Origin of the sequence: Lysinibacillus phoenicis (assembly GCF_047238325.1) — a bacterium.
GTDB lineage: Bacteria > Bacillota > Bacilli > Bacillales_A > Planococcaceae > Lysinibacillus > Lysinibacillus irui.
Genome location: NZ_JBDFMP010000002.1, coordinates 3,490,343 through 3,548,013, shown reverse-complemented (window position 1 = coordinate 3,548,013; position 57,671 = coordinate 3,490,343). Strand labels below are relative to the sequence as shown.

Genomic DNA, 57,671 nt, shown 5'->3' with positions numbered 1-57,671 from the left:
TCCTCCGTAGAATAAATTTTGGCTATTACTAAATTTAAGATTAGAAATCTTTCTACGAATATTATTCATTTCGCTTAATACGGTTAGAATGTCCTCGCCTTTCAATTCTTCTTTTGTAACAATAAGATGGTGTGGAATAAAACTGTGTTCTTGGAGAACATAACTCGGCATTTTTCTTTCTAAAATTCCATCCCTATATTTAATAATTTGTGGGACAATTTTACGCATTTCCTCTAATCTTTTTATATTTGAAATTAAAGTAATAATTTGGCCCAATTCGTCGACTGATTTATGAAGTAGATCATATTGTTCTTTTAGGACCACATCTACTGCCTCTACTTCAATTTTTAAATTCGACAGGATTTTCTCGCGATGCTCTGTTGGCATCATCGGGAATTGTTCACCGTTTTCTAACAAGAAACGCTCTTCTTCAAGTTCCTTTTCTAGAACTTGTTTCTCTTCGTATGTTTTGGCCTGTTTGATTATTTTTTTTAAAATCATTATTTTTTCATCTGGTGCTAATCCTCGTCTTTTTTCCTCAACATATTCACTAAGTAATTTTTTAGCTTTCATTGATTCCTGTAAAAATTCATTAAAATTAATTGGTTGTGATTTTTTCATTCATTTCTCACCTTTCGTTGTTTATACCCCTCCCCCCTCACGCGCGTAAAAAGGAAAGGAAAATTTGGACAGTACACCCCATCACCGTTTCCCGACTTAAAGAAAATTGTCGGACCCTAAGAGGCGGGGGGCTTATATCACTTTTTACATTTCAATCACCCCTTTCAAATAAAATAAAAAGCCCACAACTAACACATTGCTGTGCAGTCATGGACTTCTAGAGTCTCTATGGTTATTTAACTTTGTAATGATTAATTGCTTTACAGCTTGATCGTGTGCATTGTACTTCTATGTCACACTGAGAAACACTTGCTTCATATTCTTTAGCAGCTTTAAGTAATAGCTTTCCACATTTTGTGCATCGTAGTTCTTTCATATTGTTTCCCCATCCTATCTTCCAGTTTTAACTCTTTCTCTTCTAGATTCATTAGCAAATATTTTTCTTGCTTGCTCATGTGGGATTGTTGTAGTGCATCCACAATGAGTACAACATGTTTCATATTTAGGGTTTATTAACTCCCTTAGTTGTTCCAAATATTCATTGAAATTGGGAATTGGATTTACAATAGGTTCTTCCTTTGGTTGCTTCATATATTCGGTAAAAGAAGCATGTATTTTAGCTATATTACTGTAACTATGGCCTAACACTTGCGCAACTTCTTCCAATGAATAACCTTCAATGTATTTGTAATAAACCAATTTAGTGAAATCATGTTTACTATTTTTCATGTACGATTTCAAATCTTCTAGATCTTTCATTTGAAACGACTTCTCTTTTGCAGCAACTTGTCTTCTCTCTAGACTACTTGCCTCGTCATGTTCGATACATTCTAAACGATCAATATAATCCATGATTTTATAAGCATCTTGTATCATTCTTAGATTGGTACCTGGATTATACAATCCGAATGATCTTGTCATCCCCTTACCTCCCTTGTGTAAACAAACTACGCATCTTATTTTGACGTCTACTTCTTTTTGTCATATCAGGCTTCAACACAATTTGTTGAGCTGGCCCTTCGATAGATTCACTAATCTGTTTTGTTTGTTCCTCTGCTAATTGCTCATCACGCCAATAACGTTCATTAATTAATGTGAGATTTTTAATAACAGCATTCCTTAAACTCTCATAATCTACCTTTTGAGAATGCTCAAAATAACGTATAAACAACTCTCTATCTTCCACACTTAATGATTCACATATCTCATTGAAACGCTTGTATTGAAGCCTAATGCGGTTTATTCGTTTCTTATATGCAGCCTTTTCATCGATAATCATTAAAGCAAGTGTATCTGTCCTACTAGAAAAAGGATCATCGTTATCATAAGAAGGAATGCCATAGCTAAATTCGTACAGCTGGGCAAAGTGTGCTGCTTGTTTCTTGTCTAAATAGTTTGCTAGCTTGTTGGCATTGGCATCCATCCACAGTGAATACATACACTTCCTAACTTTATGTTCTAGTTCGGAAATAAAAGTATCTGAATCACTTTCAATCGCATAAGGTGTGTTAGCTGTAACAAGGGCCAATTGTTCACCGAATGCTTCTGAAATTGTAGTTTGATTCATGCAGCACACCCTCCTTTCAACTAAACCCAGTAAATACGTTCAGCAGTTTTTTTAATCAACCATTTACGTTTCTTCAACACCTGACTCTTAGACATATACAAACGATCTGCAATGATTAACCAGTCTTCAGAAATACCACTTGGATTCCAGTAGCGCATATCAACAATAGTTTTTAAATCTTCATCGAGTTCACTATAGAGTTGCTCAATTCCGTTAATTATTGTTGTATGTCTGTCTATAAAAGCATTTTCAGCAGGATTTTCACCAGATTGCAAAACTTCATACTCACGATGTTTCACGCGCTTTTTAATTTCTTCAATGTCTATCCAATAGTTTTCTATTACTTCAATTTCATACTTTTCTAATCTCATGAGCTTGTACCTCCACAATTAGTTCAATGGAATGCCGTGTTTTTTGGCCAATCGTAGGTTTTCTTTATTATTCCGATCAATCACCAGCTCATATGTTGTTGGTCTAGGTAAATTAATACAATGAGCGACGACGTTACCTTCTTCTGCAGCATGAATATGTTTATCTTTACAGATTACACACTTTTCAATTACTCCATATAATCCGGTTGGCTTTTGATAAGCTGTTTCTTTTAATGTAAGAAGTTGTTTTGTCATTTGCTGTATTCCTCCCATGCTTCTTTGAATATAGCCAGTACTCTGTCAGAAGCACCTTGACTATTAAGATAATCATAGATCTCTTTATAGTTTGTTGAATTCGGAAAAAATGGATCACCTTCAATATCATGGGCAAAATCACCATCGTACATAGTGCTATTTGCAAAGTTTAATATCCATTGTTTAAATGTTGGTTTCATAATATTTTTTCTCTCCTTTTTAGTTACCATGGTTATTCATTAGTTACTGTTGCGGTAACCATTACAAACCATTGGTATATATGTGTTTATCTATTATTAGTTACTTGGTTACTGATAATCAGAAAAAATAAATAAGGGTATATATATTCTTTATTACACACCTTATATAATGAACCTGTAATAAAATCAGTAACCAGTAACCAATCTATTTAAAAACCAATAGAATCATTGGTATTACTATATTTCAGGAGGTTACACACCTAGTTATCAAACGGTTACCATGTTACTGACTTGTTTTCGATTTAAACCCTTTATAAGATTTCCAATCACCATGGTACTTAATTTTCTTAGTTTTCCACTCCATATCATATTTGCTGTTTACAACCTCTTTAAATTTCTTTGTTTCTAAGGGTTGTATTCTATTTGCTTTACACCATTCTTCATAGTCTGATATAGCTCTGAAACCAGGAACATCATTGAAATACTGTTCATCAAATTCGTGGAAATAATCACCCCACGGATCATTATGTTCAGCAAATGCACTGGCTGCTTCCATCGCCTTTTCATTTGGTGTTAATTTGTCAGACGAAGGATTGTTTATCATTCTTTTTAGCGCATCAACAGCTAGTTTTAAAACATATTCTCTTGCTGAATCACTGGCAATCAATCTCATACTTTCTTCATCAGGTAAACATTCATTATCTAAAGAAAAGTTATGTTCAAATGGAATAATATTCAATCTACGATTAATAGCATTTCCGCTTTCGTTTAGATTAGGAAAATGATTGCTTGCAATGATCATCGTAGTACTTAAACGGACAGTTTCTGAATCTCTTCCTTTCCTTTCAATTTCAGCAAATCCCCCCGTTACAACTGTTTTCAATAAACCACTATCCTCAATAAGTGATTCTGGATTATCATCAACAATATTTGCTAACTTTCCATAAATTGATGCTCCAGCGAAAGGACTGCTTGCTAACTTTTGAGGAGTTACTGCTGAAATATTTCCACCATCTTTATTAAAGGTTTGGTGAATCATATTCAATATTGATGATTTTCCATTATGAGCGCTCCTACCAAGTAGATAGTGTATTTTAGGGACCAATACACCTGGATAAAGAACACATGCAAATATCTCCTTTATGTTTTCCTCACTCGGACTATGTCCTTTTGTAACTTTTCGAAGAGTGGATGCAATAAATTCGTCATATGCATTTGGTTTATAGTTCACTGATATTTTTTGTATTACAAATTTCTTTGAATCAAATGGTTCTAATTGAAAAGTTTTTAGATTCAGAAGTCCATTTTCAACAGCAATGTAATTTTCATTTAAACTATTAATTACTGGAGACATTTCCTGAATGTAATGATAGACCTCACGAATTTGACTATTTTTCAAGTCATCGTCAAAACTACGAATAATACCACTAATTTGTCTTCCTGATTTATCTTGTTCGTATATTCCTTTTTTGGGATTGTAGTAATATAAATCACTGTGTGGATTTGGATAACGAACAATAGAATATTCTTTTAAGACCTCTCTGGCCAAAATGCGATGAATAAACGATAAAGTACCATTGCCATTTGTCCTCCACCAATTTAAACCCTTATTGGATTCTTGCGGATTATAAGTTTCTTTACATTCAGAAATTGCTTTCAAAATATGTTTTTGACCATAAGTTGTGGAATGGTCATCTTCTGGCCTATCCCATTTATCACGAAATAATTTAGATTTCCTATAAATCGAATCCATTATTACTGGGTCCTTATTACACCAGAAGGATAAATCATTCAGGAAAGACATGTCCGCGCTCGAATAATCACCTTTAAATAAAGGTTCCCAACCACCAAATAAAAAACTATAAAAACGATCTCCATTCTTTCCATTAAGTGCTCTTCTAATTATTTCATCTTCACTCAAAGAAGCGCGTCCAAAACTTGCTGCAGTAATTTGTTGGGTAACAATGGTTTCGCGTTTTAATACTTTATCTAAAAAAGCATCAAGGATTGCTCCACCATCATTTATTGGGAGATCGTTTAGTGATTGTCCAGTTACCGTTATAAACCTCTTGTTATCGTATATTTCATATCCTGTATCTGCATTTTTATTTTTATGACGTTCTTTGTTATGCTTATATCGAAACCATATATGAGTCCCAGTACCACTGGGAGATACCTCTGCATAGGACATATCAGTAATCTCACTTGCTAATTCGTCTAAATTATAAACATCTGATATATCGTCAATATCCACAACACAATATTGATCTAATGGACTTAGGACAAAACCAATTCCCTCAAAATTATTTGATTCCTCGTATATTTCAAACACCTTATCAAATGTATTCCAAGTTGCAAAATCTATAGAACTAGCCCTTTTACCGTTAATTTGATATGGAATTTTTTCAAATTGTTGTCTCTCTTCGTTCCACTCGGCAGCCCAAAGGATCCACTGTGGAAGATTTTTTAATTCTTCTGGTATATTTTCTTCTGAAACTAAAAGAATTTTCTCTTTTTCTTTTATTGCCACTTTCTCACCACCTTGTGTTACGACATTGATGCTTCCCTATAACCACACTTGCCCCCGCAGCGTATTTTTTATCAAAAGCTGTTTTTCTTCAAAAAATTATCTATTTCACTTTTCGATACACGTTTTATTCCATCAATTTCACATACTTTTAAACCCATTGTTCTAAAACGAATAAAGATGTTGTAACTCACCCCAGCATATAATGCTCCTTCGCGGAGGTTCATCCACTCTTTTGTAGTCAACTGTTTTTGACTTAGTTCAATAGCTTGTTTAGTAGCAGATAAGACTACTTGTTTTAACTGTTCTTCTAAACCTTCTGGCATATCAAATTCAATTCGCACATATCTCACCTACTTTATAAAGTATCCCAAAACAGCATTTCAAATGCTGTTTAACTCTAAAAAAAAACTTCATCTATTATGACTTCTGGATATTTCTTTTTTAAAGATTCCATGAAGTTTCTTGATGCTTTTTTATGACCTCGTTCAACTTTTTCATACATAGAAAGAGAAACTCCCATTGACTTGGCCATTGATTTTTGTGTTAACTTTAATTCTTTTCTCATTTTTTTTAATTCAACAGTCATAATTAAGCCCCCTTTCAATTAACTTATTTACAAGATAACACAGCATCTATAATGCGGTCAAGCATTTATAATGCGGTTTTTCTTGTGAATTTATTAATTTGATGTTTTAATGAATGTAAGAAACCACACAAGGAGTGTGAAAATTTGAATACTCATGAGATAGGAAAAAAGATAAAAGATATAAGAAAAGAAAGAAAAATAACACAAAAACAATTGGCTGAAAAACTAGGTAATGCCGAAAGTACAATAAGAATGTGGGAACTAGGAAAAAACCATCCTTCTCCAGATAGTTTAAAAAAAATATCAGAAATATTGGATTATGATTATGCGGAATTAATGCATGTTGCTGGGTATTTAGATAAAAAAACTACACTTGAGGAATTAACTTCGGATTATGTTAGATTTACGAAAACTATATATGAATTATCTGTTTTAATAGCAAGTAATCAAGATCAATTAAAAAAGCTTCACTCTTTGATAGAAAAAGAACAAATAGAGGAATATGAAAATGAGTTTTTTCATTCGCAGATTAAAACTCATGAGAAAGAAATAGCTATGTTCAAGGAATTGCTATTTGATTCTATATCAAGTAAAGAAAGAACCGAAAATGAGATAAGAAAAGAAAAGGAAAAAATAAATAACGAAATAGAAGGTATAATAAAAACACTTCAAATATAATTGATCTCCTTCACCCCTTGCCCCCGCAAGCGTCTAGGAGGAATATGAATGGCTACAATTCAGAGTTACCAAAAGGATGGACAAAAGTATTATAAATTCCAACTTTATGTTGGCATTGATCCCTTAACTGGTAAATCAATAAAAACAACCAGAAGAGGATTTAAAACAAAAAAAGAAGCCCAACTTGCTATATCTCGATTGCAGCTCGAAATAGAACAAGGGGCTTTCCGTAAACAAACATTAGATACTTATCAAGATGTGTATAACCTGTGGATTGATAAGTACAGGCTCACAGTGAAAGAAAGTACTTTTGTAAAAACCAAAGAGATATTTAAACTACACATTTTACCACTGTTTGGCGAATATAAGATCGATAAAATTAATGTCCAAGTATGTCAAAAACATGTTAATGAATGGTTCTCTACTTTAAAAAAATACCGTTCTATTAGGGCATACGCTTCAAAAGTGTTAGATCATGCTGTTACATTAGGAATTATAGCAAATAACGTTATGAAGAATGTTACAATGCCAGTAAATATTGACCCACCGCAAGAAGACGAACAGGAAAATTTCTATACCAAAGAGCAGCTTGTACAATTTTTAAAATATCTGAAACAAGAAGGTAACTTTAAACACTATGCTCTATTCAGATTATTAGCTTTCAGTGGTATGAGAAAAGGTGAAGCTCTTGCCCTAACCTGGAATGACATTAATTTTACGTCCAAAGAAATTAGAATTAATAAAACTCTATCAAGTGGTGAAAATAATAGACTTTTTGTACAAACACCAAAAACAAAAAATTCTATTCGCACTCTAAAAATGGACAAAATTACATTGGACATCTTAGAAGAATGGAACAAGCTTCAAAAACAAGATTATCTAAAGTTAGGTATTAATACACTTAAACCTAATCAACTAGTATTCAGTAACGAAGACAATAAATATTTGCAACCGGCCATGACTAGAAAATGGATGATTCGTATTCAAGATAAATACAGCCTTAAAAAAATTACTACACATGGTTTGCGACATACACATTGTAGTTTGTTATTTGAAGCTGGTGCAAGCATTAAAGAAGTACAAGAAAGATTAGGCCACAGTGATATTCAAACTACTATGAACATCTACACACATGTCACTGAAAAGGCTAAAGATGAAGCTGCCCAAAAGTTTGCATCTTACATGAATTTTTAACTTCGCTTGAATGCCAAAATGAATGCCATTTGTTGAAAATGAATGCTATTGCATGAAATATGATTTTTAAAGAATGCTGATTAATCAAGGCTTTTCATATCACTTGAAACTGTATACAATAGATTTATGGGGTCGGTGAGACTCCAAACCGAGGTTGGATGTGCTGTTTTCAAATTAGCTTTTTCTGCTAACTTAGTTTAAACCAATTCCAAGTGACCTGTTACTGTATGACCGATGACTAATGACCAACCATAGGCAAAAGCCATACTCAAAACAACTTGATTCCGTTTGAAAACGCCATCCGAAGCTCTCCTACATTTATGTAAGGAGAGCTTTTTTATTGGCTCACACAATAGGCTTAGATTTTAATGTCTAGTTTGCCCCATTCAAGGACAAAATGGAAGTATCTATAGGAAAGGGGTCATACTATGACAAAGCAAAATGATTCAACCCATGAGCAAGATACAACACTGACAAATCGACAGGGTCATCCGATTACAAACAACCAAAACCTAAGAACAATCGGTAATCGTGGTCCAGCAACTCTTGAAAATTATGATTTTCTAGAGAAACTGAGTCACTTTGACCGAGAAAGAGTTCCAGAGCGAGTTGTCCATGCTCGTGGTGCAGGGGCACATGGCTATTTTGAAACGTATGGTGTTGTTGGTGACGATCCGATTTCTAAATATACACGTGCCAAAGTCTTTCAGGAAAAAGGGAAGAAAACGCCTGTCTTTGTACGTTTCTCAACCGTTATACATGGTGGACACTCCCCCGAAACATTACGTGACCCTCGAGGCTTTGCGGTTAAGTTTTATACAGAGGATGGAAACTGGGATTTGGTAGGCAATAATTTAAAGATTTTCTTCATTCGCGATGCCATTAAATTTCCAGACATGATTCATGCTTTTAAGCCTGATCCTATTACGAATATACAGAATGTTGAACGTTTCTTTGATTTTTGTGCGAGCTCGCCAGAAACATTCCATATGGTCACTTTTGTGTACTCCCCTTGGGGCATTCCAGCTAACTATCGGATGATGCAAGGCTCTGGCGTTAATACGTATAAGTGGGTTAATAATGAGGGGAAAGCAGTACTCGTTAAATACCATTGGGAACCGCTTCAAGGTATTAAAAATTTAACACAAAAGGAAGCAGAAGAAATTCAAAAGAAGAATTTCAATCATGCCACACAGGATTTGTATGACGCGATTGAACGTGGGGAATATCCTGAATGGGAGCTACATGTGCAAATTATGGAGGACGGCCCACATCCTGAGCTTGATTTTGATCCATTGGATGATACAAAGCTTTGGCCAAACGATCAATTCCCATGGTATCCGGTCGGCAAAATGGTGTTAAATAAAAATCCTGAAGATTATTTTGCAGAGGTGGAACAAGCTACTTTCGGCACAGGGGTACTTGTCGATGGCTTAGATTTTTCGGATGATAAAATGTTGCAAGGTCGTACTTTCTCTTATTCCGATACACAGCGTCATCGTGTAGGAGCCAACTATTTGCAATTACCGATTAACGCACCTAAAAAACGGGTTGCAACCAATCAACATGGTGGGCAAATGATGTATAAGCGTGATTTGGCACCTGGTCAAAATCCACATATTAATTATGAACCATCCATGTTGAATGGTTTAAAGGAAGCCACACAGACAGGCAAGGAATATACACCTTATGTAGAAGGAAATCTTGTTCGAGAATCGATTGATCGTCAAAGTAATACGAAGCAAGCAGGTGAAACCTACCGTAACTTTGAGCAATGGGAACGTGATGAGCTTCTTGAAAATTTAATTCGTGACTTAGCTGTCTGTCATGAAGATATTCAAAACGCCATGATAGCTCTTGCGGAAGAAGCGGATGAAGAATATGGCCGCTTACTAAAAGAAGGATTACAAAAGGCCAGAGAACATTCCTCTACTTCTAAGCCACTTGGCAATATTGATGGCAATCAAGCGCCTCAAGATGCAATAAATAAAGGTCATGATGCTGAGCCTTATTAAGAAAGCAAAAAAAGACATTACATTTTTTGTAATGTCTTTTTTGTATTATTGATATGCTCTATACCAATGATAGGGCTGTATTTCTTTCAATGATTTAAATAGTAATTCACCATCTGGGTTGGTAATAGCTGCTTTGACATTCTCTCCCCAATAAAAAAGTCTTTCCTGGCAAACCCCACATGGTGTAAGCACTACAAACTCTGATTTTTCATTTTCTCGAGCTACACAAATCGAATGCGTAACCTTTACATTAAATTTATGTGCCTCTAGTATAGCACCTGTTTCCATACATAGTTCAGTAGCTGCATTGATTACCTCTGGTGCAACACTTGTTAAAATCTGTCCATTTTCGGTATATAACGCTGCAGCTCCTCCCCATCCAGAGGGGTATCTTTTTTCTGCTAATGCTATTGAAGCCTCATAGAGTACTTTTTCAATAGCCATCTTCATCCCCCTCTCATTCATGCACGCCAGGTAAAATCCGCAACACCTTTTCCTGCGCATCTAAAATAGCATCTACTCCGAACGGGATGGCAATATTCGTTGTTTCATGTCCAATCTTAAAGCCAGCCACAACTGGAATGCCTAAATTCCCAAAATATTCCTTCATTAATAGATGTAATGCCATTTCATCAGATTTTGTCTGTGTAAATGAGCCAATGACAACACCTGCGAGCTGTTCTAACTTTCTTGCTTGTTTTAATTGCTGAAGCATCGAATCAATTCCTGAGATCGTTTCCCCCATTTCCTCTATTAATAAAATACGGCCCTCTGTTTGCACTTCAAATTTAGTTCCTAATGTGCTGACAAGACGATTGAGATTACCTCCGATCATTTCACCTCGTGCCACACCACCAGCAATCGTTGTTAAGGGAGAAATCGCCTCTGTATACTGAATTTCGATCGGAGAAAATAATTGTAAGAACATTTTCTTCGATAAATCATCTATCTTACTAGCTGACATCAACATTGGTCCGTGAAATGTCACTAGATGAGCATACTCATTTATCGCACAATGTAAATATGTAAGATCTGAAAACCCCCAAAATATTTTAGGATTTTCTTCTAATAAAGCATAATCAATTTTTTCAGCTATTCGTGCAGAGCCGTAGCCCCCCTTTGCACAAAAGATTGCTTTGACCTCCGGATTTTTCACCATTTCATGCAGGTCACTTAATCTCGTCTCATCATCCCCAGCCAAATAATCATGTTTGGCATGGATCGTATCACCGATAATATAGCGAAGACCCAATTCATCTAAAAATGCTAATGCTTCCCCTAGCTTTTCAGGTTCTACAACACTTGAAAGGGCAACAACACCAACTAGATCTCCCTTTTCTAAATGTGGTACGGTACTTTTCAACACAATCCCTCCTCTGTTTTCCTAATTCTAGCATACCAATACTCTGCAAGCATTGAATAGTCTCCTGAGAGGTAATGATATCTTCTGCTCTATTGATGCACGAGGTTTGCTCCAAGATTAGGTAAACCCGCTCATAGTAGCATGAAATCCGCTCCTAGATGGAATGAAGACGCTCAATAAGAGAAGAGAATCGCTCTTAGCTAAGGGGAAAACGCTCAAAAACGGGTGCGATCCGCTCCAAAGTAGTGCGAAGGCGCTCAGAAACCAGTGTTATCTACTTTAAGCTAAGTCATTAGTAGTGTATTTTCCAGAAAAAAACAAAAAGCAAAGACCTCAATCATAAGAAGTCCTTGCTTATTATGTTTATTTTGTTCCACCAAAGATAATTGTAACATTTGGATGGTTTAATAATTGACTAGCAGGGAATTCTTCCGTCACATGACCACTTTTTAATTTTTCAATAGCATCAAGTTTCTTTTCCCCAAAGGCAATAAGGACAATTTCTTTGGCCTTCATAATGGATTGAATCCCCATTGTAATTGCATGTGTTGGTACTTCAGAAGGATCATTAAAATAAATAGCATTTTCTGTTCTTGTAGACTCAGTTAATTCTACAATATTGGTCATAGAATCAAACGGAGTACCAGGCTCATTAAAACCTATATGTCCATTTACCCCGATTCCTAAAAGCTGTAAATCAATTCCCCCTGCTTCTTTAATCCGCTCATCATAAGCTACACACTCAGCAGTTAAATCTGCTGTCTTACCATTTGGCAAATGAATATTCTCCGGCTGTATATCCACAAAATTAAATAAATTCTCATGCATAAATGTCCAGTAGCTTGCAGGACTAGTTTGTTCAAGACCGACATATTCATCCAAGTTAAACGTTTGAATATTCTTAAATGATAAACGATCTGCTTGATGTCGTTTCACTAATTCCTTATACATGCCTACAGGTGAACCGCCTGTTGCTAATCCTAAAATGCTATCAGGCTTCTCTTGTATTTGTTTGGAGAAAATATTCGCGGCAACTTCGCTCATTTCCTCATATGTATTCACTTCTATCCATTTCATTATGCTTACCATACCTACCTTACCTTCATTATTATTAACTAAAATGTAAAATATTTCACTTTATAGTAGCTAATATATTAATTTTACTAGTTATATTACTATTTTTCTATCATTTCCTTGTTAATATTATGCGTGTAATCTTAGGCTGTTTCGGTTATGTTATTAGTATGGAAGTGAGGCGATTTTATGAATTCACAGATTCAGCTATATTTACAGCAAATTCAATTTCAAGGATCTTTGGAGCCAACCATCCAATTACTTGGAAAGCTCCAAACTAAGCATCTGTTGACCATTCCCTATGAAAATTTAGATGTGGCCTTGAACCGTGGTATCTCCTTCGCTATTCCTGATTTATTTCAAAAAATAATTATTAATCGGCGTGGCGGAAATTGCTTTGAACTCAATATTTTATTTAGTTGGCTCTTACGGGAGCTTGGCTTTTCCGTAACCAATCGCTATGCTCAATTTTGGCGCAACGTGGCAGAAAACACTCCTGTAGAAGAGATTCCCATGCATCAGCTTTTATTAGTAAATGACGCTGGACAATCCTTTATATCAGATGTGGGTGTAGGTGCTTTAGCCCCCTGTAAGCCTGTACCTTTAATTGCAGGACATCAACACCGTGAAGGCCGTGAGTTATATAAAGTAGAACGGGATGAAATAAATGGTTGGATGCTTTTCGAGCAAGCAAAACAAAACTGGCGTTTGCTCTATAGTTTTCGTGACGATGCAAATGATGCTATGTTTGCTCCCAGACTCTCTAAGCAAAAAAATAAAATTGCTATGATTCGAACGGCTCATGGACGTCATACTATGATGAACAACGAATTTAGAATCTATGAAGGATCCTCCTTAACAACCTATACAACACAGAATGATAAGGAATGGCTACAAGCACTTCAGCGGTTTTTTCATATAACTTTACATGCTTAAAGCAAGCCCACTTTAAAAAGGAGGCTTGCTTTCTTTTTATTTCATTGTTCGATTAAGTAACTCGTAAACGACAATATCATTGTGTAGCTCTTTGACTAAACCAATCTCATCGACAAAATAATAAGTTTTTACTACATCACTATATATTGATTTTTCTTCAAGTATTATCACACCTGAATATTGCACATCACCCGCCTGAACAGTACCGTTAGTTGTTTTAACTGTCACTCGTACACCAGACGAAACTCCAGGATCATCTTCATGTAACATGACACCTATTCTAAGAGGTAGTTCCAAATATAAGTCGTAATGTGTGTTAGCCTTATCAGCAATAGCCTGACCATATATACGATCATGACCATACAACAGCTCATTAGGAAATGTTTGAGCTGAACTTAGATTTTGAACCGTCCATACATCATTTTTACCGTCATGATGATGATACTGGTAGTTTAACGTATAACGTTTATGATCATTTAAAGAATAATAGGCATACGTATAAACAAAAGTAGGATCTTTTAATAGGTTAGGTCTAGCCAGGGTCATCGCTCGTGCCAAAAACGCTGAGAAATGGGCTCGTGTAACAGGTTTATTTGGCTGAAATGACCCATCCTCATAGCCCCTTACTAAATGATTATGAGCCAGTGCTAAAATTTCCTTATACCCTGGTGTCTGTTCCGTTACATCTGAAAAATAATAGGAATCGGTGCCTTTTAATTGGAAAGCCCGTTGCAGCACAATAGCCATTTGTCCCCTGGTAATCATTGAATCTGGATTAAATTTATCAGCTGAATCAAAAATACCCTTATTTTCTACTGCAGCTATTTCTTTATAATACTTATGCGCTGTCGTTACATCCTGAAAGTTTGGATTTTCTACATTAATTGTATTTAAACCCAAAGCACGAGTTAACATTACAGCTACCTGTGCTTTTGTAACATTTTCATTCGGTTTGAATAAGGTTTTGGAGTAGCCTTTTATAATATCCTGCTCCACCAAATAATCAATTTCTGTCATCAATGTATCATCAGCTATATCTATAAAACTAGCCGCCTTTGCTTCCTTAGGTAACATGCCAATAGTTATCAGGATTAAACATACTATTTTCAATAGGTTTTTCATGTCATTCCTCCTCCATCGATTCTTTACCCTAAAAACTACTTCTTAAAAATAAAAAAAGCCTCTTCTTTAAGAGGCTTTTTTTATTTATATTGAATTAATCCTATGCCTATTCCAGTCGGATCAACCAAATAGGCAAGAAAAAAATTATCAAATTCCATTTTATCTCGCAAAATAGAAGCACCATTGTTTTTTGCCTGTTCAATCACTTCATCAATGGCATCTACTTCAATTTGAATACGAGTACCATGTGGAAAATCGCTTGGTCCTTTACCTATTCCACCATCAATCCCTTTTATCTCTTCGTTCCCTGTCGTAACTTCTCTATAATCCCAAAAGGGGGGTGCCACCTCCCAGCCAAACACCTTATTATAAAACGCAGCTGCTTTCTCTGGATCTTGACTATTTAATTCAAAACCGACCACTCTTCCCATATATATCCTCCTCTACATATTGAAGCATAATGTTTAGTTCAATAAACTAGATAAGATTTCCTCTTTATTTAATTAAAAAATGACATTAATATTTAGTTTTATCAATTAGTGTTAGCCTAAAAACTTACTGTATGGTTTGTAATACAATTCCATCATTCATTTTAACAATACGGTCTGTATAAGCTAACATTTCTTCATCATGCGTCACCATCAACGTTGTAATCTTTAATGTTTTGGTTAATTCTCTGAGTAAAAACATAATTTCTTGAGAACGCTGGGAATCTAAGCTAGCTGTTGGCTCATCAGCAAATAATACTTTAGGTTGATGGATGATCGCACGTGCAATTGCAACACGCTGTTTTTCCCCACCTGATAATGAAGAAGGATAAGCTTTTTTACGATGAGCCATTCCCACCAATTGTAATAAGCGATTCACTTCATACTGCTGTTCATGACTCTTTAATGGAGATTCAGCTACATCTAGCATTAATAGCAGCTGCTCCTCCACTGTAAGAAAGGGTACGAGATGCGCGAATTGAAAGACAAAGCCAAATTTACTAGCACGCAACTTTCGTATCTGTTCAGTGCTCATCTTTGTAAGATTTTGTTCCTCAAAGAGTACTTGCCCTTCAGTTGCTTTCTGCAATCCAGCTGCTATCGTTAACAATGTACTTTTCCCTGAACCAGAGGCACCAACCAATGCCGTAATTTCTCCCTCTTTTAATGAAAGATTAATGCCTTTCAAAATTTCTTCTTCGACTTCGCCATTTTTAAACGTTTTTCTTACTGCATCGATTGTAAATAACGTCATGATTAAGCCTCCCCTTGTTGTATAGCTTGTAACGGTTCAATTTTTTTAATTTGTAGCCCTGACAATGTCGCTCCGATAAAACCAATGATGAGGAACACCATGGATAATTGTGTTGTTGTACCAAATGATAAGGTGAAGGGCATTCCTTTGGGAGCAACTACATTGAAAACCTGGCTAAGACTGACTGATACCACAAGTGATAGAGCTGTAATAATAACCATTTGAGTCCAAATCATTTTAAACAACCTACTTGTTTTTAAACCAATTGCTTTTAAAATGCCGTACAAACCAATTTTTTGTACATTCATCATATAGAAGAAAATAGCGAATAGCATGCCGCTAATCACAACTAAAAACCAAATGATCATGTTTAAGGACAACTGTTCCGCATTATAGCTAGGAATAGTATTGAGAAATTCTTTATTGCTATATGCCTGAAGCTCATTAATGTCCTCTGATCCGCTGTTTGGTACAAAAATTAGCTGCATATCTTTTACTCGATACATTTCCTGGTAGGCCTCTTCACTAATATAAGCGACAGGTGAATGACTAAATTTCTTTTGCTCTACAAAACCTTTGACAATAAATTCTCCACTGTATTGATTATTCGTCAATACGTCACCAATCTGAATCCCTTTTTCCTGCAACGAGCTATCTAAAATAACCTCACCTTGATGTACATTTTTAAACAGTGTGGATTCCGTAGATGAAACAAAAGCAACACTCTGCTGTTTATCGTCCTTATCATTTAAAAAGCCCATTTGAATCGAAAAAGCCACTGCCTCTTTCTCTTTACCCATTACCTCCTGCTGAAGATTGCTATCGATTCTCGAAAGATTAAACGTACCCTCTGCATCCTCAGCCATGTAAAAATGTCCCTTTGGTAAATCTTTAATTAAAGCTGCATTATCTTGTGACAGGCCATTTGCCAAACCTGAAATAATAAATGTTAAAAAGCTTACTAGAAAAATAATGGAGCCCAAAATTAAAAACCGTACTTTATTCTTCTTTATTTCCTTCCAGGCAAGATTCATCCTTAACCCCTCCATTTCGTTGATACCCATATCTTAAAATTGTTAAATGAACGGAGAATGAACTAATATAAAAAAGACATAGAAAACAAAAAACCACTCAAAGATATTTTTATCCTTTAGAGTGGTTGAAGGTTTATTAATTTTTTAAAAAAATTCATATAATCCATTTTTAAAATAGTTGTATTCACTTTCGTCTATTAACTTTACGCCATACCCTTCATAAAAAATTTGTTTATCTATTTCTGTTTCAAATGCCCATGGCTTAGGACGAACTGCTAAAGCAACATCATATCGTGGGTCACCCCATGCTCCAGCGCTCCAATCAATTATTCCCGAAATCCTCCGATTATGTACAAGTACATTATCAATTGTGAAATCACCATGTATAAAGGTTTGCTGAGTTATCTTTGGTTTGTGTCTCTTCAACCTACTTAACAATTCAGCTGTGCCATCTACTTTATAATTTTTCATATTAAACTCAGCTTGTTCTAGCATATCGTCTATCCATACTGTGTCCTTTATTAACTCCTCTGGACATGGAGTTGAATGAATGGCAGATAGCGTCTTTCCAAAGTTAAATAGTATTTCATGTCTATTTTCTGTATTATCCTCTTTTTCCAGAGCACTTCTAACGGTGTCGCCTTCTAAATATGCCATTAAAGCCCATGACTGATTTTGTAATGGTTGTTCGATAAAATAATATAGCCTCGGAGTAGGTAAAGCAGATGCTGCTAGATTTTTAAGTACCCATGCTTCTTTCGATAACCAAGCACAGAATGGCATTCCTTTTGCTCTTTTTAAAACGAATGTCCCTCTTTTAGAATTAAGAATTCCTACATCCGATGTATGTCCCTGTCTAGGAAAATGAATATTAATAACTGCTCCGACATACTCGACGATCTCTTTAGGTATTTCGTTTAGTTGTATGGGTTTCAAAATTTTCAACACCTCAGCTTTTATGCGTTAACTCTAATTTCCAATAAAAAAAGGGTAGTTATTATTCCCATATTTGATCTATCAACTCACACTGTTTTTATGAAATCAAATTGAACCCATGGTAACACGTTTTGATGAATTTTAACGATATATTAAATAAGTTTTATCGTATATTTTACTTTTCCTTTCACAACTAACTAACCTATTCACTTTCCTTTTTCATCAGTAAGAAATAAAGAGCTGCATATTCAACTCAATGATCTTCAAGTAAAGCTCTCTGATTGTTTGGTTTGTACTAAAGTATTATTCCCTCTGTAGACTCACGATGTGATTCCATCTAAACTGGGATCCGTATAGAAATGAATATCTTTATCAAACAAATAGTGAATGCTAATTATTTTAAACCCTTTATAAGTCGTGCAGAGGCAAAGCAAGTTTCGCCATTTTTGAAATATACAATTCGTTCCTTATGATCTACAAATTCAATGTTTTGTTTATTCACAATAAAAGCCTTATGACATTGATACATTGATGTATGTGCTTCCTTAAAATCCTTTAAGCGACCATAAAACTCAATATGCTCATTTTCTAAATGTAATATAATTTTATGTAATTTTGGGGATGCCGCAAAAAAGTATATATCCTGAATAGCAATATTCCTTGTATAACCATTTGCTCTTATTTGAATCTGTGAAGGTGCTTGTTGTTGGCCAATTTGAATATACTTTTCATATGCGACTTTTAGTGTTGCTAATATTTTTTGCTGTAACATATCTGTGTGATCCTTAATAATAAAATCTAACGCAGCAATTTTATACATAAACGTTAAATAGGTCATTTCGGCATGGGTTGTGACAAATATAATACTGCACAATGGGTCGCGTTTACGAATCATATCACCTAACATAAGCCCTGTTATTTCATGGTTCAAATCTATGTCCAAAAAATAACAATCTGCTTTTTCAAATGCAATGACCTCATCAGGGTTTGTGGTTGTGAGTACAATTTCAATCCCATTTCCCTCCATCATGGCATAGTTTTCAATAGTTTTTTTGATATGCTCTAACTGAACAACATTATCTTCACAAATAATCACTTTCATATTTGCACCTCTTGATCATCAATAAACAACTCTTGTATAAATAAATTACCATTAATTTTTGTATTCAATCGCAGTTTTAGAGAAGCATCCACCATTTGGCGTAAAATAGATAAACCTAAGCCTCGCTCCTCTCCCTTTGTCGAAAAGCCTTCTTTAAAAATTTTATGTACTTTTAACTCATTACTTTGATTTGACGAAAAAGTATTCACACATACAATTAACACAGCACCATCCATTCGAATAATGGCTAATCGAATCCAAGGCTCTGTAGCATTCTTACTGGCTTCGAGTGCATTATCCAATAATATACCGCACAAGCGATTTAATTGAATCTCATCCAATGCAATTCTGTCAATATCTTCAACAATTTCAACGTACATTGGTATTTGAAATGTCTGTGCTTGGATAAGCTTTGTTGTTAATAGTCCCTTTAAACTAGGTATATGTAAACAATTAAGCATCGAAAAAGCCATTTCATGCACTTGCTCATTCTTTTCGGTTTGTAAAATATGTCGATAAAAATAGGTTTCTAGTTCCGAGTAATTTTTAGAATCTATAAAATGACGCATTGATGTTAAAATATTCTTATAATCATGCTTAAATTTACGCATATCACGATTGATTTCCTCAAGCGACGCCACATACGATTTAAATTCTTCCAATTCCTTTTCTTTTTGTTTAATATGTATGTTCTTAATAGCTAAGTAAACGAAGAAACAAATAATAATGATAAAGATCATCAAATAAATCACAAAAAAGAATAAATTATGTTGGACACTACTGATAAACGATGGACTATCTATCAACACAATATCGGTATACATAAAGGCAATCGTCATAATTAATAGAGGAATCATTGCAAGTATAATATATTGCTCAAACACATACCATCCTGCAAAATAACGGAGTAACCTTTTGTAGACAAGCACCAAAATAAATAAGATACTCATAGAAACGAAGAGTTGTACCAATGGAGAAGTGATGATAGCTTCCATACCATTTGATAAATGATACACGACAAGCGAAGAAATATGATCAGCCATAACAACTAAAACTATTGTAAACAGCACGTGAACGATATTCCGTCTTCGCTTTGTTTGCTGATAGACGAAGAAACTTACCACTAATACGACATACGCCATAGCATATACACCTATAAAAGCAAATAACACAACTGGTGGTACTACTATTAATAAGGCAATCTTCAAAACCATTTTTTTTGTTATTGTAATTTCACTAAAATATAATGGTAAAATACTTAATATGAAAAATTGATAAATAATTAAAGTTAAATAGGATATACTCCACATATTAATAACAAAATCCTTCCAGATTAACATATAATTATTCCCTATTTTATATTACTTATGGTAATTTTTCAAATTTGTTCAGTTCTTGTGGTAACTCCTCTTCTCCTAAAACTCCCCAACACATATAAACAGAGCCAAAGTCCGCTAATTTAATAAGTAAGTTACACAAATTTTCAACCACTTTATCAAAAATAAATTTCATCAATGATACCCTCCTAATTTTGCAATAACCACTAACACAACCGCCTTAAAAGCACCCGCTACGAAAAATACACTTATTGATGTTGGAAAAATAACGAGCAGTACGCCCAACACAATAACTCTCCTATACAATTTTTTAAACAAGAATGTTCGATGAGCTTCACCTCGTACCTTTGTTTTTTTAGAACTCACTGGACCAATAAAAAACAAGATGACAGCTCCAAGTAAAAACACTCCCCAAACAACGAGTGAAGTGATAGGCAATGCTCCAGCTAGCCATGTGATGAATGGAAATGAAATGCTACTAACAACAAGACAAGTTTTATATGAAGAACAATGCGCACCATATGCTACTTGCCGTACAAGTAGAAATCCAATTTGAACTAACAACATTTTCCAAAATAAACCAATTGCAATAGCTATACCGTATATAACCAATAATTTTTTCAACTCGCTTGTAACAACACGAAATCCATACACTAATTTAATTTTATCTAACTGTGTTAACGGTCTTTTATGGTCAAAATAATCTACTAGTATTTCCTCTTTTGCAGTAAATTCCATATCATCATCTCCCCGATAACCAGTATAAAACATATAACGACTAAATAGTTAAAAATTACATAAAAAGGATATTTATGTTGCTAAACTTTCATTTTCAATCTTCCACTTACATAAACGTAAAAAAAAAGAACGTAAGTGTAGAGTAATACTTAACGTTCCTTTAAATAAGTTTTTCCGTATACGCCTTATATACTGCTTCTAAATAATGAGATGTTCCAAAATATGAATTAATATTCCGAATCGCTTGCTCTATCTCAATATTTGTGAATTTTTGCGAGTTGCAAAGATAGTCAATGGAGTGCCCTTTTGCCAACTCCGTGAGCACATTCATGTCTAAATTATTTAATTCTCCAACTCGTCTTGTGTCAACTATTTCAATTGAGTCTCCTTCAATGATATGAACTAATTGTTCTATCGTCATATTTTTATTTATTATCTTACAATTCGAGATATTACTTGTGTAGAAATGAAGCTCTCCAATATTTTCATCTGTCATAAAAATAATTTGGCATTTCATTGTTTCGAGGTTTTTTAAATATGGTATATTGTGGGTAAAATGCTTATGAGATGTGTCAATTAACACAACATCATATTTTTTATTGGCATTTATCCTTATGACAATCTCACTCGGCAAGTTAATAGTATCAATTTCCCAAGATGGTCTATACATAGTGAACATATTTTTTAAAAGCTCTTGAATAAGCGTGTAATTTGAATGTACTAAGATATACAAAATTCTTTTATTAGATTCAAACATTTCTAAATAACACTCCGTTTTACAAATCGACCAATATATAGACGACAACATAATAAAATAACCATTACTATACCTATACCTGAGCTAAATATAAACAAGAAATCCCATCCTATTTGCCCATCTGCATCAATTTGCATAATTAACTTGGTTAAAAACATGCCACATGTTAAACCAAATAGTAAACCGATAGTGACAATAAAGAGAACTTCAGACCAAATAACCTGTTTCAATTCTTTTGGGGAAATCCCAATTAAACGTTGAGTATTGTATTGCTCTCTCCTTTTAAAGATAATATGAACAATCGTTTGCACTAAACCAGTACAACTCGCTACTACTAAAGCAGTCAAAACGACCATGAACATTGCCCATCGTTGATAAAACCATTCCGAGGCTTGCTCTAAAAGAACAGCTCGCTCCACAATTTTTAACGTTGGCCAATCATGAATCGCCTGTTGAAGATCGTCTAATGTTGTTCCATTACCTAAAGTTAAATGGATTTTATCAATGGTTACAACATCTTTAATCAAAGGGGAATTCCAATCAACAAAAAGTTGTTTATATTTGTTTTCTGTTGGAACGATCCCAGTAATTCTTAAACGAATGACTTTTCCATTTGACCTTCTATCTAAGTAATCGCCTTCTAAAACATCGCCTATTTTTAAATCATACTTATCAGCTACATCATCTGTAATTTCAACTCTATCTGCTCCACCAAAATCTTTCGCAAAATAATTCAGATTAACCCCATTATTAGTGAGAAAAGAACTACCCTTACTATCTAATTGTATTTCTTTTATTGAAATTTTTTTTCGCAATAACTCTATATCATTATAAGAAATATTCTCAAAATAAGGATTATCAATCGCTACTTCATACGGATAGGTTTTTTCAATCGTTGTTTCCTCGGATTCTACAATAGATTTCAAAAATGTACCATTAAACGTAATAATCATAATCAAAATAGCTAATATACAAACAACAGGAACATAGTTGCTTAAACTAGGGATGAATAGAATTTTTACATAGTGCGCTTTGTTTCCTAAATAGCGATGAATCCAGGAAGAGTATTTTTTCAATGTGTATACCATAATATATGGGAATAAAAAGAATAGACAACCTATGATACATACACTTCCAGTAAAAATGAAAATAATTGACTGAATTGCATCATTTTGCACAATACCTTGTGCAAGAATAAGTAATGACATCACACCTATTATAAAAGTAAGTACGGTCTTCCATTTTGTCCAATGATATGATTTAAACTCATAATTTCTTTTCATTGCTAAAGGTAATATTTTAGTTACCCTCGCTACTTGAACAAACACAAACATGTAGAGTAAGAAATAAATAGCAAGTAAAATTGCTGAAAAATAGACAACAGGAATGTTAAAATGGGCTTGTGGTAAGCCGACCATCTCAACCAAAGATGGGACAATGAATTTTAGCAACAAAAGGCTACTGATTGTGCCTGCTCCTACACCTATTAGTAATATGATAGTGGATTGATAGTTGACAATCTTTTTTAGTTGCCCTGTCGTTGCTCCCATTGTTCTTAAAACGAAAAATTGGGCTTGTAAACGACTAAATAATAATGAAAAAGTGGACTTCAATAATAGACCACTAATAATGATAATACTAACCACTAACATCATGATGAAAACGAGTAAGGAAATTAAATTTGCTTGTACCCAGTCCGTTTCTTTCGTTATATCCACACGTATATTTGGGAAAAATTGATGTAATACAGTAGCTGTCTGCCACACATCCGTTGTTTTAATCATGACAAACAAGCCTTTTACATCCGATGGAATACTACTTACAATTTTCAAAGAATCAATGTCCATATAAAGAATAGGCGCATCTTCTCCATATTCATTAGGAGATAGCACACCTTTTATAAGAAACGGCTTACCATTTACCACAATTGAATCTGCAACAGACTTATTTAAAGTTTTTGATAAAGAATGTGAAATAATAACTTCATTATCTTTCGGTATGTCGTTTAAATGGTAAAAACCTTTTGTTAAATGCCCATTCGTAATACCTAATGTATAGGCTCCTTCAATCTTATCTATAGATGTAAATTGTAGTAAAATCGGTTCCACAAGCTCAACTTCTTCTAAAGTTTTAATCTGATTAAAACTTTCTTTCGTAATCCATTGACTAGACTCTTGACTAGATGAAAGGTTATAACCAGCTGAAATATCCACATCCCCATACAAGTTACGAATATTGTCTTCCATTTCTGTTCGTGCATTTTCAACATAGACCAACATTGTTGCAATTAAACAAACAGCGAGTGCTACAACATGTATGGCAATGATTACTTGTATTTTAGCAGCTCTACAAAGTTTCCAAGCAATATTCTTTAAATCATACATTGAGATAACTCCTCTGTATGTTTTTAAATTTGTCAAAAATCATCGATAAATTATCGCTATTCACTTGGTTGATATAATTATCTACTAATTTCCCTTTATGAAAGAATAGTACACGATCAGCATAAGTCGATACATGTGGATCATGTGTTACCAATATAATTGTTTGATTCGTTAGATTTTTCAATTGAACAAGTGTTGTTAGAATATCATTAGTTGTATTCACATCTAAGGCCCCTGTCGGCTCATCTGCCAGTAATAATAGCGGATTGGCAATAACGGCTCTTGCGATAGCCACTCTTTGTTTTTGCCCACCAGATAATTCATGTGGTTTCTTTACAGCTAAATCACTAATTGACATTTTTGTTAAAACATCTTTCACCTTTTGCGCAATTTTTTTAGAGTCCTCATCTAGCAAAATTAATGGCAGAGCCACATTATCTGATACCGTCAATTCATCTAATAAGTTGAAATTTTGAAATATAAAACCTATATTTCGTTTTCTAAATTCCGATGCTATCGGTTCTTGAAATTGCTCAATCATCGGTACACCTTGAAAAATTAATTCACCATGCGTAGGTTTGTCTAAAGCAGCTAAAATATTAAGTAATGTACTTTTCCCTGAACCACTCGTACCCATTATTGCTACGATTTCATTTTGGTAAATTTCACAATTGATTGTATCTAGTGCTTGTACCATAAAATCCTTTGACTGAAATTCCTTTGACACATTTTTCATCACTACTAATGGGATTTCTTTCATGTTTTGTGTCTCATGTAGTTTCAACGGTTTCATGAAAATGCTCCTTTCGCTCATACCATTTGGATTGGGCTTGATGCATACGATAAAATAATCCTTTATTATTTATTAATTCATCAAAAGTACCAATTTCCTCAATTTTCCCCTTATCCATTACGATAATCTTATCTGATAATTTCGTGGGTCCGATTCTATGTGTAATCGTAATCGTTGTTTTATCATCTGTCATGCTATCGAATAATTCAAGTGTTTTTAATTCTGAATGAGGATCTAATGACGCTGTAGGTTCATCCAACAAAATCAAACTAACATCCTTCATTAGCGCTCGTCCTAAAGCTATTTTTTGCCATTCTCCCCCAGATAAATCAATCCCTCCATCCATTTCTTTAGATAAATAAGTATCTAAGTCAACATTATGGATTGAAAATTTATGTTCCAATCCTACTTTTCTTATGACATCCCATATTTTCTGGGCATTCTCCATGTCATCTACATTGCCAAAACCAATATTTTCTCTTAACGAATACATATATTTAGGGAATGTTTGAAAAACAACAGCAACTTGTTTGTGTAAACTAGATTTTTCAATGTCGTTCATATTTTCTCCATTTACTAAAATCGTTCCTTCCGTCAAATTGAATAATCCTACTAAACAATGGGCGAGTGTTGTTTTCCCTGAACCGTTTCCACCTACAATCGAAATTTTTTCTCCTCTTCGTATTGAAAAGTTCAATTTTGAAAAAACTGAAATATCAGAATAAGGGTAGTTGAAAGTGCCATTTTTAATATCAATCGTTTCAATAGAATTAATTTCTTCTCTCTTTTCGTCATCAAAATGTTCTATTTTCAACAACTTGATTAATGCATTATTATAAATAGCTGCTTCAAATATAGAAGCTATATGTGCACCAATTTGAGCAAAAATGCCCTGCAAAGTAATTATCGCTGCAGTTAGCGCCACATAGCTCCCTATTGTTAAAGCGTTCTCTACTAGTTGATAAACAAAGAATACAGATACACCTGTATTGATAACTCCTACAAATAGTATCACCACTGCACTATTTTTCAGTTCCCACTTTGTCACTTCAAGTCTCTTGTTCATCGTATAAAAATAAAGTTTTTTCCATTTTTCCAATAAATAATCACTCAATGTATACACTTTAATTTCCTTTAAATAGCTTTTGTCAAAAAAAAGGGATTCTGTATAAGAAAGCTCTCTTTCTTTAAATACAACGTTTTTTTCAACTTTATAATTTTTAAGTTTGCTAAAAAAAACAATGACAACCCCTGGAATTGTTGATAAAAGCACAGTTAAAGGTAATGTCCAATGAATAGCCGTTAAAATCGCAAAAACTGAAAATAACGAAAATACACTTGTAATGATCTGCAAAAATGAATATGTTGTACCTATCCCATTTCCTTCCAACGCTTTGGCTGCCAAATTCACTTGATTGTAAAAAAAGCTAGACTCAAAGTTTTCTAAAGAAACGCTAGTTACTTTTTTGTTTAACATCGCTTTAAATAAATAATTCACTCTTAAAGAAATTTTTCGAAATAGATAATCTTGAATTTTTCCAGATAGTTGTCCAAATAGACTAAGAAACGTTATTGCTACAAGGAGAACTAACACAAATCCCAATTCATTAGGGATTTTCTGCACCACCGTTAATTGATCTATCAACCTTTTCTGTAGCAAAATTTCTAAAGGTAACATAATAGAAGTTATTATGCTTAAAAGAGTTAAAAAAAGAAATATGCCCTTTTGTTCTCTCCAAATATTTTTCAAATAAAAATACTGTGAATAGAAAAAGTCTCTAACAGGTCGATCTTTCTCATGGAATTTTAATTCATTCAACTTCATAGTCATTCACATCCAAAAGATTTTCTAAACTTGCGATTCCTTTCTTCTCTACTATAAAATTATTAGTATTCAAAACAAGATACAATGGAAAAACATCTATTTTTAACTGATTAGATAGAATTTCTTCTTCAATAAAATAAATATATTCATCCTCTAAATAGCTCAGGTTATCCCGATTTTCTATCGTATCCGTTGCTATAAAAATATACTTTTCTTTTTTAACAGGAACTAAAAAATTGAGTTTTGCTAATGTTGCTTTACAAGCAGAACACTGACTATCAATAAATACTAAAGTCTGCACATTAACCTCATTCATAATATCTTGAACTTTAACAGATTCAAATTGTTTGGTCTTTAATGAAATCAACGGAAAAACAGATTTTTCCATCGGTCCCCATTTTTCTACATCTAACACTCGTCTAGTTCTTAATGAAATCAAAATACTAAGGATTAATACACAAGAAATGATGACGAAAGCATAATAGAATTCCGTGTCCATCGTTACACCACCTCTACGTTTCTTCTAATAATTATTAAAGTGATGAACCATAAAAGAACAGGTACAAGATAAAATATATTGCCAAAGTCAAGTATATTCATATTACCTTTATCAAAATACAGTAGTGGCACTATACTGAAAAACATGCATACACTTTGTATTAAGCCACCCAGTCCTGTCTTAGTTGGAATTAAATTGCCGAAACATTTACAGTCCTCTTCTATCTTATTAATAAGTGCATACGAATTAATAATGATAAAGAGTAAGATTAAAGATAAGGCACTAATATAAAGTATAGGGTGAGCATAAATAAACAAACTGACACCTATTACAATTTCAAATAATGGGAATAACAATGCCACTAATGTTATTAAAATATCATTGATAGGAATATACTTTAAAAAAAACTGCTTTGTATTTGAATGTGAGATTAATTTAGAAACCCCAGAAAGTATCAATACTAAAGCAGAACCATAACAAAAAATATAAATCATAGTATCTCTCCTAAAAAAATTAAGAAAATTAATGTGAATTTCACATAATTGAATCCTAAATTTTTTATATTTATATTGATAGGTATGTTTTCAAAACAACCGCAGTTACGTGTCTTTCCTCCTTTAGAAGGTTTAAACAGTAAAAATAGATTGAATAATTGCAACATTACAGCGGTCATACATATGTATACATTCACAAATTGAATTAATAAGGAGATACCTACAAGCACATCTAAACTCACTAAAATGCTTACGAATATCGGAGATATTTTTATTTTTTCATTTATCGCCACATAATAATGATAAATTTTAAAAACTTTATTGAATCCGTTTTTTAGAAAAATCATTGCTACAACCAGATAAACAATAATGATATTCAGTCACCTCATTTTCTTTCAAATCACTTTTAAAATCCTTTAATATACAAGGATTTTAATAGTAAAATACACACAAAATTTTATATCATTTCAAAGAGATTTACCTTATGAGGAAAAATTCATTATATCTTCCCAATAATGTTTTTCACCCATATATAGTAATACTGGAATTTCTTCAATTTGCAATTGATTTAATTTCATCAAATGTTCGACTTTTATCTCGTCATCGTTTTCAAATACCACTTTTATCAAAATAACTTCATTCTTTTTTGAAATTCTACGATAAATAGCATTCAAAACATATAAATTATCAAAAATGTTATTTTCATCCGAAATCAAATATGTTCTTTCCTTATCCAGTACATCTATTTGCTCAATCTGTATAAATCTCCGCTGAAAATCAATGCAGTTTCTTAATTTTGTCAAATTATAAAAAAAGAAAATCAAAAATACAATCACGAAAATTAGTATCATACCTTATTTATCAGTTAGAAAAATATGAAAACGTTCATTTCACATTTTGTAGGAGTATTGTGCTATTACTATAGGGCAAATTTAGTTTTTGTATTTATTTTCTGCTAAAGAACCATAATGATTCATCATACCTGACTCTTCACCAAAACCTGTTCTTGACTATACATTCCTGTTACAACTTTTATGTAATAAAAAAGTAGAACATTAATTACAGTTAACATCGAAATAAAATAAACTAGTTTTGGTATTAACCTATTTATAGGTTAGCAGTCATCTTTTTCTGCAGAACAACTAACCGTTTCAGTCTTACAAACATAACATATATTTACAACTCCAGAACCATAACATGGTTCGGTTCTATATTTACGTCTTCTATAACTACCTTTTACAGCACCTGTTTCATCAAAAAATGGCAATTCTTTACCCCAGCCACATTGACCTTTAATGATTTCCGAACTATTTCCACTATCTAAAAGCATTGGTTTGCTATATGTCATTAACATAATTATTTCCTCCTGTAACCCTTAGAAATAGCACAATATACCTACACTAACAACCTCCTTATTAATATTGATTCATTTCACTTCTTGCATAATCCATACTTCAATGGAGAACAGTAATAAAAAAGCTTCATCTATCAACAAACCATTTCTCCACTTATATAAATTTTCTTCCCAAAACTCTTCTGAACAAAGACCTAACTTTGAGACAACTAAAGGGGACTTTACATTAGAATAAATTGAATTCCAATTTTTCCTTATACTCTTTAATGTATGAGCAATGTGTGATGTTTTATTTATACGCAGTCGAATACTGTCAGGTAACTTATTTTTCTGAGAGTCTCTTAAAATTTTTTTCGTGTAGAAAGGATCAAAGAGAATATGACTAGGGATTTTAATCATAAAAGAAATTAATTCCCTATCTAAAAAAGGATGTTTTATATCCGCACCATAAAAGCCACCTATCGCCCTATCCATATAATGATTGGCTTTTGCATTTAACATTTGATAAAATAAATTTCTAGCATGATTCCGTTTATTTTTAGTGGCTCTACTAAAAGGATGTGGTTGAATGATGTACTCACGTAATCCTTTAAAAGCAGACATATTTGTATACATACAATATTTAGTTAAATCGCCGAACATATCCTTTATTTTTCCTTCTCTAACGTAATCTCTTAATAAATACGGCGGATTCGTTAAAAGTTGGTCACCACCATAACCTGTTAGGATACTATATGTATTATTGTTTACACTTGACTCTATTAAGGGAGAAATAAATTCACATGTAGGAGCAGTAGCATACGGTTCGTCAAAACGTAATATATTATTCCGAAGATCTTCATACATCAATACTGAATCATAATTTAGAAAAGTACCTTTAGAATTATATTGTTCTAATAATTCCGTTATATATGCACTTTCATCGCATTCCTTTAATTCATCAAAAACAACGCTTACCGAATTAATTTCTCCGTATCTTTGCCCCAATCGTTTTGACACATTAAAAATAGTAGTTGAATCTAAGCCACCGCTTAATAACACCGTATTTCGCTTGCTTTTGTGTACTCTCCTCAAAACTGCTTTGTTCAAAATACTTTCGAATTCTTCAATTAACGCTTCCCGATTAATAGTTGTCTCCTTCACCATCCATTTATCAGAAAATAATTCATCATAATTCACATACTTTATTAGGTTAATTTCCTTATTTTCATAAACAAACATATTCCCACTCGGTAAACGCAAGATGTCTTTATATGGCGTTAAATAGGAATCAACAATTCCATTTGCATTTAGATATTCTTGAAAGTAAACACCGTTCAACTCAGGTGTATTTAGATAACTTTTCAATAGAAAGATATCGCTCGCAACTACTAATTTTGTATCGGTTTTTAAATAAAAGAGCCTTTTTACCCCCAAGGTATCTCTACAAGCCATTAATGTAAAATTCTTTTTATCAAATAGAACAAATGAAAATTCGCCATCTAAACGCTTCACAAAATCCAAACCAAAAGTGTTATAAAGGGAAATTAAATTAGTGAGTAATTCTTGTTCTGTCCAATCAACATTTTCATATACACCATGATTCAAAATATTGTATATCACAATGTCTCCCACTATTAACACATCATTATTTTCAAAAAACACATATGGGGTCGTATTTTGAGCATATGCTGCTTTCAAAACAAAGTTCTGTGAAGATGTGTTGAAATAATTTACTTTTGATTTACTGTTGATCTTAAGATGTCCATTATCATTTATTTCACATTCCGAATTATTAATAAATTCAAATAAGTACCAATTCAACTAGGTTCAACTTCCTTCATATACGAGTTAGAATCTATAATTACTTTCAATGAATCAATATTTTCCATTTCTTCAAACAAATTGTGTCCCTGATACCGAATCCATGCATGTGCCTCTAACGGAAATTTTTTTATCCCTATTACCATGTTTACTGGTATACCATACTTAGATTGAAGTATCTTATAACCAATTAAAGTTTTGTGTATACAATCCGCTTTCCTAGGATACCAACAGCAAACATGGTCTAAAAGAATAAACCATTCCAAAATCTCTTCAGAGTTCTCCTCAGTCAAAGCCTCATTAGAACCATTTATAGAATATTTATTTATATAGCTTCTAAAGACTTTATCAAAACCTTTTCTTCGAATTTGGAAATCTAAAGATATTAATTCTTTGTATAAATATAAAAAATTATACAAATTTAATTAACCCTCCTTTTGACAACGAATTTAAAAATCCATCTAAATCCTTTTGAATAATCAAAATATCTTCATTTGTTTTTTTAGCTATTAATCTGGAAATATCAGAGATTATCGGTGTTCTATCTAACTCTTCCCAAATAAACGAACTAAATTTATCTAGTGCGTAAATTTGATTCGTATAAATATTAATAATCAGATATTCATCCTCTTCTTTATAGGAAAGAAGAAACTTTGATTTTTTTACACGCATCTCTTTACCACTTCCTACTCTTTTACTGTGTGAACAATCTCTAATACTGTTCTTGATTACTACTATACACAGTAATAAGCCCTAGCAGTTTCTTTACTCTTAACATCTTCTTTCTTCCACATAACCGTTTTTTCCCTACTTACTTCATTACGTTTATGATGATATAAACGTAATGAAGTAAAATAATAACTCTTGTGCATATTGATTTTATCCGCATCAATTCCATCAACCTATACATAAATAAAACTGTACGTAGATTGATAACTAACAATCCGCGTACAGTATAAATGTCAACACCAATAGGCTCTTACATATTCGAGAAATCGAAGCTGAGATCGATTTTTCGTTTATCTATCTATTAGTTGAAAACTTGTAATCTCTTAGGAAATACAAAAAGCTCACAAACCTTGATAGTACAAGGTTTGTGAGCTTTCTAAACTTACTAAATGTAACGTATATATACGTAATGATACCGGTGGTCGGGGTCGAACCGACACTCCAAAGGAACACGATTTTGAGTCGTGCGCGTCTGCCAATTCCGCCACACCGGCATAATGGAGATAAAAAAAATCGGATAAACCGATTATCAGATAAAATATGGAGGCGGCAACCGGATTTGAACCGGTGATAAGGGTGTTGCAGACCCGTGCCTTACCACTTGGCTATGCCGCCATCATATTGGAGCGGAAGACGAGGTTCGAACTCGCGACCCCCACCTTGGCAAGGTGGTGTTCTACCACTGAACTACTTCCGCAAAAATGGCTGGGGTACTAGGATTCGAACCTAGGCATGACGGAATCAAAATCCGTTGCCTTACCGCTTGGCTATACCCCAACAATGGGGCGACTGATGGGAATCGAACCCACGAATGCCGGAACCACAATCCGGTGCGTTAACCACTTCGCCACAATCGCCATTGTATTATGATGTTTATTAATTTTATATTTGATGGGGCGACTGATGGGAATCGAACCCACGAATGCCGGAACCACAATCCGGTGCGTTAACCACTTCGCCACAATCGCCATAAAATTAATTGGCAGGGGCAGTAGGAATCGAACCCACACCAAAGGTTTTGGAGACCTCTATTCTACCGTTGAACTATGCCCCTATAGTAAAAAAAACTGGTGGAGGGGGACGGATTCGAACCGCCGAACCCTAAGGAGCGGATTTACAGTCCGCCGCGTTTAGCCACTTCGCTACCCCTCCGGGAAAATGGTGCCGGCTATAGGAATCGAACCCACGACCTACTGATTACAAGTCAGTTGCTCTACCTGCTGAGCTAAACCGGCAAAAAAATATGGTGGGTCAGGACGGAATCGAACCGCCGACACTTAGAGCTTCAATCTAATGCTCTACCAACTGAGCTACTGACCCATATTTAAAAAATAAATGGCGGTCCCGACCGGGATCGAACCGGCGATCTCCTGCGTGACAGGCAGGCATGTTAACCGCTACACCACGGGACCATTTGGTTGCGGGGGCCGGATTTGAACCAACGACCTTCGGGTTATGAGCCCGACGAGCTACCACTGCTCCACCCCGCGATAATACTATGTTGTTATGAAAAATATGGTGGAGGATGACGGGCTCGAACCGCCGACCCTCTGCTTGTAAGGCAGATGCTCTCCCAGCTGAGCTAATCCTCCATCTGGGTATTTAAATGGTGACCCCTACGGGATTCGAACCCGTGTTACCGCCGTGAAAGGGCGGTGTCTTAACCACTTGACCAAGGGGCCTTCGTTTGGAATAAATCAAAGTGCTGGCGGAGAGTAAGGGATTTGAACCCTTGAGACAGTGTTAACCGCCTACACGATTTCCAATCGTGCTCCTTCGGCCACTCGGACAACTCTCCAAGAATGGCTCCGAAGGCAGGACTCGAACCTGCGACAACCTGATTAACAGTCAGGTGCTACTACCAACTGAGCTACTTCGGAATAATTTTAGTATATAGCCTAGCGACGTCCTACTCTCACAGGGGGAAGCCCCCAACTACCATCGGCGCTAAAGAGCTTAACTTCCGTGTTCGGTATGGGAACGGGTGTGACCTCTTTGCCATCATCACTAGACTATTTGAAAGACAATACCTATTATAACATATTTTATCAAAATTACAAGTATATTATAATATTTTATTCTTTCAAAACTGGATAAACGTACATTGACTGCTTCAAACAATTTGGTTAAGTCCTCGATCGATTAGTATTCGTCAGCTCCATGTGTCACCACACTTCCACCTCGAACCTATCTACCTCATCGTCTTTGAGGGATCTTACTTACTTGCGTAATGGGAAATCTCATCTTGAGGGGGGCTTCATGCTTAGATGCTTTCAGCACTTATCCCGTCCACACATAGCTACCCAGCGATGCCTTTGGCAAGACAACTGGTACACCAGCGGTGTGTCCATCCCGGTCCTCTCGTACTAAGGACAGCTCCTCTCAAATTTCCTACGCCCACGACGGATAGGGACCGAACTGTCTCACGACGTTCTGAACCCAGCTCGCGTACCGCTTTAATGGGCGAACAGCCCAACCCTTGGGACCGACTACAGCCCCAGGATGCGATGAGCCGACATCGAGGTGCCAAACCTCCCCGTCGATGTGGACTCTTGGGGGAGATAAGCCTGTTATCCCCGGGGTAGCTTTTATCCGTTGAGCGATGGCCCTTCCATGCGGAACCACCGGATCACTAAGCCCGTCTTTCGACCCTGCTCGACTTGTAGGTCTCGCAGTCAAGCTCCCTTGTGCCTTTACACTCTACGAATGATTTCCAACCATTCTGAGGGAACCTTTGGGCGCCTCCGTTACCTTTTAGGAGGCGACCGCCCCAGTCAAACTGTCCGCCTGACACTGTCTCCTGCCCCGCTAAGGGGCATGGGTTAGAATTTCAATACAACCAGGGTAGTATCCCACCGACGCCTCCTTCGAAGCTGGCGCTCCGAGATCTCTGGCTCCTACCTATCCTGTACAAGTTGTACCAAAATTCAATATCAGGCTACAGTAAAGCTCCACGGGGTCTTTCCGTCCTGTCGCGGGTAACCTGCATCTTCACAGGTACTATAATTTCACCGAGTCTCTCGTTGAGACAGTGCCCAGATCGTTACGCCTTTCGTGCGGGTCGGAACTTACCCGACAAGGAATTTCGCTACCTTAGGACCGTTATAGTTACGGCCGCCGTTTACTGGGGCTTCAATTCGCAGCTTCGCTTGCGCTAACCACTCCTCTTAACCTTCCAGCACCGGGCAGGCGTCAGCCCCTATACGTCACCTTACGGTTTTGCAGAGACCTGTGTTTTTGCTAAACAGTCGCCTGGGCCTATTCACTGCGGCTCTCATGCGCTTGCACGCTCAAGAGCACCCCTTCTCCCGAAGTTACGGGGTCATTTTGCCGAGTTCCTTAACGAGAGTTCTCTCGCACACCTTAGGATTCTCTCCTCGACTACCTGTGTCGGTTTGCGGTACGGGCACCTCTCACCTCGATAGAGGCTTTTCTTGGCAGTGTGAAATCAGGAACTTCGTCCATATGGACTCGCCATCACAGCTCAACGTTACAGTGTGCGGATTTGCCTACACACACGCCTTACTGCTTGGACGCGCATAACCAACAGCGCGCTTACCCTATCCTACTGCGTCCCCCCATTTCTCAAACGGTGAGGAGGTGGTACAGGAATATCAACCTGTTGTCCATCGCCTACGCCTGTCGGCCTCGGCTTAGGTCCCGACTAACCCTGAGCGGACGAGCCTTCCTCAGGAAACCTTAGTCATACGGTGGACGGGATTCTCACCCGTCTTTCGCTACTCATACCGGCATTCTCACTTCTAAGCGCTCCACCAGTCCTTCCGGTCTGACTTCAACGCACTTAGAACGCTCTCCTACCACTGACATCGTAGATGTCAATCCACAGCTTCGGTGAATCGTTTAGCCCCGATACATTTTCGGCGCAGCGTCACTCGACCAGTGAGCTATTACGCACTCTTTAAATGATGGCTGCTTCTAAGCCAACATCCTGGTTGTCTGTGCAACGCCACATCCTTTTCCACTTAACGATTACTTTGGGACCTTAGCTGGTGGTCTGGGCTGTTTCCCTTTTGACTACGGATCTTATCACTCGCAGTCTGACTCCCGTGTATAAATATCTGGCATTCGGAGTTTGTCTGAATTCGGTAAACCGGGATGGCCCCCTAGTCCAAACAGTGCTCTACCTCCAGTATTCTCATCACGAGGCTAGCCCTAAAGCTATTTCGGAGAGAACCAGCTATCTCCAAGTTCGATTGGAATTTCTCCGCTACCCACACCTCATCCCCGCACTTTTCAACGTGCGTGGGTTCGGGCCTCCAGTAAGTGTTACCTTACCTTCACCCTGGACATGGGTAGATCACCTGGTTTCGGGTCTACGACCACGTACTATTTCGCCCTATTCAGACTCGCTTTCGCTGCGGCTCCGCCTTCTAAAGCTTAACCTTGCACGTAATCGTAACTCGCCGGTTCATTCTACAAAAGGCACGCTATCACCCATTAACGGGCTCTAACTACTTGTAGGCACACGGTTTCAGGATCTCTTTCACTCCCCTTCCGGGGTGCTTTTCACCTTTCCCTCACGGTACTGGTTCACTATCGGTCACTAGGTAGTATTTAGCCTTGGGAGATGGTCCTCCCGGATTCCGACGGAATTTCACGTGTTCCGCCGTACTCAGGATCCACTCAGGAGAGAACGAACTTTCGACTACAGGGCTTTTACCTGCTCTGGCGGACCTTTCCAAGTCGCTTCATCTAACTCGCTCTTTTGTAACTCCGTATAGAGTGTCCTACAACCCCAAGAGGCAAGCCTCTTGGTTTGGGCTCTTCCCGTTTCGCTCGCCGCTACTCAGGGAATCGATTTTTCTTTCTCTTCCTCCAGGTACTTAGATGTTTCAGTTCCCTGGGTCTGCCTTCAAGACGCTATGTATTCACGTCAAGATACTACGCGATTAAACGTAGTGGGTTCCCCCATTCGGAAATCTCCGGATCAAAGCTCACTTACAGCTCCCCGAAGCATATCGGTGTTAGTGCCGTCCTTCTTCGGCTCCTAGTGCCAAGGCATTCGCCGTGCGCCCTTAATAACTTAACCTACAGCTTTCAATACACATCGCATTTCGTTGTCAGCTTCACTCGTTCAATCAGTCACGTACTGAAGTACGCTCCTTCATTCACTCGATTGCTTCCTAGAACTGCTCGTGTCTTGAAACCTTACTAATGTTATTAAGCCTATAAAAAAACTTAAAAAATAAATGTGTTTGTTACAATTTCAATGTCGTTTTATCCAGTTTTCAAAGAACAAGTTTTGAAGTATTTCATTCGGAAGAATGAACCTTCAAAACTGAACGCAAAACGTAATCTTACAAACCCTAGGTTTGTATTCCGAAATAATCCTTAGAAAGGAGGTGATCCAGCCGCACCTTCCGATACGGCTACCTTGTTACGACTTCACCCCAATCATCTATCCCACCTTCGGCGGCTGGCTCCAAAAGGTTACCTCACCGACTTCGGGTGTTACAAACTCTCGTGGTGTGACGGGCGGTGTGTACAAGGCCCGGGAACGTATTCACCGCGGCATGCTGATCCGCGATTACTAGCGATTCCGGCTTCATGTAGGCGAGTTGCAGCCTACAATCCGAACTGAGAACGACTTTATCGGATTAGCTCCCTCTCGCGAGTTGGCAACCGTTTGTATCGTCCATTGTAGCACGTGTGTAGCCCAGGTCATAAGGGGCATGATGATTTGACGTCATCCCCACCTTCCTCCGGTTTGTCACCGGCAGTCACCTTAGAGTGCCCAACTAAATGATGGCAACTAAGATCAAGGGTTGCGCTCGTTGCGGGACTTAACCCAACATCTCACGACACGAGCTGACGACAACCATGCACCACCTGTCACCGTTGCCCCCGAAGGGGAAACTATATCTCTACAGTGGTCAACGGGATGTCAAGACCTGGTAAGGTTCTTCGCGTTGCTTCGAATTAAACCACATGCTCCACCGCTTGTGCGGGCCCCCGTCAATTCCTTTGAGTTTCAGTCTTGCGACCGTACTCCCCAGGCGGAGTGCTTAATGCGTTAGCTGCAGCACTAAGGGGCGGAAACCCCCTAACACTTAGCACTCATCGTTTACGGCGTGGACTACCAGGGTATCTAATCCTGTTTGCTCCCCACGCTTTCGCGCCTCAGCGTCAGTTACAGACCAGAAAGTCGCCTTCGCCACTGGTGTTCCTCCAAATCTCTACGCATTTCACCGCTACACTTGGAATTCCACTTTCCTCTTCTGCACTCAAGTCCCCCAGTTTCCAATGACCCTCCACGGTTGAGCCGTGGGCTTTCACATCAGACTTAAAGGACCGCCTGCGCGCGCTTTACGCCCAATAATTCCGGACAACGCTTGCCACCTACGTATTACCGCGGCTGCTGGCACGTAGTTAGCCGTGGCTTTCTAATAAGGTACCGTCAAGGTACAGCCAGTTACTACTGTACTTGTTCTTCCCTTACAACAGAGTTTTACGATCCGAAAACCTTCTTCACTCACGCGGCGTTGCTCCATCAGGCTTTCGCCCATTGTGGAAGATTCCCTACTGCTGCCTCCCGTAGGAGTCTGGGCCGTGTCTCAGTCCCAGTGTGGCCGATCACCCTCTCAGGTCGGCTACGCATCGTCGCCTTGGTGAGCCGTTACCTCACCAACTAGCTAATGCGCCGCGGGCCCATCTTATAGCGACAGCCGAAACCGTCTTTCAGTGTTCCACCATGAGGTGGAACAGATTATTCGGTATTAGCCCCGGTTTCCCGGAGTTATCCCAAACTATAAGGTAGGTTGCCCACGTGTTACTCACCCGTCCGCCGCTAACGTCAAAGGAGCAAGCTCCTTCTCTGTTCGCTCGACTTGCATGTATTAGGCACGCCGCCAGCGTTCGTCCTGAGCCAGGATCAAACTCTCCATAAAAGAAATTTGATTAGCTCAAATTGTTTTGCTGGCATCAATTTTGATGTCCAAAATTTTGTTTTGTTCACTAGCCGAAACTAGTTACTTAAAACTTTATTGATTACGTTTTGCTTGTTCAGTTTTCAAGGTTCATTTTTAAGTCGTTTTTCAGCGACTTCTTTATATTAACATCTCACTCAAATCATGTCAACTACTTATTAAAAAAGTTTTTTGTGTTTTTCATTGAGTTTTTGTTATGTCTTAGCGACAATTAATATAATACAATACCAAGATATTATTCGTCAACTATTTTTCTAAAAAAATATCGAGGTATTTTTAAATACCTCGATTACAAGCATACTACAGTCATAGCTCCATTTCTAGAGCTTCTTTATTTACCTTGTAATGACGGTGAAAAATCATATCACTTTTCGCAGCAATTGGTTCTATTTGAATATAGCCTTTATCCACTAAATACTCTACAAACACTTCTAAATCTACTGAGTAATTCATGAGCTCATGATGATCATGCAATTCCTGAATAGTCCACATTTCTTTTGTTTGCATGACTTCTAAAATATGCTGTGCTCCATCGCGTGTACGAGAATGTATTAAAAACTCACTTGCTAAAAATAATAACTCTAAGCGCTTTTCTATCGGCTCATTACTTGTGACAAGCTCTTCATATAATTTATAGATGGCTGGCTCGATTTTTTTTACCTGTGCCCAGACCGTTACTTCAGGGTACAATCCACTATCTATAATAGAGAGACGGCCTAAATGATGTAGGGAATCAACCACATGATTATAAGCATCCAAGTAACTCCCTTTATCAAAGTACTCTTTCCCTTCTAGATAACGACGAATCAACTTCGAAAATTGGATACCAGTTTTAATTTTACGTCCACTGTAAGGGAATTCCTGCAATTCTATTTTTAATTTATGCAAAAATTCATTACGATCAAATAAAACTCTTCCAAAGAAAATCCAATCGACTACCTTCTTATTAGAACCAATAAGCAACCATTTTCTTATTAATTTCTCCGTAACAGTATGTAGAGCAACTTTATTTCCTTCATATAGGTAATGTTTCGAAAAGACAGGCTGCTCTGCTTCTTTTACGATAATTAGTAATACTGTATCAAAAGTATCTGTAACGTTACTTTTTTCCTCACGCTTTTCCACTAAAATGACGCCTAGTGTGTTCGACTGACTTGCACGTTCTTGGTATATTGGACGCAAGACTTGCTCCATGTTCAGCCCCCCTTTTTCATGTAGATTCCATTGTTCCGTTAAAAATTCGACATACTCTAAAAGTATTCCTTCTTTCAACCATCTCAAAGCTAAAATACTTTGCCCTTATATGTTATAGTAGATTTTAGATTGGGAGGCAAGATGAAAAATGAAACCTTATAAAAGTAAAATTAATAAAATTCGTTCATTCGCATTAGCACTAATCTTTATCGGTTTTATTGTTATGTATGGAGGTATTTTCTTTAAAAATAGCCCGATACTAGTTTTAATTTTTATGACACTTGGGGTTTTATGTATTATCGGAAGTACAGTTGTATATGCATGGATAGGATTATTGTCAACAAGAGCTGTACAAGTTGAATGCCCGAATTGTCATAAACACACAAAAGTATTAGGTCGTGTAGATATGTGCATGTACTGCAATGAGCCTTTAACACTTGATCCTTCTCTAGAAGGTAAAGAGTTCGATCAATCCTATAATCATAAAGCAAAAAAATCCTAGCCCATTAAGAGCTAGGATTTTATTGTATTTTAGCAGTTACTTCTTTACATGATGGACAAGTGCCGTATATCTCTAAACGATGCGAGTGCACATCAAAGCCAGTTACCTGAGATGCAAAATGCTCAATTTCGTCGAGTCCAGGATAATGGAAATCGACAATCTTGCCACAGCATTCACAAATCATATGATAATGATCATTTGTCACGAAATCAAAGCGACTTGAAGCATCTCCATAAGTCAGCTCTTTCACAAGACCCACCTCACGAAATACGCGCAGGTTGTTATAAACAGTCGCTACACTCATATTAGGAAACTTGCCCTCAAGTGCTTTATAAATTTCATCGGCAGTAGGATGTGCCATTGATTGAATCAAATATTCCAAAATAGCATGACGCTGAGGAGTAATACGTACACCAGTTGTTTTTAACGTGTCCAGTGCATCCTGTAAATGCGTTGCAGACATCGTCATGCACCTCTTCCATAAGTATTATTAATTTATAATTGTTATAATTAGTGTATCCAATTCGCACTACTTCGTCAACAATCACATACTCTTTATCCTTCTTCTAACAATGGCTATCCCTTAATATCCCCTTGATAAATCCATAACATTTTCTAAATCAGTATCGCCCTTCAGCCATTTTGTCAGACTTGGCTTAAAGATCTCTAAGCTTCGTTCAACATAACGAGAAGAATGACTTGAAATATGTGGCGATACAATAACATTTGAGAAGGACCATAATGGACTATCCGATGACAAAGGTTCTACTTCAAATACATCTAAAACAGCGTAGCCAATTTGCTCTGTTGCAATTGCTTGAATGAGCACCTTCTCATCAACCAAGTTCCCTCGACCAAAATTCATGAAAATAGCACTGCTTTTCATGGCAACAAAATGCTCTTCTTTTAATAAATGCGTTGTTTCTGGTGTTTTTGGTAACACAGAAATGACGATATCCGCATTGGGTAAGGCTTCTTTTAATTGGGCAAAGCTAATCATACTATCCATATAGGCCGCTTCTTTCCCCGAACGGTTGCAGCCAATCGTCGTTACTCCAAAAGCCTGCAATAAACGTCCAACTTCCGAGCCAATAGCACCTGGCCCCAAAATTAGCGCTGTGCTATCTCGTAATTCGGTTTGCTTTGCTTTTTTGGACCATTCACTTTTCTTTTGTTGCTCATACATCCAAGGCAAAGCACGTTTAATCGCTAAAATATGGGCTAGCATTGATTCTGCCATTGGTGTTTTATGAATTCCCCGTACATTGGAAACTAAAATACCACGTTCCATAATAGCTCGGGCTGGCATTTTTTCTATACCTGCTGAAGCAACGAAAATCCATTTCAACTTAGTTGCATATTGGATATTCTCTTCTGTTAAATCTTCACCATATGTAACTAAAATATCAGCTTGCTGAAGCTCTTCATTTGATAATCCACTGTCAAATACAAAATCAAGCTGTGGAAAATCGGTTAGCAACGGCTCACGTAAATCCGGTCTAGGTTCAAATGTAAAATAAACTCTCATTTCTCTGCCTCCCGTTCTGCTAAATAGGCATAAACTTCTTCAATATGATTTTTCACACGTACTTTGCGCCAAGCTTTTACAAGCTTACCCTCCGTATCAATTAAAAACGTTGAACGCTCTATGCCCATAAATTCCCGACCATACATTTTCTTTAAAACCCAAACACCGTATGCTTCAGCAACTGCATGATCCTCATCAACTAATAGTGAGAACGGTAAGCCGTGCTTATCAATAAATTTCGTATGTTTAGTTGCATCATCTGGACTTACTCCAAGAACAGCAGCATTTAAATGACTGAAGTCCTCAAACTTATCTCGAAAATCACATGCTTCTGTCGTGCAGCCTGGTGTCATATCCTTTGGGTAGAAATATAAAATAACATTCTGACCTTTAAAATCAGATAAATGCACCATTTCCCCCTTTTCGTTCATTAGAGAAAAATTTGGCGCCTTTTGTCCTTCCAGTAAAGTCATAACAATCTCCTCCTTTGTAGGTTCTATTTTACTCTAAGTAACAAATCAAGTCATATCTCTTAATTTCTTTGGATTTCTTACAACGATAGGTCTACAATAGATTACGTATAAAAAGTTAGGAGGCAATACAATGAATCACGCAAAATCTGAAGCAGTACACGCAGAGGCGTTACAGCACATCGTTGGTGGTGTAAACAGCCCTTCTCGTTCATATAAAGCAGTAGGTGGCGGTTCTCCTGTGGCAATGGCTCGAGGAAAAGGTGCTTATTTTTGGGATGTAGATGGCAACCGTTATATTGATTATCTAGCCGCTTATGGCCCTATCGTGACAGGACATGGTCACCCCCATATTGCTAAGGCAATTACACATGCTGCAGAAAACGGAACACTTTTCGGAACCCCAACTGAATATGAGGTTACATTCGCTAAAATGCTTAAAGAAGCTATTCCTTCTATGGATAAAGTACGATTTAACAACTCTGGTACAGAGGCAGTTATGACAACCATTCGTGTTGCTCGTGCCTATACTGGTCGTACAAAAATCATGAAATTTGCAGGCTGCTACCATGGTCACTTCGATTTAGTATTAGTAGCTGCTGGCTCTGGTCCTGCAACATTAGGAACTCCTGACTCTGCAGGTGTGACGACTTCTACAGCAGAGGAGGTTATTACAGTACCGTTTAATAACCCAGAAGCTTTTACTGAGGCAATGAATAAATGGGGCGACCAAATTGCGGCTATCTTAATCGAACCTATCGTAGGGAACTTTGGGATTGTAGAACCAAACCCAGGCTTCCTTGAATTGGTCCATGCTACCGCAAAAGAAAAAGGAGCATTGACGATTTACGACGAGGTTATCACTGCTTTCCGCTTCCACTATGGTGGAGCTCAAAATTTACTTGGCCTCACACCTGATCTGACTGCACTTGGTAAAGTTATTGGTGGTGGTTTACCAATCGGTGCTTATGGTGGTCGTAAAGAAATTATGGATACAGTTGCACCACTTGGCCCAGCTTACCAAGCAGGGACAATGGCTGGGAATCCTGCCTCAATGCAAGCTGGGATTGCCTGCCTAGAAGTCCTACAAACACCAGGTATTTACGATGAGATGGATCGACTAGGTGGTATTTTAGAAAATGGTATTTTAATGGCGGCTAAAAAACACGGTGTAACTATTACATTAAATCGTCTTAAAGGAGCACTAACTATTTACTTTACAGATGTGAAAGTAGAAAACTATGAGCAAGCTGAAAATTCTGACGGTGAAATCTTTGGGCGCTTCTTTAAATTAATGCTAGAACAAGGTATTAATTTAGCGCCATCTAAATATGAGGCTTGGTTCCTAACAACTGAGCATACAGAAGCAGACATTCTTGAAACCATTAAAGCTGTAGATTATGCTTTTTCTCAATTGTCATAATGTGTCAATAAAAAGGCGACTTACGAGTTAAGTCGCCTTTTTCTTATTCATGCATGCAAATCTATGTATTTTATGTGCACTTCCTTCTATAATGTAAAGAAACTAAAAAAATATTAGACAGAAAGGACATCTTTATGAAATTAGGTGCCCGTGTATTTAAAACTGGTGTTGCTATCGTTTTTGCCCTGTTTATTGCAGAGTTATTAAAACTACCTTCACCTGTTTTTGCTGGAATTGCAGCCATTTTTGCGATTCAACCTTCTATTTATCGTTCTTATCAAACCATTGTAGAGCAAGTACAAGCAAATATTATAGGAGCGACAATTGCTGTCATTTTCGGCTTACTTTTTGGCCATCATGTTGTAGCCATTGGTATAGCTGTCATAATTGCTATTGGTTTAATGTTAAAGTTTAAACTTGAAAAATCACTTTCGCTGGCATTGGTGTCAGTCGTAGCTATTATGGAGTTTCAAGGCGATGACTTTTTAACGTTTGGTTTAATACGCTTTGTGACAATCTTGGTTGGGGTGTTGGCAGCATTTGTTGTTAACCTATTTTTCCTACCACCAAAATACGAGGTAAAACTATTCCGCAAAATCTATATTTTACAGGATGATATTATTCGTTGGACACGACTTGCTGTACGTCAGGCTTCTGAACATACCTCTACAAAGGCAGCATTAAGTAAATTTAAAAGTCGTATGTTACGAGTGGATACATTGTACGATTTATATAAGGAAGAACGAAATTACTTAAAAAATAAAAAGTATGTGAAAGCACGTAAACTAGTGGTCTATCGTCAAATGATTTTAACTTCCAAAAAAAGTTTAGAACTGCTTCAGCGGTTGCATAACCATGAAAATGAACTAGCTCAGCTACCTACACAATTTCACTTAATGATTCAAGAGCGACTTGATTCCTTGCTAACTTACCATGAGCAATTACTCTTAAAATATACAGGGAAACTTAAGCCTGAGCATTCAGAGTGGAGCAAAAGCATTGACTATGTCCAACGCAATGAGCTAATGGAAATTTTCATCAAGCAAATTAACTTTGCTCGCGAAGAGGGCGATACAGAATTTTCTAGCTATCATTTACTTTATATTTTATCGCGCATATTAGATTATGAAGAAAATCTAGAGCATCTAGACACGCTTATCGTGTCTTACCAAAGCTACCATGGACATGAAATTAATGTAGAATTTGAAGAAGAGTTCATCTAGTTAGCATTTTAGGGTGGTAGATTATTTTATTCAGCGGGTTTTGAACACCCGCTGAATACCTCGCCCCCTAGAAAAAGAAATCTGTTGTATTTACATACAAAAAATCCCCCAAGTAGTAATCTACTTAGAGGAAGTGAATTAATGCCGCAATGTTAACAGTTGTTGCTCTGCTTGCTGACGCTTAATGGTTTGCTCATCACGTAAATGCTGATAATTTGCAATACCTGAAACAATAATATCCCACATTTCTTCTAGGCTCTGCGTTGTGCTAGATTGTTGAGCCATAGCAGTACTTAATTGAACCGCTTCCTTGCTGGCTCCCCCAAATTGCTTCATACGGTCTTCAAAGGCAGATGCTGATTGACTTTGTAATTGTTGACGTCTTTCATTAACTGCATTCATCAAACCCATTTTAAAAACAGGAATGGTTTTAACAAAAGCCCCATTAATTTGTTCAATCAACTCACTGTTACCATTTCGCAGCATGTCAATTTGAGGGGCAGTTATAATGGCCACCATACGCGACTTTTCCAACTCGTCTATTTTCTGCTGGAGTAACTCGGCAATAGCTTGCAAACGATTCAGCTCCATTTTTGCTACCTGATTGCCTGCCTCTCCCTGTTTTTCATACATAGGGATTAATGTTGTTTGTACTTCATGTAATTTCATATCTGTTGCTACGATATATTTTTCCAGCTCTAGATAGTACGTTAAATCTTCATTATATAATCGTGCAAGTATTCGATTATCCTTAGCTAATTCTTCTTCCATAAGCACAAATTGATAATGAATTTTCTCAATATCTCTACCAAGTACATTGTATTTTTCAAATAGATCGTCATCATTTTTAGGTTTACGTGCAAAGAGCTTTTTAAAGAACCCTCTTTGCTCAGCAAAATCTTTTTTGTCAAATGACAACATTAAAGTTTCAAGCTGCTTAAATAATGTATTTGATTCAAAAGAGGCAGAGCGGGTAACGATATCTAATAGTTGATCAGAGAACTTTGCTAATTTTGTCGCTGGTTCTTTTCCCAATGCCATTAGCTCTATCTGGTTTTTTATATTGATTTGATTGGCAATTTGCTGTATCTCTACATGGTCTCTTAATTGTTCTTTAACAGCTGCTGCTGTTTCAGGTGTTAGCTGTTCCAGCGATAACGAGATATTTGACATTTGTGCTGCCTCCTTCCTATCATCAGAAAAAACGATTAAAGAGCTTTTTGATGATTTTGTCGGGTGCCTTTTTTTGCTGCTTAGGTTCCTCATAGTGCAAGTCAAACAGCATATGTTCTAAACGATGTACATCGTAAGTATCCTCTTGCAAATGCTTTTCTAAGTCTAACTGTCCTGTTGGATTATATAAGATAATATCCATTCCAAAGCGATTTAAAAATGCTAATAATGCAATATCTTCACGCGATAATGCTGGCTGTTGAGGCGCCTGGAATAACACGATTTTTGGTACCTCTTGTGAATAATCAAAGCCTTGCAGTAACCGTAAGATATCTTGAGGAATCATCGATAGTTGTTTAAATATAAATAACTGTAAATCATATAACGTTTCATTTGGCTGTTGTTTTAACATTGGTTGTTCACATGACGTTTTTATTGTGTGGGCAATTGCATGCTGTAGCTCGAATGTTAATTCACCATATTGCCACCAATCGCTTTGCATAATGCGCTCTACAGTTAGTTCACCATTCACGAGACAATGCTTATAGTGAAAATGAAAATTGGCCCTGCTCGTAGTTGTAAAAGGGAAGTCCTGTACAAAAACAGTTTGTGGACTTGCTAGTAACTGATGCATATAATGCCAATACTCTTCTCGTTTACTCGAAACCCCACTTATTTTTGCAAAGATGACTGGAATGACTACCTCGTTGCCAATTACCTCAAATTGTGGTCGAACCAACGCTTTTTCTTTAGCATAAATAAAAATATCATCATATGTCATCCGTAATGTTAATGACCGTGGCATAAAATCCTTAAACTGCCAAGGCTTATAAACACCTGATTGCTGATCATGCATTAATTGCTCGAAATGCTGACTAGAACGATAACCTACAGTTGCCTGGCGATCACGGAGCTTGTCAGGAAATGGCTGTAAAGTTGTTTGGTTGGGATATGAGTATGTGATGGAAAACGACTCTGTAGGATCAATTTCAGCGAACTCATCTATTTTAGCTGGATGAAAAATTAATACATCACATCCAAGCTCCATTAAAAGTAATAAAAAATAACGTTGGCTAACCGTTGTGTCCCCATACCAAACAACTTTTGGAAAATCATCTGTTGGATTCATTGTTTTTGTCCATTGAATCCAATGATTTTTTAACCATTTCACCATATCAATTAAAAAACGGCGAAATTCATTTGATAGCAGACCTAGTGATTGTTGTTCTTGAAAGAGCTCCACAACTTTAATAGTTGCTAGCTGTAAATGTCGATTCATTACGCTATCATCATGTTTGGGAATTAACTGATGGCCATACATCATCGCCACTAAACGGTTAATTGATAGCCCTTTTGGCGTTTGTTGATGCTGCGATAAAATGGTTTGTATAGCCTGAAAATCCTTTTGCTCAATATGCTTATTTAATTCTTCACTTAAAATATGGATCTGAGGGTTTTGTGACAATGTAAATAATGAATTAAAATAATCATCTTCTTCGATTGGTACGCCTAATACACGAACCGCAATCCTGCTAAAACTCACTTGCTGTGCTGTTTCCTCATAAAATGCACGATCCCTTGGTGAATCTTGAAACGCCTGTAGCCAATCATCAGGGTGACGCTCCAACACTGATTTAATTGTGATTGTTTGCATACAAACGCACCTCCTCAAAATCATCCTCAGCATATGCTGAGGATTTCAATTGTCATAGGACGACTCTACCTTATGACTACAAATAATATTTGAATAACCTATACAACGGTTTGGTGTGAAGCTATTTGCAAGACCGTTTCTAGCAAGTCCTTTGTAAATGCTTCACCGTTGTGAGCCGAGTAAGTTGTATTTTGTAGAATTTTTGGCTGTTTATCCTTTAAATCTCCGTGGTTCGGTGTAAAAGCTACATCAGCCATTGCCAGCATTCCATAATCCATAATAGAGTCACCCGCTGCTATATGCACATCGTATGTACAGAATTCTTTTATATATTCGATAGCCGCTTCCTTTGTCAGTACCTTTGGCATAAAATACAGTTTTTTACCTTGTAGAAGAACATACCAACCATGAGCATCAAACTCTTGAATTATAGCTTGTAATTCATCGTGGGGTAAAACTTCAATATCCACATGATGGACGTAAAAAAGATCATCTATATACAAAGTACGTTGTAGCCATGTTTCAGATTGAATGGTATAAAAATGCTTTAACATATCCTCACGAGGAATAGATGAATCCTCGATACGTCTGCTTAAGATTTTCGTCCAGTTTTCATATGGTTGACCCTTTTCTAATATTGTACCCCCATTGCTTGCAATTGCAAAAGTAGGACACAAATCATTAATAAAATGGATTCTCTTATATTGATGTAACGCCCTAGTCGTAACAGGTACAAAGAGTGTTTGTTGATGTACCTGATGTAATAGTGTTGCGGTTGCCAGCGTCATCATACTCATTGCTTCCTCTGCTTTGTGTTCAACTACCAATGTCTCTGTAGCAGGTGGAAACAGTTTCATCATATGTTTAGAATAAATAAGTGTTCTATCTAAATCAGATGTAAATAGTATCATCTTAATCTCCTCTATATTTCTTTTATTAAACCACAACATGCATAGGACATATTAGAATATTCTTCTATTACTATATGTTTTTCTTGGGCAAGAAATAAAATATGTTGCAGTTCATCCATGTACCGCGGATTAATTAAAATTTTCCAAGGTAAACGTCGCAGCAAAACTCTTGTCGTCTCACCAACACCCGGTTTGATAAAATGAATATTATCAATACAAAAATCTCGTTGAATATTTTGCACAGACTTCATGCCCTCCCAAGTAATTGGAGATTCGTCCTGTTTTAGTAATTGTTGCATAATTGTACTCTGCACCTGTTCAAAGCATGTGACAATACGTTCTATGTACAGATTGGAGACGTCTAGATCCTCTAATTCTTTATAGTATTTAGCACCATGAAAGTCGTTCGCATCCATAAATTGTCGATTTAAAACCGTTCTACTCACCAATCCCGATACAGTCGAATTTAAACAAGCAGATGGTATTAAAAAGTCTTCTCGAGTACCATAAATGGCTGCACAATGCCCAGGATCGGCCAATACAGCTAAATTGGCATTCAATTGCCCTTGGTATTGCGCATTAAATTTTTGACAGGATTGAATTAATTCATTGGTAATTGCCCCTTTACCAGTCCAACCATCGATAAATTGAAGACAGCCTAGAGGATGCTGTGTCAAAATGTAACGAATGGCTGTTTCATCAAAGCCGCGACCGCGCAAAATAGAGATGGAGTAATGCGGAACATTCACCCTATAACGCATAGATATATAGCGTTTGATTAAAATGCCGATAGGTGTACCTGCTCGGGCTAAACTAACAAGAATTAAATTGTCTAACCCCCTACTTTCGATTATTTGCTCTGCCACTACGCCAACAGCAATTGCAATTCTTTCTGCATAAGCGTCTAACGTTTTATAAAAAAGATTCATATACATATCGGATGGTTGCTTCTCTATTGGTAGCATTTCTGAATAATGTGTGCCTGATTGAATAAGCTGCTCACGTTTCTCATTATCCATTTCAAGAAATACATTTCCTATATCACGCAATAAAAAAGTAACGTCCTCTGGAGCATAGCTGCCCATTTTATCTGGCTGTAAAGTCGATATCATCATTCAACCTCCTATTCATGCATACAAATCACATATATTGTAGCGCTACTAACTTCTTGTAGTGCCTTTACCATACGGGCAACTACCTCTTTACTTGCTATACGTTCCACCACAACAAAAAGTTCCGTGTAGGACTGACTTTCAACATTATATAAATAATTTTGAACCCCATTATTTTCTGGACTCTCAAAGGCAATTTTTTCTGTAATCACATACCCAACATCATCCGAGCAATAAATTGGACTGCGCGTGGTTGATTGAAAATATACATCGTTCCCTAAGTAAGAGGCAATTTGCATAGGAACATACATAAACTCACCTGTTCCAATGACAAGTGCTGGTCCATCTGTACGTAGCCCTTTTAATTGCTGGGCGATTACTTGTAGCATTTCCTTTTGTTGAACATGTTGTTTTGAAGTAAGCATAAATCTTCCTGTTGCTACTAAATAAGGTTGTTTGTTTACTAAACCGTTCTCTGCAACTGATTGGAAAGTTTTGCGATCAGCAGACACTTGAATTGGCCACAATGTCATATCCTGTGCACTCTGTGTTTGTACGCTTGGCTGTATGCTTGTTAAGCTGGGAGTCCCTGAACAACTAAAATGTCCACACATGATTGCGATGAACTCAATAGAAATATCCCACTGATCCTCTAAATTTTTAAAGAGCATTTGCTGCTGCTCGGAACGCCAATCTAAAATAGATAACACAGCATATTGCCTAACTAACGGAAATTTCTTTCTTAACGTTTGAATAATGTTAATGACCGTATTACCAGTAGTAATCTCATCATCAATTAACACGATGCTTTTAGCTTGCAGTAAAGCTTCAGGATCTTCCGTATAAATTCTATGGCTTGTCGCATGTGAGTGTTCTTCCTCAAATGTAATAAATGGCTCTAAATCAGGAAGAACTTCACGTGTTGTGTGGATGTACATAGCGTTTGAATGGAACGCATTAAATACTGCATGTCCTAGGGCAGTAGCCGTCTCAGCAAATCCTATAAACAATGTTTCTTGTGCTAACTCTATGCTGCCCTCAACGGAATTTTGAACCTCATCGAACCTATTCCCATCTTTTAAAGCTTTTACAACGGCATCCGAAGTCATTGCTTTATCTCCAGTAAGATTCTCATGATACATCAAGGCTAAAAGAGCTCCAGTCAGTAAAGGGACTTGTGGGCGTACAGCTAAATGTTTACCTAGAACGGTGCTTACAAACAAAAATTGCCTTTTCTTATTAATACGGGCTGCCATTTTAAATAAATCAGTTAGTTCAAATTTGTGCGGATTGGAGGTAATTTCAATATCGATTGAATAATCCGGTAAAATACTTAATTTACTCATTTGTTGTTGCATAAATACTACCACCTATATCAGAGTTTAATAAGAGTGAGGCAAAATCAACGGATTCATGATATACGCCATAGACATGTGCCTGTTTTACTATTCGCTGTGCCCATCTCATATGTGGTTTGATTTCATTCATTTTATTAGCATGATGGCTTTTCATCACACCTTTACGGCCATCATTATTTTCTATAATACTTAGCGCATCTAGATATTCTTCAAAGGAAATCGCATATAATGCATGCACGACTCGAATATGACTAGGATGAATAATCGTTTTACCCACAATGCCATTTTGTTTGTCCATGAGAACTTCTTTCATTAATCCATCTAAACAATCGTCTAATAATGCTTTCCTCGTATAAAGTGCACCCTTCTCGCTAAATGGTGTTTCTCTTAATGCAGGCTTTAATACACGCTGATTACTAAAATACTCCCACACTGGCCCAGATATAACAAAGCCATCTTCCTCGCGACCAAGGATATTAACAATATCTGCAATACAATCTCGAATTACACTAATATCATAAATAGTAGAGTCCATGCGGCGGCGAATACCGTAAATACCACAGAAATCAGTTGCACCAATACGTACATTTAATACACGGTTTCTGTATTGATGTAGAACTTCTTTAATGCCTAATAATGCTTCCATGCGAGATTCCTTATAGAGGACCTCATGACTCTCTAAAATCGGCATACCATATAAAACTAAATCATTCTCTAAAATTGTTTTTTCTAGAATTTCAAAATAACAGGCGCCTTTTGCTGCTGTAAATTTCGGGAAAACATAGCCAGTTAGGATTTCTTGCTTTTTTCCTAAAGCAGTCGTTAAATAACGAAATTGTTCAACATGACGTACACGAATAAAAAGCAATGGAAGATCTTCAAGTAGTAGTTGTTTTTGTTGGTAGAGCTCGTATAACTCGCTCATATCCTCAATCAACTTTGCTTCACAATCTACTAATTCTATATCCCCTACTGCATCCTCCAGATCAATAACGAGTGATGTGAGTTCTTTATATTTTTGTGATTGAATCAAACTCACAATCGTAGGCATGGAAGCAGGCATATATAAAGTAGCGCCTAGGGCATATGACAAAATATCTGGCGATTCCCATTTTGTAAAAGGCTGTGGCTTCTTATAAAAAATAGTCTCTGCTTCTGTTGCAAAGTGTTGCATCGTATCCTCTCCCCAATAACTATGCCTTTTGTGAAAAAAGCACTGTATCAGCCTGTTCCATACAGACCAATACAGTGCCTTGTTTACACTGCTGTTTTCTTATTCATCTTGTGTGCAACAAATGTCAATAAGAATGCAGCAATTAATAAAGAAAAATTTCATTTGAAAGATGGTGCCAAATATAGTAGCAATTTTCAGTGCAATACGATAAGGCTTCAAGATACAGAATCTGTAAAACTGGTCACCTCACAGTTATTCACATCACCCAAGACCCTTCAGCATATACCTACCCTACTCTTTACTGTAGGCCATATGCGTTGATTAATGCTGCTAGGCCACCTTGATAGCCTGAGCCTACTGCAGCAAATTTCCACTCACCGTTATGACGGTACAGCTCACAAAAAACTACAGCCGTTTCAATACTAAAATCTTCGCCTAAATCATAACGTAATACCTCAGATCCAGTCTCTTCATTCGTCAAACGAACATAGGCATTTAAGACTTGTCCAAAGTTTTGATGGCGCCCCTCTGCATCATAAATGGTAACCGTCACCACAATCTTTTCAATTTGAGGAGACACTTGCTTTAGGTTCACAAGGATTTTCTCATCATCCCCATCACCTTCACCTGTCCGGTTATCACCAGTATGAACAACAGATTGGTCTGCACTTGCTAAATTATTGTAAAAGATAAAGTCCTGCTCATTACGACACTTGCCTGATGCATCTAATAAAAATACAGATGCATCAAGGTCAAAGTCTTGCCCACCATCGAATTGCTTAACGTCCCAGCCCAAGCCAATTCCGATGCTGTTTAAACCAGGATCTTGCTTTGTTAAATCAATTCGTTGCCCTTTACTTAATTGAATAGCCATTCAAAATCTCCCTTTCTGTCCAAAGATGAAATTTTAGTTTACGCTCAAGCCATAGTCATTACATAAAGCAGCTAGGCCACCCTGATAGCCAGCACCAATTGCGTTAAATTTCCATTCACCGTTATGACGATATAATTCACCGACTACAATAGCTGTTTCAATACTGAAATCCTCACCTAAATCATAGCGAATAATTTCTTCATTGGATGCAGCATTTATAATACGAATATAGGCATTCGATACCATTCCAAAGTTTTGACTGCGAGATTCCGCATCATGAATAGTTACCGTGAATGCTAGACGTTGAACATGAGCAGGAACTTGAGTTAATGCGACTTTCACCACTTCATCGTCACCTTCACCGACACCTGTTAAATTATCACCTGAATGCTCTACTGAACCGTTTCCACCAATTGTATTGTTGTAAAAAATAAAGTCATTTTGATCTGCTACTTTCCCTGTATCAGCAAGTAAAAATACAGATGAGTCTAAATCAAAATCATGACCACCATCATATTTATTTGTATCCCAGCCTAATCCTACCACAACATTTGTTAATCCTGGATTTGTTTTTGTTAAATCTACCTTTTGACCTTTTTGTAGTGAAATGCCCATATTTTTATTCCTCCTATTTAGTCATTTATTTATTGATATCTTCGAACAACGTCGCCAAGTTTCAAATCATTTGTTCCCGTACCAACTGCAGCAAATTTCCATTCATTATTATGGCGGTAAATCTCCCCACAGACTAACGTCGTTAAATTCGAATAATTATCAGTTAAATTATAACGAATTAGCTCACTTCCTGTCCTGTCATCATACACACGAATATATGCATTTTGAATCATACCAAAGTGTTGGTTACGCCCTGCTGCATCGTAAATGTTTACAACAAACACAAGCTTGTTATATTGAGTTGGCACAGACGATAGCTCAATTGTAATTACCTCATCATCCCCATCGCCGTCACCTGTCAAATTATCACCTGAATGTTGAACAGAGCCGCATTTACTTGTTAATTTTCCAAAATAAACAACATCGTCTCCCGCAATAACCTTATCATCTTGCAGCATTAATACAGATGCATCACAGTCAACGCTTCGTCCACTACTACCGCTATTTCTACTAGAAAATAAACCGCCTAAAAAGCCGCCGCTTTTCTCTTGCCCTACAGGGTCCCAGCCTAAGCCTACTTTAATTTTATTTAAACCAGCATTTCCTTTTGTTAAATCAACACGTTGCCCTTTTTGTAAATTAATCCCCAATTTTAACACCCTCCTAAAATATGTATTTCAACTGAAAGATTATATGGTAAGCAATAATCTACTATGATAAAAATTTTCTACTTTTTAAGTCTAAATTAACATGACAAAAAATTCAATTAATGGCTCCAGAAAGATAATTTCACTTATTTTTGAAAAGCAGTTTGGTCCACTACTATAATTTAGAACGTTTTTGCTGTAAAAGAGTTCCTATTTACCCCTTTCTTCATGTTTGCCAAGTAGCTGAAAAAAAACCTTCTAACTTGTAGAAGGTGTAATGTATTAACTAGCTTTTCATTTTTGGATCAAGTGCATCTCGTAGTCCATCACCCATTAGGTTAAAGCCTAGAACTGTTAGCATAATAGCTAAACCAGGGAAAATCATCGTCCAAGGAGCATTTAATAAAAACTTCCGCGCATCGGCTAGCATTTTTCCCCATTCTGGTGCTGGAGCTTGAGCCCCTAGTCCAAGGAAACCTAACGCTGCCGCTTCAATAATAGCTGTCGCAATAGCAAGCGTTCCTTGTACAATAATAGGTGTCATAGAATTCGGCAAGATATGTGAAAATAATATTCTTGAATCCCGCATGCCAATTGCTTTTGCTGATACGATATACTCCTCTTCCTTGACACTCAACACTTTTGAGCGTATTAAACGACCAAAATTAGGTATGTTAATAATTGCAATAGCAATTAATGCATTTTGTAAGGATGGTCCAAGCACTGACACGACAGCAATTGCTAATAGCATACTAGGGAAAGCTAGCATAATATCAAAAATACGTGAAATAACTGTATCAATCCATTTTCCATAATAACCTGCAATAATTCCAAGCAAACTACCAACAATTACGGATAAAACTACTGAAAAAAAGCCTACCCATAACGAAATTCGTGCACCATGAATGATTCTAGAGAAAATATCCCGCCCAAAATCATCCGTACCAAACCAATGTTCACTTGATGGTGCCAATAAACGTTTTGATAAATCTTGTTCATTTATCCCCTGTGATGCCACATTTGGGCCAAAAATAGCAAGTAAAATAAAAAATAGTACAATTCCTGCACCTACTAAAGACACTTTGCTCTTTTTAAAGCTTCGCCAGCCTTCAAGCCATGGACCTACTGCTTTTTCTTGAACTGGTGCTGCTTCCTTTTTTATGTCAATTGCTCCAGTCATCATTGCAACTCCCTTCTATTTGTATTTAATACGTGGATCAATCACTGTATACAACAAGTCCACGATTAAGTTAATCATGATGAAAATAAATGCAACGATTAGAATACCTGATTGAATGACCGGATAATCCCTAAAGCCAATCGCATCATAAATATAACGACCAATGCCTGGCCAACTAAAAATCGTCTCTGTTAAAATGGCACCGCCTAACAGTAATCCTGTTTGTAAACCGATTACCGTTAATACAGGAATAACAGCATTTTTTAATGCATGCTTATAAACCACAATAAACATTTTTTGTCCTTTAGCTCGTGCGGTGCGTACATAATCTGAACGCATCACTTCAAGCATGGATGCCCTTGTGATTCTTGCAATAATAGCCATCGGAATCGTCGCAAGCGCAACACCTGGTAATATTAATCTCTTTAAAACTTCAATGAATTGATCGAAGCGTCCTTGCATGAGCGTATCTAGTAAATAGAAATGGGTTATGGCGGTTACAGGATTACGAACATCATCTCGACCTGAAGTAGGCAACCAGCCAAGCTGACTACTAAATGTCCACTGCTCCATTAAACCTAGCCAAAATACGGGTACAGATACACCAACTAGTGCCACAACCATAGCAATGTAATCGAACCAAGAATTTTGGAACCAGGCAGAAATAATGCCAGCATTAACACCTATAACAATAGCAATAATCATAGCAAAAAATGCAAGCTCAGCCGTTGCTGCTAGATACGGAAATACTTCCTCTGATACAGGTAATTTTGTACGTAAGGACACCCCTAAATCTCCCTGAAAAATACCTGCTAAATAACTAAAATATTGTGTATACCAAGGCTTATCTAATCCTAAACTTGCGTTTAATGCCTCGACCGCCTCTTTTGTTGCCTGTTGTCCTAAAATAACTTGTGCTGGATTTCCAGGTATTGCACGTATCAACATAAAGACGATAAAAGTCATTCCAAGCAAAACTGGGATTAGTTGAAGTAATCGTCTCCCCATATAGTGAAGCATTTTCATCACCTCTCTATGATTTTCATAATCTACTTTGAAGTCTATATACTGTTGAAAGGTTAAGCTTTCACCAAACGGCTTTAATGTTTAGATGAGATCTTTCATACAGAGTAAAGGATTGGATTTCCTTTACTAGAAAAGAATCTGCTAGAATTCCACGGCTTACCCGCAGAAAAGCAAGCAGATTCTTTACATACCTCTTTATTATTTAAGAATGCAGTTTACTATTGAATATCTATTGCATCTAAACGGTCAGAACCAGTTGGATGCGCAATATAATTTGTAACTTTCTTGTTAGCAGCTAAAATTGGTGTTGAGTGAGCAAGAGGAACCCATGGAGCGTCCTCAGAAATAATAACTTGAGCCTGCTTATACAATTCATTACGCTTATCTTCATCAATTTCAGTTTGCGCAGCTGTTAATAACTTGTGTAATTCTTGGTTGTCGTAGAATGTATAGTTATTTGAGCCAATATTATCACCGTCTAATAATGAATAAAGGAAGTTATCAGCATCTCCATTATCACCTGTCCAGCCAAGTAAGAATGCATCCGCTTCACCCTTTTCAGCTTTATCTAAATAAGTTGCCCATTCATATGACACAATTTTAGATTTAATGCCCACATCTTCTAAATTCTTTTGAATCGCTTCAGCAATTTTTTGTCCGTCTGGCATGTATGGACGTGGAACTGGCATTGCCCATAGCTCAATTTCCTTACCATCATAGCCTGCTTCAGCAAGTAATGCTTTCGCTTTTTCAGGATCATACGTATAGCCTGTTACCTCATCGTTATAGCCTGTAATTACCGGTGGCATTGGGTTTTTCGCTGGCTCTGCTAAGCCTTCATAAAATGCATCTACTAAAGCTTGTTTATCAATTGCATAGTTGACTGCCTGACGTACTTTGACATTATCAAATGGAGGACGAGTTACTGTTAAACCAAGATATCCAACGTTCATAGATGGACGTTCAATTAACTGTAGATTTGCATCGCCTTCAATTGTTCCTTTATCAGATGGACTTAAGCCATCAGCTACATCAATATTACCTGCAATTAAATCATTTAAACGTGCAGAGTTTTCAGGTATAGAACGATAAATAACTTTATCTAGTTTTGGATAACCATC

Annotated in this window: 56 protein-coding genes, 16 tRNA genes and 3 rRNA genes (2 of these 75 running past the window's edge); 7 read left to right on the top strand and 68 right to left on the bottom strand. The window is 36.7% G+C overall.

Annotated elements, in window-relative coordinates:
* From ABC382_RS19220 to ABC382_RS19180, 9 genes are all read right to left on the bottom strand, one after another.
* Positions 1–621, bottom strand: the 5' portion of a protein-coding gene (locus ABC382_RS19220; RefSeq protein WP_412927027.1) for a hypothetical protein. Its footprint begins 9 nt before the window's first position; 621 of the gene's 630 nt are visible here — the first part of the coding sequence; it begins with the start codon at positions 619–621; its stop codon lies beyond the left edge, outside the window.
* A 390-nt stretch (positions 622–1,011) separates the two neighbouring features.
* Complete coding sequence (locus tag ABC382_RS19215; RefSeq protein ID WP_337976224.1) at positions 1,012–1,542, bottom strand: hypothetical protein; 531 nt, start codon at positions 1,540–1,542, stop codon at positions 1,012–1,014.
* A gap of 4 nt (positions 1,543–1,546) precedes the next feature.
* Positions 1,547–2,188, bottom strand: coding sequence for a hypothetical protein (locus tag ABC382_RS19210; protein WP_412927026.1), 642 nt, complete (start codon positions 2,186–2,188; stop codon positions 1,547–1,549).
* 20 nt (positions 2,189–2,208) lie between these two features.
* Complete coding sequence (locus ABC382_RS19205; RefSeq protein WP_412927025.1) at positions 2,209–2,559, bottom strand: hypothetical protein; 351 nt, start codon at positions 2,557–2,559, stop codon at positions 2,209–2,211.
* 18 nt (positions 2,560–2,577) lie between these two features.
* Entirely contained in the window at positions 2,578–2,814 is a 237-nt protein-coding gene (locus tag ABC382_RS19200; RefSeq protein WP_412927024.1) for a hypothetical protein, read from the bottom strand.
* On the bottom strand, positions 2,811–3,014 hold the full coding sequence (locus tag ABC382_RS19195; RefSeq protein ID WP_412927023.1) for a YozE family protein: 204 nt from the start codon (positions 3,012–3,014) through the stop codon (positions 2,811–2,813). The genes ABC382_RS19200 and ABC382_RS19195 overlap by 4 nt, the downstream gene beginning before the upstream one ends.
* Before the next feature lie 283 nt (positions 3,015–3,297).
* A complete protein-coding gene (locus tag ABC382_RS19190) occupies positions 3,298–5,544 on the bottom strand; it encodes a phage/plasmid primase, P4 family (protein WP_412927022.1) in 2,247 nt (748 codons plus the stop codon).
* Positions 5,545–5,615: 71 nt separating this feature from the next.
* On the bottom strand, positions 5,616–5,885 hold the full coding sequence (locus ABC382_RS19185) for a DNA-binding protein (protein ID WP_412927021.1): 270 nt from the start codon (positions 5,883–5,885) through the stop codon (positions 5,616–5,618).
* Between the two features lie 56 nt (positions 5,886–5,941).
* The gene (locus ABC382_RS19180; RefSeq protein WP_412927020.1) at positions 5,942–6,130 is read right to left on the bottom strand and encodes a helix-turn-helix domain-containing protein; all 189 of its coding nucleotides are present in this window, start codon (positions 6,128–6,130) and stop codon (positions 5,942–5,944) included.
* Between the two features lie 144 nt (positions 6,131–6,274).
* Here ABC382_RS19180 and ABC382_RS19175 point away from each other — a divergent pair, with 144 nt between their 5' ends.
* From ABC382_RS19175 to ABC382_RS19165, 3 genes are all read left to right on the top strand, one after another.
* A complete protein-coding gene (locus ABC382_RS19175) occupies positions 6,275–6,808 on the top strand; it encodes a helix-turn-helix domain-containing protein (RefSeq protein ID WP_412927018.1) in 534 nt (177 codons plus the stop codon).
* 48 nt (positions 6,809–6,856) lie between these two features.
* Positions 6,857–8,002, top strand: a complete 1,146-nt coding sequence (locus ABC382_RS19170) for a site-specific integrase (protein WP_412927017.1) — start codon at positions 6,857–6,859, stop codon at positions 8,000–8,002.
* A gap of 428 nt (positions 8,003–8,430) precedes the next feature.
* Complete coding sequence (locus ABC382_RS19165) at positions 8,431–10,017, top strand: catalase (RefSeq protein ID WP_274794473.1); 1,587 nt, start codon at positions 8,431–8,433, stop codon at positions 10,015–10,017.
* Between the two features lie 45 nt (positions 10,018–10,062).
* On the opposite strand, the gene ABC382_RS19160 is transcribed toward ABC382_RS19165, so the two are convergent.
* The 3 genes from ABC382_RS19160 to nagB all read right to left on the bottom strand — a co-directional run bounded on the left by ABC382_RS19160 (position 10,063) and on the right by nagB (position 12,457).
* Positions 10,063–10,461 carry a cytidine deaminase gene (locus tag ABC382_RS19160; protein WP_322611137.1) on the bottom strand — a complete coding sequence of 133 codons (399 nt, stop codon included), beginning with the start codon at positions 10,459–10,461 and terminating at the stop codon, positions 10,063–10,065.
* A 13-nt stretch (positions 10,462–10,474) separates the two neighbouring features.
* The gene (locus ABC382_RS19155) at positions 10,475–11,380 is read right to left on the bottom strand and encodes a S66 peptidase family protein (RefSeq protein WP_322611138.1); all 906 of its coding nucleotides are present in this window, start codon (positions 11,378–11,380) and stop codon (positions 10,475–10,477) included.
* Positions 11,381–11,743: 363 nt separating this feature from the next.
* On the bottom strand, positions 11,744–12,457 hold the full coding sequence (gene nagB, locus ABC382_RS19150; protein ID WP_274794476.1) for a glucosamine-6-phosphate deaminase: 714 nt from the start codon (positions 12,455–12,457) through the stop codon (positions 11,744–11,746).
* A gap of 186 nt (positions 12,458–12,643) precedes the next feature.
* On the opposite strand from nagB, the gene ABC382_RS19145 reads away from it, so the two are divergent.
* On the top strand, positions 12,644–13,390 hold the full coding sequence (locus tag ABC382_RS19145) for an arylamine N-acetyltransferase family protein (RefSeq protein ID WP_322611139.1): 747 nt from the start codon (positions 12,644–12,646) through the stop codon (positions 13,388–13,390).
* A 36-nt stretch (positions 13,391–13,426) separates the two neighbouring features.
* Here the strand turns inward: ABC382_RS19145 and ABC382_RS19140 are convergent, their stop codons facing one another.
* The 41 genes from ABC382_RS19140 to ABC382_RS18940 form a co-directional block, all read right to left on the bottom strand.
* Positions 13,427–14,512, bottom strand: coding sequence for an S-layer homology domain-containing protein (locus ABC382_RS19140; protein ID WP_322611140.1), 1,086 nt, complete (start codon positions 14,510–14,512; stop codon positions 13,427–13,429).
* 80 nt (positions 14,513–14,592) lie between these two features.
* On the bottom strand, positions 14,593–14,943 hold the full coding sequence (locus ABC382_RS19135) for a VOC family protein (protein WP_312507331.1): 351 nt from the start codon (positions 14,941–14,943) through the stop codon (positions 14,593–14,595).
* A 124-nt stretch (positions 14,944–15,067) separates the two neighbouring features.
* Positions 15,068–15,754 carry an ABC transporter ATP-binding protein gene (locus ABC382_RS19130; RefSeq protein ID WP_274794480.1) on the bottom strand — a complete coding sequence of 229 codons (687 nt, stop codon included), beginning with the start codon at positions 15,752–15,754 and terminating at the stop codon, positions 15,068–15,070.
* Between the two features lie 2 nt (positions 15,755–15,756).
* Positions 15,757–16,788 carry an ABC transporter permease gene (locus ABC382_RS19125; protein ID WP_322611141.1) on the bottom strand — a complete coding sequence of 344 codons (1,032 nt, stop codon included), beginning with the start codon at positions 16,786–16,788 and terminating at the stop codon, positions 15,757–15,759.
* 144 nt (positions 16,789–16,932) lie between these two features.
* The gene (locus tag ABC382_RS19120; protein WP_322611142.1) at positions 16,933–17,724 is read right to left on the bottom strand and encodes a phosphotransferase family protein; all 792 of its coding nucleotides are present in this window, start codon (positions 17,722–17,724) and stop codon (positions 16,933–16,935) included.
* Between the two features lie 394 nt (positions 17,725–18,118).
* Positions 18,119–18,826, bottom strand: a complete 708-nt coding sequence (locus tag ABC382_RS19115; protein WP_322611143.1) for a LytR/AlgR family response regulator transcription factor — start codon at positions 18,824–18,826, stop codon at positions 18,119–18,121.
* Complete coding sequence (locus ABC382_RS19110; RefSeq protein ID WP_322611144.1) at positions 18,823–20,166, bottom strand: sensor histidine kinase; 1,344 nt, start codon at positions 20,164–20,166, stop codon at positions 18,823–18,825. Before ABC382_RS19110 ends, ABC382_RS19115 begins: the two co-directional genes overlap by 4 nt.
* Positions 20,167–20,191: 25 nt before the next feature.
* The gene (locus ABC382_RS19105; protein ID WP_322611145.1) at positions 20,192–20,338 is read right to left on the bottom strand and encodes a cyclic lactone autoinducer peptide; all 147 of its coding nucleotides are present in this window, start codon (positions 20,336–20,338) and stop codon (positions 20,192–20,194) included.
* Positions 20,338–20,901 carry an accessory gene regulator ArgB-like protein gene (locus ABC382_RS19100; RefSeq protein ID WP_412927016.1) on the bottom strand — a complete coding sequence of 188 codons (564 nt, stop codon included), beginning with the start codon at positions 20,899–20,901 and terminating at the stop codon, positions 20,338–20,340. The genes ABC382_RS19105 and ABC382_RS19100 overlap by 1 nt, the downstream gene beginning before the upstream one ends.
* Before the next feature lie 160 nt (positions 20,902–21,061).
* Positions 21,062–21,658, bottom strand: coding sequence for a hypothetical protein (locus tag ABC382_RS19095; protein ID WP_322611147.1), 597 nt, complete (start codon positions 21,656–21,658; stop codon positions 21,062–21,064).
* 2 nt (positions 21,659–21,660) lie between these two features.
* Positions 21,661–24,042: an ABC transporter permease gene (locus ABC382_RS19090; protein ID WP_412927015.1), complete on the bottom strand. Its 2,382-nt coding sequence runs from the start codon at positions 24,040–24,042 to the stop codon at positions 21,661–21,663.
* Positions 24,035–24,802 (bottom strand): ABC transporter ATP-binding protein, encoded by a 768-nt coding sequence (locus ABC382_RS19085; RefSeq protein ID WP_322611192.1) that lies wholly within the window; start codon positions 24,800–24,802, stop codon positions 24,035–24,037. Before ABC382_RS19085 ends, ABC382_RS19090 begins: the two co-directional genes overlap by 8 nt.
* Before the next feature lie 10 nt (positions 24,803–24,812).
* Entirely contained in the window at positions 24,813–26,660 is a 1,848-nt protein-coding gene (locus ABC382_RS19080) for an ABC transporter ATP-binding protein (RefSeq protein WP_322611149.1), read from the bottom strand.
* Positions 26,647–27,159 carry a hypothetical protein gene (locus ABC382_RS19075; protein WP_322611150.1) on the bottom strand — a complete coding sequence of 171 codons (513 nt, stop codon included), beginning with the start codon at positions 27,157–27,159 and terminating at the stop codon, positions 26,647–26,649. The genes ABC382_RS19080 and ABC382_RS19075 overlap by 14 nt, the downstream gene beginning before the upstream one ends.
* A gap of 2 nt (positions 27,160–27,161) precedes the next feature.
* Positions 27,162–27,653 carry a MauE/DoxX family redox-associated membrane protein gene (locus tag ABC382_RS19070; protein ID WP_322611151.1) on the bottom strand — a complete coding sequence of 164 codons (492 nt, stop codon included), beginning with the start codon at positions 27,651–27,653 and terminating at the stop codon, positions 27,162–27,164.
* On the bottom strand, positions 27,650–28,012 hold the full coding sequence (locus ABC382_RS19065; protein ID WP_412927258.1) for a hypothetical protein: 363 nt from the start codon (positions 28,010–28,012) through the stop codon (positions 27,650–27,652). The genes ABC382_RS19070 and ABC382_RS19065 overlap by 4 nt, the downstream gene beginning before the upstream one ends.
* A gap of 123 nt (positions 28,013–28,135) precedes the next feature.
* A complete protein-coding gene (locus ABC382_RS19060; protein ID WP_322611152.1) occupies positions 28,136–28,369 on the bottom strand; it encodes a hypothetical protein in 234 nt (77 codons plus the stop codon).
* Positions 28,370–28,767: 398 nt separating this feature from the next.
* A complete protein-coding gene (locus ABC382_RS19055; protein WP_322611153.1) occupies positions 28,768–29,007 on the bottom strand; it encodes a hypothetical protein in 240 nt (79 codons plus the stop codon).
* Between the two features lie 72 nt (positions 29,008–29,079).
* Complete coding sequence (locus ABC382_RS19050; RefSeq protein WP_322611154.1) at positions 29,080–30,810, bottom strand: asparagine synthase-related protein; 1,731 nt, start codon at positions 30,808–30,810, stop codon at positions 29,080–29,082.
* Entirely contained in the window at positions 30,807–31,229 is a 423-nt protein-coding gene (locus ABC382_RS19045; protein ID WP_322611155.1) for a lasso peptide biosynthesis B2 protein, read from the bottom strand. Before ABC382_RS19045 ends, ABC382_RS19050 begins: the two co-directional genes overlap by 4 nt.
* Positions 31,222–31,482 carry a PqqD family protein gene (locus ABC382_RS19040; protein ID WP_322611156.1) on the bottom strand — a complete coding sequence of 87 codons (261 nt, stop codon included), beginning with the start codon at positions 31,480–31,482 and terminating at the stop codon, positions 31,222–31,224. The genes ABC382_RS19045 and ABC382_RS19040 overlap by 8 nt, the downstream gene beginning before the upstream one ends.
* A 470-nt stretch (positions 31,483–31,952) precedes the next feature.
* A tRNA-Leu gene (locus ABC382_RS19035) sits at positions 31,953–32,033 on the bottom strand.
* A 47-nt stretch (positions 32,034–32,080) separates the two neighbouring features.
* Positions 32,081–32,154, bottom strand: a tRNA-Cys gene (locus ABC382_RS19030).
* Positions 32,155–32,161: 7 nt separating this feature from the next.
* Positions 32,162–32,236: transfer RNA gene (locus ABC382_RS19025), tRNA-Gly, on the bottom strand.
* Positions 32,237–32,241: 5 nt separating this feature from the next.
* Positions 32,242–32,316: transfer RNA gene (locus ABC382_RS19020), tRNA-Gln, on the bottom strand.
* Between the two features lie 4 nt (positions 32,317–32,320).
* Positions 32,321–32,396 (bottom strand) — tRNA-His (locus ABC382_RS19015).
* 35 nt (positions 32,397–32,431) lie between these two features.
* Positions 32,432–32,507 (bottom strand) — tRNA-His (locus ABC382_RS19010).
* Positions 32,508–32,519: 12 nt separating this feature from the next.
* Positions 32,520–32,593: transfer RNA gene (locus ABC382_RS19005), tRNA-Trp, on the bottom strand.
* A gap of 14 nt (positions 32,594–32,607) precedes the next feature.
* A tRNA-Tyr gene (locus ABC382_RS19000) sits at positions 32,608–32,691 on the bottom strand.
* A gap of 7 nt (positions 32,692–32,698) precedes the next feature.
* Positions 32,699–32,774 (bottom strand) — tRNA-Thr (locus ABC382_RS18995).
* 9 nt (positions 32,775–32,783) lie between these two features.
* Positions 32,784–32,859 (bottom strand) — tRNA-Phe (locus ABC382_RS18990).
* A gap of 16 nt (positions 32,860–32,875) precedes the next feature.
* A tRNA-Asp gene (locus ABC382_RS18985) sits at positions 32,876–32,951 on the bottom strand.
* A gap of 3 nt (positions 32,952–32,954) precedes the next feature.
* Positions 32,955–33,029: transfer RNA gene (locus tag ABC382_RS18980), tRNA-Met, on the bottom strand.
* Positions 33,030–33,055: 26 nt separating this feature from the next.
* Positions 33,056–33,131, bottom strand: a tRNA-Val gene (locus tag ABC382_RS18975).
* 15 nt (positions 33,132–33,146) lie between these two features.
* Positions 33,147–33,221: transfer RNA gene (locus tag ABC382_RS18970), tRNA-Glu, on the bottom strand.
* Between the two features lie 24 nt (positions 33,222–33,245).
* A tRNA-Ser gene (locus ABC382_RS18965) sits at positions 33,246–33,337 on the bottom strand.
* A gap of 5 nt (positions 33,338–33,342) precedes the next feature.
* A tRNA-Asn gene (locus tag ABC382_RS18960) sits at positions 33,343–33,419 on the bottom strand.
* Positions 33,420–33,435: 16 nt separating this feature from the next.
* Positions 33,436–33,551: ribosomal RNA gene (gene rrf / locus ABC382_RS18955) — 5S ribosomal RNA — on the bottom strand.
* Positions 33,552–33,661: 110 nt separating this feature from the next.
* A 23S ribosomal RNA gene (locus ABC382_RS18950) occupies positions 33,662–36,589 on the bottom strand.
* 306 nt (positions 36,590–36,895) lie between these two features.
* Positions 36,896–38,447: ribosomal RNA gene (locus tag ABC382_RS18945) — 16S ribosomal RNA — on the bottom strand.
* Together the 16S, 23S and 5S rRNA genes with 16 tRNA genes alongside form the textbook arrangement of a ribosomal RNA operon.
* 345 nt (positions 38,448–38,792) lie before the next feature.
* Positions 38,793–39,680 (bottom strand): nucleotidyltransferase-like protein, encoded by an 888-nt coding sequence (locus ABC382_RS18940; RefSeq protein ID WP_312507515.1) that lies wholly within the window; start codon positions 39,678–39,680, stop codon positions 38,793–38,795.
* A gap of 148 nt (positions 39,681–39,828) precedes the next feature.
* On the opposite strand from ABC382_RS18940, the gene ABC382_RS18935 reads away from it, so the two are divergent.
* Complete coding sequence (locus ABC382_RS18935) at positions 39,829–40,182, top strand: YgzB family protein (RefSeq protein ID WP_274794485.1); 354 nt, start codon at positions 39,829–39,831, stop codon at positions 40,180–40,182.
* Positions 40,183–40,201: 19 nt separating this feature from the next.
* Here ABC382_RS18935 and perR read toward each other — a convergent pair whose 3' ends face one another.
* The 3 genes from perR to bcp all read right to left on the bottom strand — a co-directional run bounded on the left by perR (position 40,202) and on the right by bcp (position 42,183).
* Positions 40,202–40,645 carry a peroxide-responsive transcriptional repressor PerR gene (gene perR, locus ABC382_RS18930; RefSeq protein WP_274794486.1) on the bottom strand — a complete coding sequence of 148 codons (444 nt, stop codon included), beginning with the start codon at positions 40,643–40,645 and terminating at the stop codon, positions 40,202–40,204.
* A gap of 120 nt (positions 40,646–40,765) precedes the next feature.
* Entirely contained in the window at positions 40,766–41,710 is a 945-nt protein-coding gene (locus ABC382_RS18925) for a D-2-hydroxyacid dehydrogenase (protein ID WP_322612020.1), read from the bottom strand.
* Positions 41,707–42,183 (bottom strand): thioredoxin-dependent thiol peroxidase, encoded by a 477-nt coding sequence (gene bcp, locus ABC382_RS18920; protein ID WP_274794488.1) that lies wholly within the window; start codon positions 42,181–42,183, stop codon positions 41,707–41,709. Before bcp ends, ABC382_RS18925 begins: the two co-directional genes overlap by 4 nt.
* A gap of 130 nt (positions 42,184–42,313) precedes the next feature.
* Here bcp and ABC382_RS18915 point away from each other — a divergent pair, with 130 nt between their 5' ends.
* Both ABC382_RS18915 and ABC382_RS18910 read left to right on the top strand, forming a co-directional pair.
* Complete coding sequence (locus ABC382_RS18915; protein ID WP_412927014.1) at positions 42,314–43,603, top strand: glutamate-1-semialdehyde 2,1-aminomutase; 1,290 nt, start codon at positions 42,314–42,316, stop codon at positions 43,601–43,603.
* A 134-nt stretch (positions 43,604–43,737) separates the two neighbouring features.
* Positions 43,738–44,826, top strand: coding sequence for an FUSC family protein (locus tag ABC382_RS18910; RefSeq protein WP_274794490.1), 1,089 nt, complete (start codon positions 43,738–43,740; stop codon positions 44,824–44,826).
* Positions 44,827–44,964: 138 nt separating this feature from the next.
* On the opposite strand, the gene ABC382_RS18905 is transcribed toward ABC382_RS18910, so the two are convergent.
* From ABC382_RS18905 to ABC382_RS18850, 12 genes are all read right to left on the bottom strand, one after another.
* Positions 44,965–45,999 (bottom strand): toxic anion resistance protein, encoded by a 1,035-nt coding sequence (locus ABC382_RS18905; protein WP_322612018.1) that lies wholly within the window; start codon positions 45,997–45,999, stop codon positions 44,965–44,967.
* A 22-nt stretch (positions 46,000–46,021) separates the two neighbouring features.
* Positions 46,022–47,653, bottom strand: coding sequence for a YceG family protein (locus tag ABC382_RS18900; RefSeq protein WP_312507512.1), 1,632 nt, complete (start codon positions 47,651–47,653; stop codon positions 46,022–46,024).
* 98 nt (positions 47,654–47,751) lie between these two features.
* Complete coding sequence (locus tag ABC382_RS18895) at positions 47,752–48,564, bottom strand: HAD family hydrolase (protein ID WP_322612017.1); 813 nt, start codon at positions 48,562–48,564, stop codon at positions 47,752–47,754.
* An 11-nt stretch (positions 48,565–48,575) separates the two neighbouring features.
* Positions 48,576–49,676: a cysteine protease StiP family protein gene (locus ABC382_RS18890; RefSeq protein WP_322612016.1), complete on the bottom strand. Its 1,101-nt coding sequence runs from the start codon at positions 49,674–49,676 to the stop codon at positions 48,576–48,578.
* Between the two features lie 11 nt (positions 49,677–49,687).
* Positions 49,688–51,034: a phosphoribosyltransferase family protein gene (locus ABC382_RS18885; RefSeq protein ID WP_322612015.1), complete on the bottom strand. Its 1,347-nt coding sequence runs from the start codon at positions 51,032–51,034 to the stop codon at positions 49,688–49,690.
* Positions 51,015–52,208, bottom strand: coding sequence for an HpcH/HpaI aldolase/citrate lyase family protein (locus ABC382_RS18880; RefSeq protein ID WP_412927013.1), 1,194 nt, complete (start codon positions 52,206–52,208; stop codon positions 51,015–51,017). Before ABC382_RS18880 ends, ABC382_RS18885 begins: the two co-directional genes overlap by 20 nt.
* A 298-nt stretch (positions 52,209–52,506) precedes the next feature.
* Positions 52,507–53,082 carry a TerD family protein gene (locus ABC382_RS18875; protein WP_274794496.1) on the bottom strand — a complete coding sequence of 192 codons (576 nt, stop codon included), beginning with the start codon at positions 53,080–53,082 and terminating at the stop codon, positions 52,507–52,509.
* Positions 53,083–53,115: 33 nt separating this feature from the next.
* Positions 53,116–53,697: a TerD family protein gene (locus ABC382_RS18870; protein WP_274794497.1), complete on the bottom strand. Its 582-nt coding sequence runs from the start codon at positions 53,695–53,697 to the stop codon at positions 53,116–53,118.
* A gap of 29 nt (positions 53,698–53,726) precedes the next feature.
* On the bottom strand, positions 53,727–54,347 hold the full coding sequence (locus ABC382_RS18865; protein ID WP_312507510.1) for a TerD family protein: 621 nt from the start codon (positions 54,345–54,347) through the stop codon (positions 53,727–53,729).
* A gap of 283 nt (positions 54,348–54,630) precedes the next feature.
* The gene (nikC, locus tag ABC382_RS18860; protein ID WP_322612013.1) at positions 54,631–55,527 is read right to left on the bottom strand and encodes a nickel transporter permease; all 897 of its coding nucleotides are present in this window, start codon (positions 55,525–55,527) and stop codon (positions 54,631–54,633) included.
* A gap of 12 nt (positions 55,528–55,539) precedes the next feature.
* On the bottom strand, positions 55,540–56,544 hold the full coding sequence (locus tag ABC382_RS18855) for an ABC transporter permease (RefSeq protein WP_274794500.1): 1,005 nt from the start codon (positions 56,542–56,544) through the stop codon (positions 55,540–55,542).
* Positions 56,545–56,768: 224 nt separating this feature from the next.
* Positions 56,769–57,671, bottom strand: the 3' portion of a protein-coding gene (locus tag ABC382_RS18850; RefSeq protein ID WP_322612012.1) for an ABC transporter substrate-binding protein. It continues 714 nt past the right edge of the window; only the last 903 of its 1,617 coding nucleotides appear in the window; its start codon lies beyond the right edge, outside the window; it ends in the stop codon at positions 56,769–56,771.

Excerpts from the sequence above, each read along its gene's own strand:
- ABC382_RS18905 (WP_322612018.1), bottom strand. The coding sequence starts at position 45,999 with ATGTCAAATATCTCGTTATCGCTGGAACAGCTAACACCTGAAACAGCA.
- ABC382_RS18890 (WP_322612016.1), bottom strand. The coding sequence starts at position 49,676 with ATGATATCGACTTTACAGCCAGATAAAATGGGCAGCTATGCTCCAGAG.
- ABC382_RS19040 (WP_322611156.1), bottom strand. The coding sequence starts at position 31,482 with ATGCGTGTAAAAAAATCAAAGTTTCTTCTTTCCTATAAAGAAGAGGAT.
- ABC382_RS19145 (WP_322611139.1), top strand. The coding sequence starts at position 12,644 with ATGAATTCACAGATTCAGCTATATTTACAGCAAATTCAATTTCAAGGA.
- ABC382_RS19095 (WP_322611147.1), bottom strand. The coding sequence starts at position 21,658 with ATGTTTGAATCTAATAAAAGAATTTTGTATATCTTAGTACATTCAAAT.
- ABC382_RS18880 (WP_412927013.1), bottom strand. The coding sequence starts at position 52,208 with ATGCAACACTTTGCAACAGAAGCAGAGACTATTTTTTATAAGAAGCCA.
- ABC382_RS19075 (WP_322611150.1), bottom strand. The coding sequence starts at position 27,159 with ATGGACACGGAATTCTATTATGCTTTCGTCATCATTTCTTGTGTATTA.
- nikC (WP_322612013.1), bottom strand. The coding sequence starts at position 55,527 with ATGATGACTGGAGCAATTGACATAAAAAAGGAAGCAGCACCAGTTCAA.
- ABC382_RS18935 (WP_274794485.1), top strand. The coding sequence starts at position 39,829 with ATGAAACCTTATAAAAGTAAAATTAATAAAATTCGTTCATTCGCATTA.
- ABC382_RS18915 (WP_412927014.1), top strand. The coding sequence starts at position 42,314 with ATGAATCACGCAAAATCTGAAGCAGTACACGCAGAGGCGTTACAGCAC.
- ABC382_RS19140 (WP_322611140.1), bottom strand. The coding sequence starts at position 14,512 with ATGAAAAACCTATTGAAAATAGTATGTTTAATCCTGATAACTATTGGC.
- ABC382_RS18895 (WP_322612017.1), bottom strand. The coding sequence starts at position 48,564 with ATGATACTATTTACATCTGATTTAGATAGAACACTTATTTATTCTAAA.
- ABC382_RS18910 (WP_274794490.1), top strand. The coding sequence starts at position 43,738 with ATGAAATTAGGTGCCCGTGTATTTAAAACTGGTGTTGCTATCGTTTTT.
- ABC382_RS19105 (WP_322611145.1), bottom strand. The coding sequence starts at position 20,338 with ATGAAATTTATTTTTGATAAAGTGGTTGAAAATTTGTGTAACTTACTT.
- ABC382_RS18855 (WP_274794500.1), bottom strand. The coding sequence starts at position 56,544 with ATGCTTCACTATATGGGGAGACGATTACTTCAACTAATCCCAGTTTTG.
- ABC382_RS19135 (WP_312507331.1), bottom strand. The coding sequence starts at position 14,943 with ATGGGAAGAGTGGTCGGTTTTGAATTAAATAGTCAAGATCCAGAGAAA.
- ABC382_RS18875 (WP_274794496.1), bottom strand. The coding sequence starts at position 53,082 with ATGGCTATTCAATTAAGTAAAGGGCAACGAATTGATTTAACAAAGCAA.
- ABC382_RS19195 (WP_412927023.1), bottom strand. The coding sequence starts at position 3,014 with ATGAAACCAACATTTAAACAATGGATATTAAACTTTGCAAATAGCACT.
- ABC382_RS18870 (WP_274794497.1), bottom strand. The coding sequence starts at position 53,697 with ATGGGCATTTCACTACAAAAAGGTCAAAAGGTAGATTTAACAAAAACA.
- ABC382_RS18900 (WP_312507512.1), bottom strand. The coding sequence starts at position 47,653 with ATGCAAACAATCACAATTAAATCAGTGTTGGAGCGTCACCCTGATGAT.
- ABC382_RS19080 (WP_322611149.1), bottom strand. The coding sequence starts at position 26,660 with ATGAAGTTGAATGAATTAAAATTCCATGAGAAAGATCGACCTGTTAGA.
- bcp (WP_274794488.1), bottom strand. The coding sequence starts at position 42,183 with ATGACTTTACTGGAAGGACAAAAGGCGCCAAATTTTTCTCTAATGAAC.
- ABC382_RS19110 (WP_322611144.1), bottom strand. The coding sequence starts at position 20,166 with ATGTTAATCTGGAAGGATTTTGTTATTAATATGTGGAGTATATCCTAT.
- ABC382_RS18925 (WP_322612020.1), bottom strand. The coding sequence starts at position 41,710 with ATGAGAGTTTATTTTACATTTGAACCTAGACCGGATTTACGTGAGCCG.
- ABC382_RS18885 (WP_322612015.1), bottom strand. The coding sequence starts at position 51,034 with ATGCAACAACAAATGAGTAAATTAAGTATTTTACCGGATTATTCAATC.
- ABC382_RS19055 (WP_322611153.1), bottom strand. The coding sequence starts at position 29,007 with ATGTTAATGACATATAGCAAACCAATGCTTTTAGATAGTGGAAATAGT.
- ABC382_RS19085 (WP_322611192.1), bottom strand. The coding sequence starts at position 24,802 with ATGAAAGAAATCCCATTAGTAGTGATGAAAAATGTGTCAAAGGAATTT.
- ABC382_RS19205 (WP_412927025.1), bottom strand. The coding sequence starts at position 2,559 with ATGAGATTAGAAAAGTATGAAATTGAAGTAATAGAAAACTATTGGATA.
- ABC382_RS19170 (WP_412927017.1), top strand. The coding sequence starts at position 6,857 with ATGGCTACAATTCAGAGTTACCAAAAGGATGGACAAAAGTATTATAAA.
- ABC382_RS19115 (WP_322611143.1), bottom strand. The coding sequence starts at position 18,826 with ATGAAAGTGATTATTTGTGAAGATAATGTTGTTCAGTTAGAGCATATC.
- ABC382_RS19090 (WP_412927015.1), bottom strand. The coding sequence starts at position 24,042 with ATGTATGATTTAAAGAATATTGCTTGGAAACTTTGTAGAGCTGCTAAA.
- nagB (WP_274794476.1), bottom strand. The coding sequence starts at position 12,457 with ATGAAATGGATAGAAGTGAATACATATGAGGAAATGAGCGAAGTTGCC.
- ABC382_RS18940 (WP_312507515.1), bottom strand. The coding sequence starts at position 39,680 with ATGGAGCAAGTCTTGCGTCCAATATACCAAGAACGTGCAAGTCAGTCG.
- ABC382_RS19100 (WP_412927016.1), bottom strand. The coding sequence starts at position 20,901 with ATGGAATTTACTGCAAAAGAGGAAATACTAGTAGATTATTTTGACCAT.
- ABC382_RS19200 (WP_412927024.1), bottom strand. The coding sequence starts at position 2,814 with ATGACAAAACAACTTCTTACATTAAAAGAAACAGCTTATCAAAAGCCA.
- ABC382_RS19160 (WP_322611137.1), bottom strand. The coding sequence starts at position 10,461 with ATGGCTATTGAAAAAGTACTCTATGAGGCTTCAATAGCATTAGCAGAA.
- ABC382_RS19215 (WP_337976224.1), bottom strand. The coding sequence starts at position 1,542 with ATGACAAGATCATTCGGATTGTATAATCCAGGTACCAATCTAAGAATG.
- ABC382_RS19210 (WP_412927026.1), bottom strand. The coding sequence starts at position 2,188 with ATGAATCAAACTACAATTTCAGAAGCATTCGGTGAACAATTGGCCCTT.
- ABC382_RS19165 (WP_274794473.1), top strand. The coding sequence starts at position 8,431 with ATGACAAAGCAAAATGATTCAACCCATGAGCAAGATACAACACTGACA.
- ABC382_RS19070 (WP_322611151.1), bottom strand. The coding sequence starts at position 27,653 with ATGATTTATATTTTTTGTTATGGTTCTGCTTTAGTATTGATACTTTCT.
- ABC382_RS19130 (WP_274794480.1), bottom strand. The coding sequence starts at position 15,754 with ATGACGTTATTTACAATCGATGCAGTAAGAAAAACGTTTAAAAATGGC.
- ABC382_RS19180 (WP_412927020.1), bottom strand. The coding sequence starts at position 6,130 with ATGACTGTTGAATTAAAAAAAATGAGAAAAGAATTAAAGTTAACACAA.
- perR (WP_274794486.1), bottom strand. The coding sequence starts at position 40,645 with ATGTCTGCAACGCATTTACAGGATGCACTGGACACGTTAAAAACAACT.
- ABC382_RS19125 (WP_322611141.1), bottom strand. The coding sequence starts at position 16,788 with ATGAATCTTGCCTGGAAGGAAATAAAGAAGAATAAAGTACGGTTTTTA.